Origin of the sequence: Shewanella insulae (genome assembly GCF_009831655.1) — a bacterium.
In the GTDB taxonomy this organism is placed as follows: Bacteria; Pseudomonadota; Gammaproteobacteria; order Enterobacterales; family Shewanellaceae; genus Shewanella; species Shewanella insulae.
Genome location: NZ_WRPA01000002.1, coordinates 1 through 57,671, shown reverse-complemented (window position 1 = coordinate 57,671; position 57,671 = coordinate 1). Strand labels below are relative to the sequence as shown.

Genomic DNA, 57,671 nt, shown 5'->3' with positions numbered 1-57,671 from the left:
TCTTACCTTTTTCGACCCCGAGCCTAACTATTTGCGTATGCAGCAGTGCGCACAAATGGCCGCTATTGATACCGACATTAGTAAAATGACCATGGGGTATAACACCTTGGTGGGGGATATGGGCAACCAGTTCTCCGGCGGGCAAGTACAGCGCCTGTTGCTTGCCAGAGCCCTATACCAGCAACCGAGCCTGCTGTTTATGGATGAGGCCACCAGTCATCTTGATGTTAATAACGAAGCAAGAATTAGCGAGCAGATAAAACATCTCGATATGACGCGCATCATCATCGCGCACCGGCCGGAAACCATCAAGCAGGCTCAGCGGGTATTGGTCATGCATCAAGGCAAAGTCTACACGCAGGATGAGATGCAGAGTTTGATGGGGAATACTCAGAAAGCGTAGTAAAGAACTGAAAATTAGAGAAATAGATAAAAAGGAATTTTAATCGATGCAGTGTGAGGCTATACACCGCAAAGCATGGCATCGGTTAAAAGCAAGGGCGCGGCAACTTTTGCGGGAAACCGCGCCCTTGGTCAGTTGCTTAAGGCCAAATAAACCTAAACAGTTCATTTGAGCGCTTAGGCAAACATAACGTTAAAGAGTTTAATTTAAGGAAAATATTATGCAAGAACTAACAATGAGCGAAATCAAGCAAGTGAATGGCGGTTTATCATGGTTAGCCAACTTCTTTGGTACTCGGGTTACTCTGTTTCCGTTAGGCGGACTCCCTGCGGTCCAAATGGCTTAATTTATGAAGCCTCCTTTTGATGATCAATGCCCTTTCTGTGGGTCAAGAGAAACTAGAGTAATCTGGAGTATAACTTCTGTTTTACTGTTTCCAATATTATTGCTGGTCTCATTTTTTATTGGAGTTCAATTATTTCCAATTAAAATGCACTGCAAAGATTGCAGGAAGGTTTTCTATAACCAAAGGTAATAATAGCATGATCGTCGGGTGAGGTTACGTCATCCGCTTTATGTGGGAAATGGCAACAATAATAGTAAGGGGAACATTCTTTATTGAGTTTCCCTCCCCTGTTTAACATTATGAATGCGAATGAATATCACGTTCAATGTATTCAGGTGGATATGAATTTTAAAATTTAATTAAGAAATATGTTATGCAAGATTCAAAGATTGAAGAGTTGACTTTGAATGAGATTGAACAAGTTCATGGTGGGTGGGTTCCTGTTGTAATGTTTGTCGGTCGTGTAGCATTAGGCTGGGCCTCTGCGGCTTTATATAATAAGGCTCAATAATATCCTGATGTATAAAGGGCTGAGTTACCAGTCCTTTATGCATTAATGTTTAGAGTGAGAGATTGCGAATGTTTGTATATGATAAGGTGGTTGTCTTAAATGATCGGTTATACAATTTTAAATATAAAGTTGTAACAGGTGAACTATCTTGTTCTATAGGAGATTCGTGTTTGTTTAAGCAGTTTCTTTGGCTTCCTTTTAAGAGGTTTTACTTGAAAGTTGAAGGTAAGGAATATGAGCTTAAAACTATTTTGTTTCCAATAAATAAAGTGTCACTCACTGAAATTAACAGTGGTCGTGTTGTATGTCATGACTTATTTCCAAGGTTAAGGAGGTATACGTTAATATCATTTCTATTAAGCTCAATAAAGAAAGTAGGGATTATGTTGGCTCTAGTTTTTAGTTGAGTATATTTTTTCATAAAAAAGCGGTTAGGGTGTAGTGGCCAACTAAATTTGGCCATGGCTTGGTATTCATTTAGTGATGGTTGAGTTAGCGGATTGTTGTAGGTCGTGCTGTTTGTCATACCTTCGTGTTTCTAGTTCACGCCATTAATCACTAGATTATCCAGTGTAAATGCATCGGAAACCGAGCCATTGAGGCGATTCGTGTAGATGTCTTTCAGTACATAATCCGGATTGACAAAAGGAGTATATTTTTTCCCTTCACCGTACTTGAATGCCCATTGAGCACCGTTAATTTCAAAGGTGTCATCAATATTGATCTGGAAACTTACTGCCAGTATAGCGACATCTATATGAGCCAGAAAGCCGTCATCTATTTGACCCGTCACAAACACCAAAGATTGTTTCGCAAGGCTTTTCACTTGATTAGCATCCATACTGCATTGATAGATGACGCTGATCGCTCCGTTATTGGCTTGCTGCTCGCGCCATGATGTCTTGGTACAAGCCTGCCAATTATCAAATGCTTGGCCAATGGTCGTCTGCTTATAACCCGTTAAGTAACCATCCTGGATTATGGATACATTATCGGCTGCCGCCATCTCAGAGTATGCGAGCAGCAGAACACCAAGAAAACTGGTAGTAACCAAGGATACTGTGGTTATACCACTTGCCATCCATTTGGGCATCCAGCTCCAGGTTGTTTCGCCCAATTTGTAATAGCGGTAGTAATCATAATTAGCGGTTAAGCCGTAGATAGTAGAGTTGATGATGTAGAGCATCGTGCTTATGTCTCTGTCTGTGAATAATGACACAATCACCACGGTTAGCAGATTCAGAGCCAAAGTAAGCAAGAGTAGGTATAGCCCTTTCTTCCACATTCCTTTTGTCATGTAATAAAAAGGGCCAAAAATGAATGCCAGCACATTAAAGTTGATGATGTTCTGTCCTTTGATTTGTTCCTTTTTAGAGCGGGATAAGTGCGGCTGGCTTTTGGCAGATGCAAAATACCCTAACTTATCAGCCTGTCGAAAATCGAACTCTGCGAAAATTTTCTGCCAACGGGAGCTTAGTCCCTCATAGGTGACTTTCGATTTAACTGATGAAGTTTTGGTTTCAGAAGACAGTTTTGTTATCGGGTAGTTTTTAGGTTTAGATTCTGGCTGTTTTACCAGCACAGAACTCTCGCCAGCTGGCACTTGCTTTAGATAAGTAATGATTCCAGCAGAAAGCAATTTTGACTTTATGGCCTCAGCCTGAGTCGCTGTCAGGCCTTTTTTGATGCTAATAGGGTTACCTGAAAATAACAAATGGGCTTTGGACTCCGGTACACTGAGGAACTTAGCCAATGCCAAGCTGAGTTTATGCCTATCTTTCCCTTCAAGTATTTCGCCTTTGAAGATTAGGTTGAATGATGTCATGAGTAATTCCTTCTGCGTTAGTTATGAGCTGGCTTAGCGAGATTCCTTGCAGGCTCACGGCTTAAAAGAGGATTATAAGCACTTTTGCGGATTATAATCCGTGGTTAATTGTGAAGCAAATTCTCATAGTGGTTCCGATTCGAATAAGGAACCCTATGAAAACGTTAGCGATAGAAGTTGGTAGAGCTGTGCGACAAGTGCGTAAATCCCGAGGGATGTCTCAGGATGAATTGGCGCTGCAAGCCGATATCGATCGCAGCTATATCGGCCGTATAGAACGGGCCGAGGCAAATATCACGCTCGACATGCTTTACAAAATTGCCGAGGTACTTGACTGTGAGGCGCTAGATTTGCTGCCAAGTAGAGCGACTTTAAAAGGTCAGATTTAACAATAAGCTTAAATGCAGCCTCGTTGCTTATAGCTCACTTGCCAATCTTTAAATAGCTTTGAGAGTCTTGCTTGATTTTGCTTGCTGCCAAGTGTTCTTTTGGGTTTTAAGCCGGGTCTGGATTTGCCCAAATCAACACCAGATAGTTCTTTACTATACATTTTCGGCGTCATGTGGCTGTAGTGTTGTTCGATCATGGCGATGCTAGTACCACATTGTTTAGCCAACACCTCCATGCTGACGTTTCCTGACGTTAATTGCCATGTAATGTAGGTATGGCGCAATGAGTAGAGCGTTCTCACACCATGCGGGGAGGATTTTAAGCCTATTTCGGTTAGAGCTTTATCAAAGGCTTTGCCAAGCTCTTTGGTTTCACTTCCATCGGCTAATCGAAACAGTTTGTCCGTGCGTTTGCGATTCGGAAATCGTTCCCTAAGTGTTTGGATACTAGAGAAGATTTCGTCACGGCATACAACTTCACGAGTTCCTGTATGTTTGACCGTTTTACCCTTAGTTACCGTTATATAGAAAATGATGTTGTGTTCGTTGGTATCTATGTGGATGTCGCCCCAGGTGAGACTTTCCATTTCAGTCCCAGGTCGAATGCCTGTATTGACCGCAAACTCCATATAATCCAGCAGTAATTCGCGAATTTGACGGGTTTTTTCTTTCCGACTGTTTTGCTCAAGCGCCAATACCGCATCGAAAACTTTATCGTATTCCTCGGGTGAGAAATGCGCTCGCCGTTGTGACTCTATGCCTTTGGTGGACAAAGAGGGTACCTGAGCGGCTAACATCCACTTATTTTCAACTGCTTCTTTGAACACTAATTGCATAGCTGCATTGTGATTGAGTAGTGTCGATTTGGCAGGTACTCTGTCGAATTGTTCGATGCGCCACTTATCAAAATCACGCAACTTTTCACTATCTATTGAGGTAATGTAAGTGCGATCAAAAAATGGAATATGGTACTTGCGTAGCACTTGTATATAGATCTTGTAGTTAACGGCTCCGGTTCCGTTATCTAAGGCCGTTTGCATGTTGCTTATGACATTCTCTGCAACATCGCGAAAACGCTTGGAACTCACTAGCAGATTTCGGTCTGCCATGAACTGGTATTCCATTTGAAGGCGATAGGCCATAGCAATCGCTTTCTCTTTGTCTTTTTGCTTGGTGGCCTTTGAACGCCACTTACCTGCGACTTTAATACGAGCATACCAACGCTCGCTATTATCCTGGAGGTATATGTATAATTCGTCGGAGATATCGTGCCGTTCGACCTGTTTACTCATAGTCTGCGTCTTATGTTGATATGCAAAGAATTTGCAAAGTCCATACTTTATATCGTAACTATATGAAAAATAATAGTGATATTACGCACGATATATTCAAAATCCGTTTCCTTCGGGAGTGACGGTTCAAGTCCGTCCTTCGGTACCATTATCAGTTGCTCTCCTAGTGAGAATAGCGGTAAGATCAGACTGACAAGATGCAGATGTGGTGGAATTGGTAGACACGCTAGCTTCAGGTGCTAGTGGCTTAACGGCCGTGCGAGTTCAAGTCTCGCCATCTGTACCAACTTGTTGATGCAAATCCTCTCTAGAAGAGATAAGAACCTGCTTAATAGCAGGTTTTTTTATGCCTGAAATTTATTGCTGTTTGAAGTCATTTCAGTAGCCAGCTAGCAGTCCAAGCAGCTGGAGCGCCGTCGACGCTCCATCTCTTGCTTATTTTTCTCGATTGATACTCAACGATTAGAAGTTGTAGGCGAGACCTATCATATAGTGGTCGTGTTCGAACTCCTGATAGCTGATCTCTAGCATGAGATCTAGCTGGGACAGTAGGGGGTAGCGATAGCGCAGTCCTACATCATAGATGCTGTCGGCAACCTTTCCTTTGTCGAGATAGCCATAGTTTTCAGCATCGGTAAACAGGCCTGCATGGGCGACCAATTGGCTGTCGTTAAACAGGTCGAAGCCATAGTTCACCTCGGTATACCAGGCCTCAATGTCTTGGTCGTAGTTCACCATCAGATTAAGCGCCTTGTAGTCGACACTGACCGCGTACTCGACGCTGTAGCCGCCCGCGCCATAGGTGTATTTCATGGCGTTGAAACCCAGGCCCAGATCTTCGGTGATCATCTGGTAGTAGCCGCCGTAATAATCGATTTCATAGTCGTTGTAGACGCTGCCTTCATCCTCATATCGATAGGTCTCGAAGGAGGTCCCCAGATAGAAGCCACTTTCGTGTTCCACCATGAGATCGCCCTGAAGTGTGGGCTTGTTGTCGCTGATGGTCTGGCCGCGCCACAGGTAGTTGCTGAGCCCCATGAGTACACCCGAGGCGGCGAATTGACTTTCTTCGGCTGCCAGAGGTTGGCTCATAGTACAGGCGATGGCTAAGGCGCAAGAGGAGAGTATTATCTTATTCATTATCAACCCTTAAACAATTTTTAGTTTGTTCTAATAAATTTGATATTAATTGGAGTGGAATATTTATTTTGCCACGTTTATTGTGGTGGTTAGATTGTAATAAATGGAATTAAATAAAATAATCACATTTTATTAAAATATTGTTTGTTTGTGACTGAGTGACTTTTTTCTACTTTTGTAAAAATGCAATTTGCATCTTGCATGAGAGATTCGAGGGTGGTTTAGGTTTAATGCTTAGTGGTTAAGTTGTTGTTTTTATTGTACTGATGTTGTTTTTTCGATGGTTGGGTGCTTTATGGCATAGTCATAAAATGATTTCTCGAAAAGTGAAAATAACTACTTTCTTCAAATTATCATTATTGAGTCAATATGCTTAAAGGTTAGTGTGATCTGGCTCCTTATTTATTTTATTTTGATTTGTATGATTTTAATAAGGGTGATTAAGGTTATCTCACCCGCTTGGTCTGTTATACATCATCTTAAATATCTTTCCTCAGGCGACATTAATTAATCTGTCTGGGTAAAGTGGTAAATAAAATAATAAGGAATGTCTATGAGCGAAGTGCATTGGGGGCTGTTGGTGGCAGCCTATCTGTTCTTAGCCGGTGCGGGAGCGGGGGCCTTGTTTATCAGTGGTGCCCTGGTTTTGTCCGAGAAGGTGGTGCACACCCACCATTGGTCGACGGCGAAATTTAGTGCCATCGCAGGTTTGTTACTCCTGATGTTGGGTACTGGAATGATCGTCTTCGATCTGACCTCTTTCCAGTACGGCATCTTCAACGGTGATATGAGTAAGCTACTGCGCTTCTATCGCCTGTTCATGACCTTTGAGCCCAGTTCCATGATGAGTATAGGTACCTGGCTCTTGACCCTGGCGATCGTCTTCGCACTGCTGTTTTGCTTCTCCTTTAAGCGGTGCAATCAAGAAACCTTTTCCAGTCGTGGTTATGCGTTGATCAATCTTATCCTCGCGGTCTGTGTCGCCTCCTACACTGCGCTGCTGATCGGTGACATTAAACACAATATCGTCTGGTCTAACAGCATCTTGGTGGTGATCTTTCTGGTGTCTGCCATCTCTTCCGGCGCCGCCGTGGTATTGATCGTCAAGACCTGGCTAAAACAGAGCGACCCACATCATCGTTTTGCTAAGGCGGATTCTATGGTGATGCTAATCGAACTGTTTGTGCTGGGCATCTTCGTTTATGCCATCGCCAATGTGAGTAAGTTCTATGGTCTGGACAATCTACTGGGGATGGCGACATCGGCCGGTAAGATCTGGTGGCTCGGCGCCGTAGTGGTCGGCCTGGTGCTGCCGCTGTTGCTGAATATTACCTCCATCATGGGCAGAGTCGGCGTGTCTCATGCTAAGGAGTACGGCATCGCCGCACTCACCTTAGTCGGCGCCTTCTGTTTACGTTATTCGGTCTTGTTAGCCGGTCAGTCTTATTAGGAGCTAAAGATGTTAGATAGAAGAAGAACACTCAAACTCCTGGCCGGCGGCGCCATAGCAACCACGGGCATGATGTTTGTCTCCGCCGATCCTGTGATCGCCGACATTCGTCGCCAGGGCAAGAAGCGTCTGGCCATGGTGATCGATCTCGGGCGCTGCAACGGTTGTAAGGCCTGTGTGGTCTCCTGTGGGGTAGAAAACGGCAACTTGCCGGAAGAACACAGGACTCAGGTGCCGCAACATAGTGTGGATCTGAATGGTAAGCAGTATGTATTTAACATGCCGATTCTTTGCAATAACTGTGACAAGCCCTCATGCGTGTCTGTTTGTCCGACGGGCGCCACCTTTAAGCGCGAGCAGGACGGCATAGTGGTGGTGGACTCACAGCTGTGTATCGGCTGTAACTACTGCATCCAGGCCTGCCCCTACGATGGGGTGCGTTTCACCCACTCGGCCACGGGCACAGTGGATAAATGTAATTTCTGTATTCAGCGTACCAGCCGCGGCCTGCTGCCAGCCTGTGTCGAGACCTGTACCGGTGGCGCCCGTGTCTTTGGTGATATCAATGATCCCGAGAGCGAAGTCTCAAAGCTTATCCGTCAACATAGGCCTCTGGTGTTGCAGGCCGGTAAGCAAACCTCCCCCAATGTGTTCTATATCGGCTTGACTCAAGACGAGAGCAACACGGCATACAGTATCAATTCTCCCCAAACCTGGCAGAGGTAGCAGCATGGATCGTAGAGATTTTTTAAAGGCGGGTTCGGTTGCCGCCGTGATGACAACGGGCGCATTGGGCGCAAAGGCCGCGACAAAGGCCAAGACGACAGACGCCGAGATCGGCCGTTATGCCCCGACTTCCTTGACTCCGGAGTATTACTTCGACAAGGACAAGCAGCTGGTGGAAAATCCTGAGCAGCGTTTCGCCTTCTCTAAGTGTTTCGGCTGCTTCAACGTCTGCGGTGCCCGGGTCAGCATAGACAACAAGACTGACAAGGTGCTGCGCGCCGTGGGTAACCCCTATACCTTGACCAATAACGCGGGCCAGCCCTTTACCATGGAGATGCCGCCCAAGGAGGCGATGATACAACTTTCCGCCGTCAGCGGTCTAAGCCAGAGCAATCGCGCCACCCTGTGTGGTCGTGGCAATGCGGTGCCCGACGCATTCGAGGACAAGCATCGCGTTACCCAGTGCCTCAAGCGGGTGGGTAAACGAGGCGAGAATCGCTGGCAGAGCATCTCCTATGAGCAGCTGCTCAAGGAGGTGATTGAGGGCGGCGATCTCTTCGGCGAAGGCAAGGTCGAGGGGCTGAGGGCGATACATGATAATCCTGCCCTGGCCAATCCCAAGTATCCCGATTTCGGTCCGGTGAAGAATCAACTGCTGGTCTCAACCTCCTCAGAGCAGGGGGCCCGGGCCGATTTTTTACACCGTTTCGTAAAGGAGTGCTGGGGCACGCCCAACATAGGCAATAAAGACTCTTACTGTGGTCACCAGCAGGTGGCGGGTTGTGCCCTGGGCTGCTTCGACGCCGTCGACGAGATGGCCTTACCCCAGGTGGACTATGAAGAGACCAAGTTTGCCATCTTCATCGGTACCAACCCTGGGCTCAGTGGCAATGGCCTTAACGTGGGGTCGCGCCGTCTGGCCAAGGCCCGTAGCGATCGCCCCGATTTCAAATATGTGGTGGTGGACCCCATCTTGCGTTCCTTAACCTCTGAGGTGGATAACAGTCAGGGTGAGTGGCTGCCCATCATCTCGGGTGGCGATACCGCGCTGATGTTCGCCATGATGCAGTACATCATCAATCATGATCGCTATCGCCGCGCCTACCTAGAGGCGCCGAGCCAGGCGTGTGCCGATGCCATCGGCGAGATCAATTACACCAACGCCACCTACCTGGTGGTGAAAGAGTCGGGTCACCCCCTCTATAACCAGTTCCTCACTGCAGAGGCCTGTGGTCTAGGGGATGCCGAGGTTAAGATGGTGATCGATAAGGCCTCGGGCCAGTTGGTGACGGGTGAAAGCGATAAGCCTGCCGAGCTATTTTATAAAGGCAAGCTGGCGATCGGTAACGGCGTCGAACTGCAAGTGGAAACCGCCTTCTCGCTGCTCAAACAGAGAGTAAACGGCTATTCCATGCGCCTGCTCTCCGAGCGCTGCGGTATCTCAATGGCCAAGATTGAGGAACTCGCCAAGGAGTTCACTTCCCATGGCCGTAGCGTGGCAATCGAGACCTGTACCGGCTGTAATGCCTCCGATGGTGGCCAGTTTACCTTTGCCATGATCATGCTGGGCACTCTGGTGGGCGCACATAATGCCAAGGGGGGCATGATGCACATGGGCGGTGTGGGTTACGCCGCCATGTATGACATCTACGACGGCCCTCTCTATAACCTGATGGACTTCGAGCACACCTCGCTGACCGGTTTCAATGCCGAGCGCTCTGGCGACTATGAACAGAGCCATGAGTACCAGCAGAAAGTTGCTAAGGGGATAGATCCTTACCCGGCGGAGCAGCCCTGGAACAACACCTTTGTGCAGGACAACAGCGGCGAGCTGCTGGTGGCCCATGCTAACAAGAATCCTTTTCAGTTCAAGGCCTGGATCACCTGGGCGACTAACCCCATCTATGGCTGCTCTGGCCTGCAGGACCAGGTGGAGGACTCCATCAAAGATCCCAAGCAGTTGGGACTGATCATCGCCCTGGATCCTTACATCAACGAGACCAATGTCTTGGCCGACTACATAGTGCCGGACTCACTGCAGTATGAGCAGTGGGCCAACTCACGCATGTGGGGCAGCGAATTTGTCGGCGATGTGGCCTGTGTGCCCGTGGTGGCTTCGCGTAACGTTAAGACAGCTCAGGGTAACGACGTCAACATGGAGCAGTTCCTGATCGATATCAGCAAGGCGATAGGCCTGCCTGGTATGGGTGAAAAGGCGTTTAAGGACCTCGAGGGACGAGATTTGCCGATTCACGAACCGGCGGACTTCTACGTGCCCCTGTTTGCCAATATTGCCCATACAGGTTCTGTGCTGCCATCGCCCACGGAGGAGGATATTGCCTTTACCAGTGTGGATAGGGTATTGCCGCTGTTCAAGGCCAGGCTCAAGCCTGAAGAGCTGGGGCCTACCGCCTATATGCTAACCCGAGGAGGACGTTACGAGCGGGTGGACGAGCGCTACGAAGGGGAGTTCTTCAATCCCATGATGCGCATGGATACCCAGTTTCAGGTGTACAACGAGTCCCTGGCTCGGGTGAAGGATTCCTACAGCGGACAGTTTAACGACGGTCAACCCGTCTATGATGTGGATCGTTTCTGGGATGGCTCGGCGGTGCGTCAGCTGTGGAAGGTGAACGAGTATCCCTTCAACCTGTCGACCTTTAAGCTGCATCTGCGCAGCCCTTATTCTGTGGCGCTGCCGCGGATCACTGCATTGGGCGAGACCAACTATATCCATCTGCATGAGGATGACGCCGCCAAGTTCGACATCAAGGATGGCGATAGGGCGCAGGTGCTGTCACCTAAGGGCAAGCATATCGAGGGAATAGTGCAGGCCGACAAGACGGTGGCCCGCAACACCATAGTGGTGGGTATGGGATATGGCCATTGGTGCTTCGGTGCCAGCGATCTCGAGATCGATGGTCAGGTGATCCCTGGGATCCCATCGCGAGGTACGGGCATCTGTCCCAACCCCTTTAACATAGTGGATCCTAGCCGTAAGGGCGCCAGCCTCTACCGGGACAGAACCTTTGGTTCGACCGCCAGACACGGGGTGCCGGTGGCGATCCGTAAGGTGTGATCCAAAGAAAGCGCCGCCTCGTATCTGGGCGGCGCATCGCTTACGCTGTTGTTAGGCCTGTCTTTGTCGTCAATCACTCGGATAGGACACTCTTGCCCCCATCTCCTGTCTTAGCGACAAAGATTTTACCTAGATACTCTATTTATCCGTGGTTTTGATAAATAGAGTTTTTCTTTATTAACGCCTCATGGCCAGATACCACTCGTCACGTATGCCGTTGAATAGCTGCTGCTTGAGCCAGTGGTGGGTAGGGGATTGGTTGATCTCCGAATAGATGAGGTAGTTGCCGACCCGGCGTCCGACGGTGATCTGCTCGAGTAACCGCTCGGTGAGCTCGCTCGGTAGTGGAGCAGTCTGTATTCCCTTGATCAGAGCGTAAAACTCACGGGTGAAGACGTTACAGCTCATTGAGATGGCGCGGCTATCGAGAATATGGCGACTCAGAGCCGCGATATTATCTGTGGCGCCGAGCATGTTCACCGCCATCCCCTCCTTCTTGCCGAGCTGCTCCAGTAAGGGAATAGACAGATCGTTATAGTTATCCAGGGAGAAATAATCATATTGGCATAAGTTTTCTAAGGTAAATGCCTCGGAAAATACCGGGTGTCCCTCCTTGGCTATGAGGAATAGTTCTTCGGTAGGCGAAAACATTTCGCTGATGATCTTATGATCTTTAAATCTTTCGTAGACCACGGCGAAATCTATTTCTCCATGTTCGATGGCGCGGCTGCAATCGCTGGAGAGGGTGCGCACCTCGAAGCTTAAATTGGGCGCCTGAGTCAATATATATTGGTGAATTACCTTGTTGATCACATAGGTAAACTCGTTATAGGCGTAGATCTTAAAGTGGCCCCGGGCGGTGAGAGGATTGAAATGAATATGGTTATGTTTGATTACCTGATAGTCATGGAGCAACTGTTTGATATAGGGCAGAAGCTGGATGGCCTTATCTGATAAAACAAAACCTTGTGCCCGGCGAATGAAGAGCGCGTCCTTAAAGATGTCGCGCAGTATCCCTAAGTGACGGCTAACAGAGGAGATACTCATGCCCAGCTCATTGGCCACCAGGCCTGCGTTTAAGTGACGACTGATGGATTCGAAAATAACCAGCGAGTGATAATCGAGTTTATCTATATTCATGGGAGAAAAAGCTGCGGTGATAGTGGTCTATTTTTATCATGTTCTCAGGCTGTTAAACAAATTAGCCTGGCTATTCTGTGTGTTAGATTGGCTTTTATCGACTAAAGAATAATAGTGAGGTAAAAATAATTTTTAACTCTCATGACCGGCGGCAAATTCAGATATTAAATTTGGTAATAATAAATTCTTTAATAGATGAATGATAAATAAAAATATGGTGAGGATCCTTGAGGGAGGGGCTAATAACATTAAGCTCATAGGGTGCAAAAGTCAGGTAAAAAAAGAAGCGTCCATGCTCTGGGAGTATAGCTAAGGTTAAAAAGAGGTGGGCACCCGTCTCTTGATGCCTGCCTCAGGGGTTAAAAAGGGTTGGCTACTGAAACTGGTAGCTTAGGGTAATGCCAAATTGTCTGCCTCTTGCCAGGGTCGCCAACTCGTCGCTGCTGTAGTAGTAGCTCTCGTTGGTGAGGTTTTCGCTCCAGATCTTGGCCGATAGATTCGGGGTGATCTGATAATGCATGGCGGCCTCGACCAAGTTGGCGGCATCGCGGGTTAGCTCGCCCGAGGCGGGCTCCTTCACCGGCGCCAGGTAGCGATAGCCTGTGCTGAAACTAAAGTCGGACCAGCTGTATTCCATGTTGATGCCAAGCTCGTTGCGTCCGGCATCGGCCAGACGATCGCCATCGTCGCTCACGGCCTCGATCCATTGTCCCGTACTGCCCAGACTAAACTGTTCGTTGGGGCGCCAGTCGATGCGATATTCCACTCCCTTGATACTGCCGCTATTGACGTTGCGGTAGCTCAGGGTCTCCTCGGCGATGCTGATGCGCTCGATATAGTCGTTGACGCGGGAGTAGTAGCCCGCCAATTGCCAGGCGAAGTCGCCATAGACATCGGTCAGGGTCAGCTCGGCCGTGGTGGATGTTTCAGGCACTAGATCGCTATTGGCCACTATGGTGCCGCGCCCTGTGCTGCCGCTGTAGTAGTGCTCGGTCAGCGAGGGGAAGCGGTAGGCATTGCCGATATTAAGCTTCCACTCTTGCTGCGCGCCGCGGTTATAGACGGCGCCTACAAACCCGGTGAAGGCGGTATCCGAATGATCCTGCGCACCATCTCCTGTTTGCAGATAACGCGCCGCGCGCATACCTGCGACCAGTTGCCAATCTTCCAGTTGAGTACCGATGTCGGCAAACAGGGCATATTCATCCTGTTTGGCGTCGATATTTTGCTGCAGCTTGATGCCGTCGTTTTTCAGCGAGCATTCAAACTCCGAGGCCTTGACGCCGCGACGGGCGATATAGTCGGCGCCCCAACGGCCATTGAAGGCCCCGCCTTGCCACTCCTTGATCCAGTGACCACCAAGATCCAGAGACTCGTTGCTGACCGTGTTGACCCGCTTGGCGGGGCGTATGGTCTCTGTCTCCAGACGTTGATCGTGGGCGAACAGGCTTAGGCTCCAGTCGTGGGGCTGCATCAGACGCCATTGCAGCAGGTGATGCCGCTCGTCTGGGTAGGAGACGATCTTCTTGTTGGGATAGTCCTTGCTGGATTTTCCTATGTCGTCGCCATCGCTGTAGAGGTAGAAGGTGTCGCTCTCCAGGCCATTGTCGAATGCCCAGTGATGGTTGATGAGCGCCGACTGCTGATCGAAATGGTCGTAGAGAGTATTGCCCTGCAGATCTTTGCTGTTGCCTGCGTGTTGTCTCGATAAGGCTACGGACCACTGCTCGTTACCGGCTTCCATGGTCTGCTGATCATACTTTGCATCGGTCAGGGTCAGACTGGCCGCCAGACCGTGGGCGTGTTTGGGATTAAGTTGTACCAGTCCGCCCAAGGCGCCAGAGCCATAGTAGGTGGAGGAGGGGCCCTTGATCACATTGACCGATTCGAGAAATTGCGGCGGTATAAACGAAGCTGCTGTTCCGGCCCGGCGTTCTGTATAGAGCGGAATGTCACCGATAAAGGTGGGCACTCGCCAACGGGACATCCCCCTGAGTCCGACGGTTTGAAAAAGCCCTCCCTGGCCGACAAAACTAATTCCGGGAACGGAATGCAACAAATGTGCTAGGTTAGTCGGGGTCGAGTCGCTGTCTTCCGGATGCAGAGTATTGACGTTCGCCGCCGTGACTACAGGACTCTGAGTGACATTCCTGTTGCCATTGATGGTGATACGTTCAATCGACTGCGCGGCCAACCCCGATGAAGAAGTCAGCACGAGGAGCGATGTGAGTATCGATGAGGTGATGCTGTTCAAAGATATCGACATGAGGCTTACTCCAGTGTGCTTAGGGGCTCACATTAGCAAGGTGCTGGCCCGGCCAACTGACAAAGATCAGTTGGCTGAAAATATTTTGTCTTGCCTGGGAGATGGGGCAGCGTATGGCGTCACTGATGTACTGGAAAATTAGATTGAATTCACCCGCTTCGATGCAATACCCTAGATAAATAACAAAATGAGACCCTATGAGCCGATGGCGCAACAAATAGAGCAAACCGTATACATTGTCGATAACGACGAGGCGATCCGCGAGGCGATGGCCTTTCTGATGGAGTCCGTCGGCCTGCCCTGCAAGCTGTACTGCTCGGCGCAGGAGTTTCTCGACGACTATTCGCCGCAGATGAGCGGCTGTCTGGTGCTGGACGTGCGCATGCCCAAGATGAGCGGCATGGAGCTGCAGCAGAAGTTAAACGAGCGTCAAGTATCTCTACCTATCATCTTCATCAGTGGTCACGGCGATGTGCCCATGGCGGTCAAGGCGATGCGCCAAGGCGCCTTCGACTTCATCCCTAAGCCGTTTCGCGATCAGGAGCTGCTGGATCGCATCAATCTGGCGCTGGAGCAGGAGGCGCAGCTGCGTCTGGTGCATCAGCAGCTGAGTCAGATCAAAGAGCGCCTGGCGACTCTTACCGGACGTGAGCGGGAGATCCTCGACAATATCGTCATGGGTAAATCCAATAAGCTTATCGCCATTGAGCTGGAGCTGAGTCAGCGTACCGTGGAGATCCACCGCGCCCGGGTGATGGAGAAGATGGCCTGCGACTCCCTGGCCGAACTGGTACACGACATCACGTTGATCAAGTCTTCAGACGCCTGACCTAGGGCGTCCGCCTCACCACCCATTCATTCGCTAACTGTCTTGGCTTTCTAAGCTCAGACAGTTTTCGTGACACCTATTTCCCCATTTTTATCTTCTATCTCGACCTTCTGTCGCGAACTTCTAGCTCAATTTTTTTGCCTGCTCGGTTAGCCGCTAGTTCGAGCCAATCGGCTCTGGCGGCGCTGTTCCTGCATGCGAAGCCGAGTGAGCCGGCGCTTTTTTTCGCCAAACTGATCTTTGTCAGTTGGTTATTTATTTCTGCCTGTAGTGTGAAACAGCTTGTGTATACGAACCAACCACACTCAAACGACAAAAATTCGCATCGATGCTAAGTGGGTAACACGGACTTAAGGTGCAATTTTGGTAGTAATAAAATAACTAGGAGGCTTTTGACTATGTTCAAAAAGTCAACATTATACAACAGCCTGTGTCTTGGCTTTGTCAGCCTGATGACGGTGAATCACGCACAGGCTGCTGCGTCAGCACCTGTGGTTAGTAAGTCTGTTAATAACGTCACTATCCCAGCGCTGCGCGATATTGCGCTCAATTTGAGTAAAGATACCAAGGCACGTCTTGTGCGCGGTAAGATGGATTCGGCGTCCGGTGAAACCACCCGAAAGACCAGCGAGATCATCCAAAACTTCGAACTTCCTTTCGTTGGCGGCATGAGTAACAGTACCTCAGGTCTGAACAAGTCCAGTAAATCTATGGGCGTTTTGGCCTTGGATGGTACCGATCCTGTTCAGCGTGATTTCCTCGGCGACAACATGCCATCGCCGCTGATGAGCTTCGATGGTATCGACAATATCAACCGTGTTGCCCCGCCGGATACTACTGGCGACGTCGGCCCAAATCACTATGTGCAGATGGTCAACGTCTCTTTCGCCATCTGGGACAAGCAAGGCAATCAGTTGATCCCGCCAACGCCGACCAACGCGATCTGGAAGAGCTTGGGAGGCATCTGTGCCCAGAATAACGACGGCGACCCTATTGTGCTCTACGATCCCCTCGCCGATCGCTGGATGATGAGCCAGTTCGCCATCAACCAAGCTGATTACCACGAGTGTATCGCCGTCTCCAAAACGCCGGACCCAACCGGTGAGTGGCACCTATATGACTTTAAGATCAGCGACATCAAGATGAACGATTATCCACACTTTGGTGTGTGGCCAGATGGTTACTATATGTCGGTGAACCAATTCTACCTCGACGGTCGTGAAGATCAGTGGGGGGGCGCCGGCGCCGTGGTGTTCGAACGTGAGAAGATGCTGCGCGGCGAACCTGCCCGCATGGTTTATTTCGACGATCCCGCGCCAGAGCTGGGTGGTATGCTACCGGCCGACCTCGATGGATTGACAGCACCTCCTGAGGGGGCTCCTAACTATTTCGTGCAACCTATCGATGACAGCCAAGGGGCGGCGACCGATGAGTTGCATATCTGGGCCTTCAAGACTGATTGGCAAAATCCAGAACAGTCTACCTTTGAGCAGATCGCTATGTTGCCGGTGACCGGTATGGAGTTTAGTGGTTGTAGGGGCGGCTGTATTCCTCAGCCGGATGTGAGTAGCGAAGACTATCTAGACAGAATTCCATATCGTCTCATGTTCCGTCTCGCCTATCGTAACTTTGGTGATCATGAGGCCATGGTTTTAAACCATACCGTGTTTACCGGCGATGCAGATACTAATCGCTGGAGCCCTCGCTGGTATGAGATCCGTAATCCAAGCACAACGCCGACGGTCCACCAGCAGAGCAGCTACGCGCCGGACGGCGATACCCGCTGGATGGGCAGTGTCGCCATGGACGCCATGGGCAACATCGCCTTAGGTTACACGGTTTCTGGCCCTAACACCTATCCGTCGGTCCGTTATACCGGTCGTCTGGCATCGGATCCCCTTAACACCATGCCACAAGGTGAAAACGAGCTAGTGGCTGGTGGTAGTTCACAGCGCGGCGCCAATGGTCGCTGGGGTGACTACAGCACCATGAGTGTGGACCCGGTAGACGACTGTACCTTCTGGTATACCCAGGAATACTATGGAGATCTTAACGCCGGTAATATCGACTGGATGACACGCATCGGCTCCTTCAAGTTCCCGAACTGTACTACGGGTCCTCAAGGTAGCCTAATGGGCACAGTCACGGGCGCCGAAGGTAAGCCTCTAGCCAACGCCATGGTGAAAGTGGGGGCGGTGACCGCCTTTACCGACGAGAACGGCCACTATGAAGTGACCATGCCTGTGGGCAGCTATGATGTCAGCGTGCGCGCCTATGGTTATCAAGAAGCCAACCACGTCGATTTAGTGATCGCCGAAGATAGCGAGCAGAGCCTGAGTGATACGCTGTCACCGCTACCTTTGGTTACTCTAACCGGCAAGGTGATCGACAACAGTGGTCACGGCTGGCCGCTGGCCGCCAAACTGGCTTTAGCCGGGGAACTTGCGCCTACGCTGGAGTTGATGAACGACCCTGCCACCGGTGAGTTCAACATAGATCTTTATCAAGGCTGGAGCTATAAGCTGAGCGCTTCGACTTCGCTCAATGGCTATAACGAGAAGTCAGTAGAGTTTGTGGCTAGCGATACTCAAATAGCCAATGGCGTCACCATCGCGCTGGATGTTAACAGTAGCGTCTGTAGCGCCCCTGGTTACAAGGCTTACGGTATCCTCGAAGGCTTCGATGGTCAGACCTTCCCACCTGCTGGTTGGGCCGTGGTTAATGACGCCACTGGCGATGATATCGAGTGGCGTACTAATACCGCTTGGGATCGTCCTAACTTTACCGGTGGTAGCGGTAAATCGGCTGCGGTGGATAACGACCGTTATGGTTGGGGTAAGTATGACACTAGTTTAGTATCGCCTAGCGTTGCGGTCAGTGCGCTAGCCAATAGCACGGCGTTACAGTTCAAGCTGGACTTCGTTGGCGGCATCTTTGGCGGCTCAATGGTGGATCTGGATATCAGTGTCGACGGAAGTGCCTGGAAGACACTGTTGAGCTTCCCTGATACCACCAGAGAACGTTTGGTGGACTATGATCTGGCCGCTGAGGTGCTAGGTGCGAGCGAGTTCCGTCTGCGTTGGCATTATCACCACATCTATGGTGACAACAAGCAGTGGGATAACTGGGCTCAGGTAGATGATATCTCTATCGCCCGTGGTTGTAGCTCGCTAGAGGGCGGTCTGGTAGCCGGAACCATTACTGACTTTAACACTCAGCTACCTGTGGCCAACGTCGAGATTGTCGATGGTTTGGGTAACAAGGCTGTAAGCGACAACTCAGGCCAGTATGTGCTCTTTTCGCAGCAGGGTGAGCAGCAGATAAGCCTGCATCAGGCGGGCTATGCCGATGTGAGTGACAGCGTGAGCGTCACGGCCGATGAGGTCACGGCACAAGACTTCAGCGTCAAGGCGGGTCGACTTGGCTCGGATGTCGAGTCCATAGAGCTGGTTGTGACCAGTGGTCGAAATCTGAGTGAAAACTTCGAGATCCAAAACTCAGGCAGCAGCGATCTGACTTTCAAGTTGGGTGAGATTAATGCGCCGTTGGCAGCACCTGTTGAAGGACCTAAGCTGGCTATCGGTGGTCGTAAGTTTGGACCTAAGAACCTGTGGGATCTGACGACTCGCGATATCCGAGTGCCTTTCATTCTGCCGCAAGCGGACCTTGAAGAGAGCCAGGTAGTGCAGAGCTGGGCGATCGATCTGGTGGCTTCAAACGGGGTGGCATTCGACCAAGCAACAGGTGATCTGTGGATCAATAACCTGGGTGTGTTCGGTGGTGATGACAAGGTTTATCGCTTTAAGCAAGATGGCACCAAGACCGAAGACAAGATCGACCTGCATCCGCTGATGACGACCCGTGGTGCCCATGCGGGGATGACCTATAACAGCCGCACCGGTAAGCTATGGCAAATCATGGTAGGCGGTGAGCGTTGTATCTACGAACTGGATCCGGTTGAGAAGCAGGCCACCGGCAAGCGCCTCTGTCCTGATGTGACCACCTCACAGCGCGGCCTGGCCTATGACGCGGTGAATGATCAGTTCTTCTCGGGTTCTTTCATCGACGGGCTTATCCATCGCTTTAGCAGCGACGGTACTCTGCTGGAGTCGACCGATGTGGGTCTGCCTATCTCTGGTTTAGCCTTCAATCCAACGTCAAAACACCTGTTTGTGGCAACCAACAGCTTTAAGCCTATGGATATCGATATCTACATTCTGGATGTGGCTAACGATTACCAAGTGATCGGCGGTTATGCTATCGACGGTCGTGCCGACGGTGGCGGTTCGGGTCTAACCATTGATTGTCAGGGTCATTTGTGGGCCTTGGATATCGAGGCCCAACAGCTGTTCGAGGTTGAGTCAGGAGAGACAGGCGTGTGTGACTACCAGGATGTGAACTGGTTGTCGCTTAAGCCTAATGTCGGTGGCTTGGATGTCGAGGCAAGCCAGATGGTAACCCTGGATGTAGACGCAGCCAACATGGCGCCGGGAGAGTATGAGGTGCAGGTGCTGCTTAACAGCGACAGCCCTTACAAGATGCAGTCTATCCCTGTGAAACTGACGGTTAACGAGCGTGTACCGGGTGAACTTGGCTTTGCGGTGACGCAATATCGAGCCAACGAAGCCGACGGCACTGTGACCCTGACGGTTGCTCGCAAAGGCGGTAGTGATAATGCGCTGACTCTGGAGTATCGCACCATAGATGCAACAGCCAAGGCGGGTGAAGACTTCGAAGCCGCCTGGGGCGTCATCAAGTGGGAGGACATGGACATGGCCGACAAGACCATCAGCATCAAGCTGCTGAGCGATGATGCCGAGGAGTCAATGGAGACCTTTAGCGTCGCCCTGTCTCAGCCTACTGGCGGTGCCACGCTGAGTGCGGCAACCATAGCCACGGTTGAGCTGGAAGACAAGAAGTCCAGCGGTGGTAGCTTTGGCCCAGTCCTACTGCTACTGGGGATCGGCTCACTGTTTAGCCGTCGCCAACAGCGCTGTTCATAAGTGTGTTTAAGCCAGCGCGAAGCCTCGCGCTGGCTTTTTTCCTTTAGTTTTCACTTTGGAGAATTCGCTATGTCACGTTTCCTCTCTCTATTTACCCTCACTCTGACCTTGCTGGCGAGCGGTGCGCAAGCTGAAACCCAAACCGAAATCGTAGGTTGGCGTGATCTGGCCCATGCCCGTAAGGTGGCAAATGACCCCTTTCATCAACTCAATCAGGAGCAGTCGCAACTGATGCAGGACTTCATGGCGATCTCGGCGCATTTTGCCGCCAATCAGCGTGAGCAGTATCTGCCCAGCCATGCAGCTCTGTCACCGCTGAAGGAGGCAGATTTTAGCCGGGGAAGCTATCCCTATGCCGAACGACTAAACGCCTATCTCGAGCAGGCGAGCGAGGTCAACGCCAAGCTGAATGCGGCCATCGAAGCCGAGCAAGACCCAGCCAAGCTGGCCCAGTTAATTCAGGCCACCGATAAGTCTCTGGACGCCATGGCGGCGCTGTCACCCCGTTTGGACGAGTTTAAACAGGGAAGCGATCAATATCTGGATAAAAAAGATCGCCCCAAGAAAGCCAAGTATGCGGCGGCCTTTAGTGTTGGGCGTACCTTGGTTGATGCCATTCCTGCCTATCAGGCCAAGCAGCAGGCGTTGCTGGCCAAGGCCAAACAGCTAAAGGCGCAGTTAGCGCACAATCTTTGAGCCCAACTGATCTTTGTCAGTTGGCCGCGCGCAATAACGGGTAGTTTGTATCACTGGTATACACACAAGCATCGAATCACGGCAAATCACGTCAACTTTTAACGGTGACTTTAGATAAGAGTGTGTCTTAGGGCACCGAATTTAACTACGTGAGCCAAGGTAAACCTACAATAAGGAGACTTTTGATGAGTATCAAAAAGTCAACATGGCAAAGCTGCAGCTCTGTAGGGCTAGCGGGATTATTGGCGACGGTCAGCGCCTTTTCTTGCGCAGCTAGCTCTCCGGTCGTCGGGGAGTCATTGAACCAAGCGTCGTCGACACCTTTGGTGAAACTCGCCAATAAGATGCTGGTGAGTAATAAACTAAAATTCCAACCAAGCGCCCAGACCAAGCAGGTCAAACCTAGTATATCGGCCGAAAGTCTGTCGCAGCGAGAGGCCCAGTATCAACAGCAGATGGCTTCGGCCGTTGCACTGGAACAGTACAGTGATACCGTGGTGCAAACTGAACCAGGCACAGGTGCCATGCCGGCCCCTGAGCTGAACTTCGATGGTCTGACCCGCAGCGGTTTCGATGAGGCTGCTATGCCTGATGTGGCGGGCGATGTCGGCCGTGACCACTATATGCAAGTGGTCAACATGGCCTTTGCCATCTGGGACAAAGAGGGCAATTTGCTAGTCGACCGTACACCGACTACCGAAATCTGGAAGCGTCTGGACGGAGTCTGTGGCGACCCTAACGCTAACCCGTCACCGACAAACTCTTGGGATAGTCCCACCACTGAGCGTGAGCCGATTGTGCTTTACGATCAGCTTGCCGACCGCTGGGTAGTGACCCAAAACGCCTATGTCTCGGGTAAAGAGAGCCGTCAGTGTTTCGCGGTTTCAAAGACCAGCGACCCTACCGGAGACTGGCATCTGTATGAATTTGAACTCAACGGTGATAAATGGCACAAGGGGGCCCAACTCGCCGTGTGGAATGACGGATACTACCTGTCGGCCAAGCAGAAAAACAAAAGTGACAACAGTGATGCCGGCACCGCCGCCGTGGTGTTTGAGCGTGACAAGATGCTCTACGGCGTACCTGCACGTTCTATCTATTTCGATGCTGCTGATAGCAGCAACCTGTTACCGACCGATCTTGATGGCAAACGCGCCCCCACCGCCGGCACCCCTAACTACTTCTTGAGCCTGCAGGACGATAAGCTTCATGGCAGTACCCAAGATGAGTTGCAGGTTTGGGCCTTCAAGACCGACTGGAGCAATCCGCAAAACAGCCAGTTTACTCAGGTAGCTGCGCTGGCAACCGCGCCATTTGACATCAACCAAGCCTGTGGCAAGACCTGTGTTGAACAGGATTCATGGGGCGGTGATAGTTACAATGCCCTGCAAGCTTATCAAGAGCAGTTAATGTATCGCGCCGCCTTCAGACAATTTGGTGATCACCAGAGTCTGGTGGTGAACCATACCGTTGATGTGGGCGAGCAGCACTTTGGTGTGCGTTGGTATGAGCTGCGAAATCTGGGTGCTGATGCCGAGATCTATCAGCAGGGCAGTTACGCTCCCGATACCAACCACCGCTGGTTGGGCAGCATGGCGATGGATGCCTCGGGCAACATAGGCCTGGGCTATGCTATCTCGGGTGAAGAGATGCTGCCGTCGGTACGCTACACAGGGCGTCTCAATGGCGATCCTCTCGGGCAGATCTCATTGGCGGAACAGATACTTGTGGACGCCGAGGCGGCCCAGATTAACTCCTTCGATGGTGATTATGGTAAGCGCAGCATGATGACCATAGATCCCACCGATGACTGTAGTTTCTGGTATACCCAGGAATATGGTGCCGATCATGATTTCGAATTCATGTGGGCGACCCGAGTCGGTAAGTTCAGCTTTCCAAGCTGTGTGGCTGATCCGACTGGTGAGGTACATGGGGTAGTGACAGATAGTGTGACAGGTTTACCGCTGGCTAACGCCGAGGTGGTTGCCGGCCCATACAGCACAGTGGCCGACAACGAAGGTAAATATATATTGCAGCTCCCCGTCGGCGATTATCAAGTTTCAGCCCGAGCCTACGGTCATGTCAAGGCAAGTCAGGGCAACCTCTCGGTGACCAAAGACGCCAGTCTTGAGCGCAACGTCGTGTTGACAGAGATGCCTCAGGTGACGATTTCCGGCACCATCAAAGATGGCTCTGGTCATGGTTGGGGCGTGCCAGGCATCATTAACCAAAATGGTGAGTTACTTCCAACAACGCCTATTCATACAGATAGCATAGAGGGTAAGTTCAGCGTAGTCGGTTATGAAGGCTGGCCAGTTACCTTTACCGCGCGCTCACCAGGTTACCTGTCACAGACAATGAGTGTGGTACCGGGTAGCGAAGGCTTGAGCGGTCTCGAGTTCAAACTGCCTGTGGATAAGGAGATATGTAGCGCTCAGGGTTACCGTAAGGTTGATACCGATACGGCGTCTTTGGTGAGCTTCGAGTCGCCCGACTTCCCTCCTCAGGGGTGGACCGTGGTTGATGCCGCCGGTACGGGGGTGATCTGGAAGACCAATGAGCAGTGGCGACGTCCTAATTACACTGCAGGCACCGGCTTGTCTGCAGCGATAGATAGTGATAGAGCTGGCCGAAGTGCATATGACTCCTCATTGATAACCCCTATTATGTCGGTAGCCGATCTTGGTGACCTCACTACTGTACGTTTTAAAGAAGGGTTCCGCGGTTCTGGAAACTCGGCTTTGGATTTGGATATCAGTGTCGATGGCGGTGAGTGGCAGACTATGCACTCTGCAAATGCCAGTGAAGGCTCGGTGATCAGTGTTGATATCGCCGATTCCATAGTGGGGGGCACTCACTTCCGGCTTCGGTGGCGTTACCACAATGACAGTACTAACCCTTGGGACTGGTGGGCACAGATAGATGATGTCGAGTTCGGCCTGGGCTGTGCGTTAGAGCAAGGTGGTCTGGCTGTCGGTAACATCACAGATGCCAACACCCAAGAGCCTGTCGCTCAAGCTAAGGTCTGGTTGGGCGATACTCAGGTATCGAGCAACACTGAAGGGCAATATCGTCTGTTCGAAAGCGCTGGCAGCCAGATTGTCTCCGCGACCCAGAGTGGTTATGGCGTGACCAACAGCCAGATCCGTATTACAGACAACATGATTGCGGTACAACACCTGAGCCTTAAGGCGGGGATGCTAGAGCTGGATCAGCAAGGGCTTACCGCTGCTGTGCGCAGTGGCCAGCAGAGCCAGCTAAGCCTTAAGGTGAAGAATGTGGGTAGTCGGGGCGTTACCTATCGTCTGGGCGAATTGGCAGCCTCTGTGGAGGGCGAGCTGGAAAATCCGATGGCGGAATCCGAGTTAGGTTTTGGCGAGTCGATCGAGAAATTGAGTCTCGGCCTGGCAGTCCCATACAGTGCTACCATGGATCGCAGCAGCGGCTCTTTATGGGTGAACAACGTCAAGCTGTTTGGTGGTGACAACAAGTTGTATCGCTATGACGCCGATGGCCTGCAAACTGGTGAAGTGATCGACATGGATGCCATGATACCTGCTGGTTCGCTGTTAACTGACGGTGCCTATAATAGCCGTACCGGCATGTTATGGCAGGCGGCGCTGTTTGCCGACGACTGTATACATGAGATCGACCCTAACAAACTGATGGTGACAGGTAAGCGGGTTTGTCCTGGTGTAGGCGCTATTTCGGGTCTGGCCTATGATCCTGTGTCCGGTGACTTCATCGGAGGTTCGGCCAGCAAGATGACCGTCAGCTACTTCGATGAGTCTGGAGAGGTGCACAAGACAGAGGAAGTAGGCTTGTCGGTATCGGGCATGGCTTATAACTCGGCTAGCGGTCACCTGTTTATCAGCACTAATGGTGCGGCCGAACCAGGTTCTGAGAAGGTCGATCAGGTGTTGGATATCTATGTTCTGGATAGCCGTGATGACTTCCGTATAGTAGGCGCGCTCAATGTCGATGGTATGAGCAACTATGGCCAGACTGGGCTGGATATCGACTGTGACGGTAATTTGCGCCTGGTGGATATCGAAGGCAGCAAGATGTTTACTGTTTCGTCCGGCGAGACTGGCATATGTGATCACCAAGATGTGAAGTGGCTGAACGTCTCTCATACCAGCGGTCAGCTGAATGTGGCGGACGAGCAGGAGGTGACCTTCGATGTCGATGCCAGCGAGTTGGCGCCGGGTCTGCATCAGGTACAGCTGCTGCTGCAAAACGATACGCCTTACGGTACTCAGGCCGTTCCATTATCACTCACGGTTGAGGCCAAGGTATTTGGCTCAGTAGGCTTCAAGGCCACAGGCTACGAAGTCAGTGAGGCCGATGGCAGTGTGACCCTAGTGGTTGAACGTCTGGGAGGTGTCGATGGTGAGGTGAGTGTTAACTATCATGGCGTAAATGGCAGTGCTGCTGCCGGTGAAGACTTCAACTTGACTGAAGGCACTCTGACCTGGGGCGATCAAGATATGTCGCCCAAGGAGATAGTGGTCGCTATCATCGCAGACGATAAGGAAGAGGTGACCGAGTCATTTACCCTGGTTCTTTCTAGCGATGATGGGCAGCTGGTGGCTACCGACAAGAATATTGCCAACGTCAATATTGCCGATAGCAGCAGTTCATCCAAAGGTGGTGCAGGCCTGCAGCTGTTGCTGGGAGCTTTACTTGCTTTGGGATGGCGCAGAAGAGTAAATCGTTAAGTCATAAAAGGTGCCTTCGGGCACCTTTTTTACCTGTATAGAGGTCACTGACAATGAAAAATCACAATCTAGTCATTATCTTAATGACACTCCCCTTGCTAGGAGGCGTGATGGCCTGCGAACCCAATAGCGATACTGACAAGCCCAAGAATAAGCCTAAGGTGCAGCAAAGTAGCGCCCAGGGTGAGTCGGATGCGCTGAGTACGTTGCCACCTGCAAAGGCCGATAACAGCCAAGGCGATCGCATAGTGCCCAATCATGCTTTACCTATCGAGCAACAGCTTGGCCAGCAGTCAATAAAGCCGACCCATGAGGCCGCCAAAGAACAGGTGAAACCCAGCGAGCCTGAACCGGGTAGCGAGAAGCAGTAAGATAAGCCTTCTTAGCTGTTAACGCCAGGTGCCTGACACTCCTAGGCTCAGTCGATACTGAGTTATTTTCTCTTCCACTATGAGGTAAAGGGTGCCGGTAGAGGTGCTGGAGAAGTGTGCCCCAATATGACACTATGGGAAGTGATCACAGATGACGAAAAGCAAATTCAATTTGGGCGCATTTACAGGTAGAACTGCTAAGCGGTTAATCTTATACATTATTTTATTCAGTGTGCTGATCACTATCCTGTCGTCGGCCTTACAGCTTTATGTGGAATACCAAGATGAGGTAGGCCAGATCGAGCAGCAGATTGAGCAGATACAAAATTCCCATCTCGATGGCATAGCCCACTATGTAGAGCTAAACAATCCAGTGCAGTTACAGCTATTGATCGATGGCCTGGTTAAGTTACCGGACATCGAGCGTATCAGCATCATAGTGCAGGACCGCGTGTTGCAGCGCGCCGGTGGCGTGGTGTCAGATAGGGTGATAGATACTAAATTTCTCCTCTATCCCTTGGACCCCTCCAAGGCTCGGGAACCCTCAGGTACACTGCATCTGGTGGCAGGGCTTGATCCCCTCTATGAGCGACTAAAGCAGAAGATCTGGTTTATCCTGGTTGCCACCGCGGTGAAGACCTTTCTTATCGCCGCCTTTATTCTGCTGCTGTTCCAGTACCTGGTGACCCGCCATCTGAATAAGATCAGCCAGTACGCCCACAACTTAACCCTTAACGGCCATGCGCCGGCCCTGACCCTGGACAGAATGCCAGCGCGCCGAGGCGAGGTGGATGAGTTAGATACTGTGGTAACGGCGCTCAACGAGATGCAGACCAGGCTGGCGCAGGAGCTAAGGCTTAGGGAAGAGGCGGAGTTTGACAGTCGCACCAGTCGCGAGCAGCTGGCACACATGGATAGGGTGACCAGCATGGAGGAGATCGCCAGTAGTATTGCCCATGAGATCAATCAGCCGTTAACGGCCATTGCCACCTATGCCCAGGCGGCGCTTCGCAGTCATAAAGATGATGAGCGTATACCTAGCGATCTGCAAAAGGCGCTGGAGAAGATCACAGAACAGGCACTGAGAGCCGGTGAGGTGATCCGCACCATACGTCAATTCATCAGTAAGCAGTCCAGTAGTCGCAGCGAGATTGGGGTCAAGGCGCTGTTGACCAGTACCAGCCATCTGCTTGAGACATTGGGGTCGCAATATAAGGTGAGCCTGGTGCAAGGGGTTGCTGACGAGCGGCTCACTGTTATTGGTGACCTGGTGCAGCTGCAGCAGGTGCTGTTTAATTTGCTACGCAACGCCATGGAGGCGAGTCCGGCTGAGAGTGCTATTGAGATTTGGGTCGAGGAGAGTGCTCATGAGAGTGATGATAGGGTGAGCATACGCATTCGTGATCGCGGTTGTGGCATAGGTTCCGAGGCGGCCAAAGAGATTTTTACCCCCTTCTTTACGACCAAAAAAGAGGGGATGGGCATGGGATTGGCTATTTGTAAGACCATTGTCGATGCCCACAACGGTGAATTGCGCTTTAGTGCCAATGAGTTTGGCGGCTGCGACTTTACTATGCTTCTGCCCCAGGGAGATAAGCTTGATGCGAAACCAGAGGCTAAGTCAGGGGCTAAGCTAGAAAGTGACCAAGGGGCGGTATCATGATGCATACGCCTCTTATTAAACTCGCTGGTGCCTTGTTGTTGATCCTTATCGGCTTTGTTGTTGCCACTTTATGGGAGCATGAGCCACTGCATTTGGGGATCGGTGAGGACGATCCCTTGTTCAAAGTTGTCGAAGTGAACATCTATGGGCACTCCTCTTTATTGTCTTTCGAAGAGCAGAATCAGGAGATTATAGATACATTCAAATCCATTTGGATCGGCACTTTGGTGGGTGGGCAGCGAGTGCCCGGGATTAAGGGGCAGGGGATAGACTTTTCCGCCAGCGAGCAAGCCTATATTGAGTTCGATATCTGCTGCAAAAGCGATGAGATGAAACTGGCTCGGGGCAGGGAAATTACCTTCGATTTTGGCGGGATCAGCATGGCGATGTGGATAAAGCCATTAGCAATCAATGACCAGGATATCTATCCTCTCCTTGGGGGGTGGTACGGCGATGTGCAAAGCAATAAGCTGCGTATCAATCAGGGGCATCTGGAGCTGTTGATCTATGATGCATCAGGTTTTTTTCCCGAGGTAGCGGTTCGTTCCCGTAGCAAGCTGAGTAACGATCGCTGGTACCATATTGCTCTTGTACACGACGGTCAACAGGCCAACGCCTATATCGATGGCGAGCTCGATGCCAGCCAGACTTTGGATCGTAAGGTGAGCTCGGTGATGAATGATCTCTTTATCGGTGGGATCCCGTCGGGCTATGCAAATGTTGGTCAGGCGCGTTTCTCCGGGATCATCGATGAGGTAGTGATGTCTGAGCGGATCTTTTCGGCCAAGGATGTCAGGGCTATCTATGGTCTGGTGCCAAAGGACAATAACCATTAGCGCAAACTGTCAATTTGTACGAGTTCCAGACGGCTAGCGCGATTAGCAGCAATCTGCGCCTGCTGCTTGTTGTAGCTGAGGCAGATCGTTAATGACAATATGCTTGCGATTAACTGACAGCAGCCCTTGCTTCTGCAGGCGGGTGAATTCGCGGCAAACCGTTTCCGAGGCGACACCTAAAAGATTGGCGATATCGACACGGCTCATGGGCAGGGTAAGCTGAGTTGTCGTGAGACGGTTAGCCATGTTGAGGATTAAGGAGGCAATTGCCGCCTTGACCTGCTTGAGTTGGATAAGACGCAGACTTTGATCGGCTTGCATCTCCTGACTCAGCAACTTGAGCATTAGTTGCTGCACAATCGGTTCCATGGTGGATAGCTGTAGCAGTTTGGCGAAAGGGATCTCATACAGACTAGCGGGTTCCAGGGCCACAACAGAGTAAAAATGTTTCTGATTGCCAAGGCCTCCAGCGCCTATGACGTCACCTTCCAGATAAAAGCCTGTGACTATCTCTTCTCCCTCAGGGGTCAAACGATAACTCTTGAGTGCCCCTTTCTTTACTACAAACAGAGACTCGAAGCTGTCTTGTTGGCGTAGTAGATATTGCTCAGCATTGAGGTGGCGAAAGCGTTTGGTAACACAGGTAAGTTGTTGCAATAGACTGCTTGAATATCCAGTTTGCCCCAGTTCGCTTGCCTGGTCTAAGGTGCTCGAAATCTCGGGCTCAATCAATAATGCGGCACCGAACATCTGTTTTTCAACTGGGGTGAATGTCCCTTGTTGTGTTCTCGCTGTCGATATGGACTTTAACATATTGCACCTCAGAAACTATCTGTTTTATATGTAATTTTATCTGCTAGCTCTTTGTCATCCTCTGATGATGAATTGATTGTAACGTTATTGTAACTTTTAAAAGTATCCGCAAATGTCCCTAGATAGGGATCGGAAAATACCTATATTTGCTGTTTTTTTGGCTAAAAACAGCCCAAGAATGGCTAGTTTTTGGTTGTTTATTTATATGTTTTATTTGAATAAATATTTTTGAGGCTGTCTTGAAAGCGAGTTGGCGAAAAAATGTGAAAAAATTTAACTTTCATTCACCTAATTCGACCTGGGAGGCTAGTTTTTTGAGAAGCATTGCCTCGCCCCCAGAATGGGCGCGAGGCGAGAGGTTTCAGGTTGGGTGTGTGATCTAGCTTTGCAGTATCTTGAGTGGCAGGCCGAGCATATCATCGCCGCTACCGGCGAGATACCAGATAATAGTGACCAGGGCGCCGACGGTCAGCAGGTACCAGATGGCTGAGAAGATCTGCCCATATCTGTCCAGTGGTAGCAGATGGCTCTGGTGGCGGGTCTTCCACTCGAAGATGATCTCCAGGCTGCCGATCAGCAGCAGAAAGCCCAGCAGCGCCAGCCCTAAGCTATAGCTGATGAAGACACCGATGGCGGCGCCGGCCGCACAGGCGATAAGCCCCATCAGGCTATTCATGGAGAAGCTGATGCTCTTGAGGATATGGCCGCCATCCAGCGGCAGGATCGGCAACAGGTTGAACAGGTTCAGCAGGGCATTGAAGGCCGCTAGCCCTGCAAACAGCGGGTTGTCCGTGAGCCAGTAGGCAACCAGGGAAGCTATCGACATCAGGAGGCCGAAGGTGGGCCCCATGATAGAGATCACCACATCCTGCCAGCGGGTGTTGATCTTCTCATCGCTCAGCGCCAGCCCCCCCATGAAGGGGATGAGGTAGATCCCCTTGGTCTTCATACCGAAATATTTCATGGCGCGAATATGGCCATACTCGTGGAACATGAGACAGGCGATCAGCGCCAGGGCAAACTGGAAGGAGAAGAGCCAGGAGTAGGCGGCCACGCTGGCACCGGCCAGCACCACCTTTATGACCTTGGCGCTCTTGAGCAGCTTAAAGCCCAGGGATGCCAGACCCACCAGGCTGAGTTTCTGCTGTGCCTTAACCGGGACGACCGGCGTCTGGCGTTCGATATCTTTGGCGTCGCGGCTACCTTCGCTCAGCACTGTATCTTCACTGAGCAGGCGATAGTTGAGGCTGAAGGGTTGCCAGATGAGGTCCACCTCCAGGGTGAGGGGGATCTTGTGTACCGTCTGGTTGTTGGGATCCTGGCGGCTTAACTCGAACTCGTGATTTCTCAGCCCCTGGTTATCGGCGCTAGCCTCTTTGACCGACACCAGTTGATTGTCCCAGAAGAGTTGTTGCCAGCCCGCCAGCGAGCCTTCGAGGCGCAACTCTTTGCCTAAACAGTCTATTCTCAGTAGTTCCACTATCTATCCGTTGTTCGTTACCGCTATCTGGCGGGGATTATGCCTGTAAAGCCATGACAAAGAAAAGAGGCCCGACAATTTTGTCGGGCCTCGTTAATCGTCTGATGGACTCTGCCTATTTGCGATTGCTGTAGTCGAAGCTGATCTCCTGGTCTTCATTGACCACTATACAGGGACCATGCTCGCGCTGGGTGCGGTTGAAGGCCGGGCCTATATGTAGCTCGACGTTGGCGAAGATATGCTTGGAGGCCTCGATGCGATACTCCTGATAGTAGTGTTCAACCTCATGCTTGATGGCATTGAACTCCTGCTCTTCTCTGGACCATTCCTGAGTGATGCGGCGCTTTTCTTCAAGCATCCCCTTGACCTGTTCCACCATGAGGGGGTCGTCTTGCCATTCGGCCTTGGGGGGCAGCTTGTTGAGGCTAGACTCGATATTGAGCTTGGCCACCACCATATGCTTGATCCCCTGATCCAGCTGCTTGAGCTCATCTTTCAGATCGCCACACTTCATGGCGCAGAATACCTCTGTGCGGGTGCCGGCGGTTGCACCTATGATCACCGCCTTGACCCCCTTATCGGCCTGGGCTATACCCCCTACCAGGTCGCCGCGGCGGCCGTTGGCATCGCTGACGATGAGATGACTTGCGGTCTGAGTATGACTGTGCAATAGCTGCTTGGTGACCAGGATATCGCCCTCGGCCTGTAGCTCTGAATACTGTACAAACTGCGCCGAGATCTGTCCCTTGGCGTTAAGCTTGGTAGACAGTTGGTCCTCCTTGAGTTGACGACCGATCACCCCCTTGCTGACGGTGATATCGCCATCGGCGATCAGCTGGGCCGAGTCGACGAACCCCATCACTGTGATATCGCCGGTGGATTTGACCACCATGCCCTCGTGTACGTCACCCGTGACCAGAATACTGCCCTTGAAGTCGACGTTGCCGTAGCCGATATCCACATCTTTTATCTGCAGCACGTCATCGACCTGCATGCCACTCTTGGTTTCCACCGGCTGGCCGGCGACGGTGGCGATCAGCACATTGGGATCGGACTCCAGTAGCTCGGTTCCCGTGCCAGCGGTGAGTTTGAGATCTTTACCGGCCACGGGCAGCAGGGGTTCACCCTGTACGTTGTAGCCCTGGGTGCCCTCGGTAGCGGGGATCTTGACCATCAACTTGTCGTTGGGTTTGACCATGATGATTTCGCCCAGGTTACGCATGTCGACCGTGCCATCGGCGCGCTCCTGCGGCTGCAGCAGACGCTCCCTCGCCAGGGGCACCTTACGCTCGACGACGGCATTGGTGCCATTGATGGCGGGCTTGCCATGGGCGATGACTTCGCTGCAGTTTTCTCCAGGAGCTAAGTTGGGTTGCTTGGCCAGCAGGGCCTCGATCTTGACCTTACTCAGCCCCATGCTGATCTGCTCGGCCTTTAGGGTTCTTAGAATATCCTGTAGGGTTACCGCCTTGCCGCCCCAGGGAGCGGTGAGGGTCATCTCGGCACTCATCTTGTCGTCGCTGAGGGTGATGGTGACCTCGGCGTCGCGGCGCTCGGCGATCTCGAAGAAGAGTTCATACTGACCCTCATCCTGGCCTATGGCCTTGTTGACTTCGGCGACGGCCTTTTCGATAACATTGTTACGGGGGGAAAGCTGGCAAAATTCGGGGAGGGTGAGCAGTTCGAGTACGGCATCCACCGTCAGTGGGCCATGGGTATTGGGAATGACTTTGAATTCGGCTAAGTTTCCGTCACTACTCAGTTCTATCAGTCCTGGATCCAGCATATTGATTTCCGCAGGTTAATTATTATTTTAGTGAGTATTCTCCCGAGTATAACAGCATAAAGTTTGACCTATGAAGTCCTATTTTATGATGCAGATGAAACACATGATTGAAATGGGATCTGATGCGAAAAAAGCCGGGGGAACCCGGCTATCAGCAACAGATTAAACAATGATACTCATGGCGCTATGCCTTGCGATTGGCGTATATCTTGTATTTGTTGTTCTCGGCGGTCACATTCACCGTATTGAAGAACTGGGCTATGGTGTCACTGTAGGGTAGGTGACGATTGGCCACGATCTGCCAGATCCCACCCGATCTCAGCTGAGCCTCGCTCTCCTGCACGAAGCGGGTCGCTATCTCTGTGGTGCTGTCCAGGCCATCGTGAAACGGTGGGTTAGATATGATGGCGTCGAACAATCCCTGGATTTGCGTCAGGCCGTCCGAGGCATAGACCTTGGCCTGCATGCCGTTGGCCGCCATGGTCAGCTCGCAGGAGGCCAGGGCCATGGCGTTGATGTCGACGCACTCGAGTTCGAGATCTGGGTTGGCCTTGAGCAGCGCGGCGGTGATCACCCCGGCGCCGCAGCCAAAGTCGAGCACGCGCCCCTTAAGTGTGGGCAGGTGCTCTAGCAGCAGCTCTGTGCCCTCGTCGAGTCGTTTCTCGCTAAAGACGCCCACCAGGTTGCAGATGGTCAGCTCCCCCTGCGGCGTGCTCAGCACATAGGCTTTGACCCAGTCGCTGAGGTTGATCTCCGGCGCCTCGCTTTGCAGGCTGCTGCTGTAGAGCATGCAGTGACGGGCGTTATCCAGCTTGATGCCGCCATCGAAGTAGTCAGGAAGCTGCTTGGTGATAGAACGAATGCCGCCCTTCTTCTCGCCGACAATCACCAGCTCGCCACCCGGGATTAGATGGCGCCCGGCCAGGTTGATCAGGTAGGGTGCCAGGCTCTTAGATTTGGGGTAGAAGAGCACCACTGCATCGAAAGTTTGCGTCGATGGCAGCTGATGACCGAAATGGCACTGCAGACGGGCATTTTCATGGCTTTTGATGCGCTGAAAATGGTTGAAATCCAGGGCCAGAGTCGTGACTTTTGCGGCATCTTCCAACAGGGCCGTCGCCAGAAGATCGCACTCATGATTGATGAGCAAAACATTCTTTGATTCAAACAGTTCGATATTTCTTAGGACGACTTGAGAAGGATTAGATAACACGCGCAACCACAGGCCAAAGGGGAATTTGCGGCAATTATAGCCCAAGCCACTATATTATCAGTAACATTTATTATGCCAGTTTGCCGATTCTTGCCTAAGCTATATCTCATTAGCGGATAAATATCCTTTGTTATGTGAGATTTGGCGCATAACTGAGGTCTATAGGAGATAGAGGAGCGAGGATGCGGCGATTGTCGACATGGATGTGCCTACTGGGCCTTTGTTGCGCTAACGTTTTCGCCGCTCAGGTGATCGTCAACTCCTCTGTGGAGATCGCCAATATCAGCCCAAAAGATCTCAAGTTGATCTTTGCCATGCAGAAACTCTACTGGTCCGATGGACAGAAGATCCATGTCTTCGTCCTCCCCAGCAACTCCCCCATACATGAAGAATTTTGCTATCAGCAGCTGGAAATGATGCCCTATGTGCTGCGTCATCGCTGGGACCGCCTGGTGTTTTCCGGCGTCGGCGAGCGGCCGGTCACCCTGGATTCCGAGGCGCAGATGCGCGAGAAGGTGGCCAGTACGCCCGGGGCGATAGGCTATGTGTCTGGCGGTGGCGGCGCGCTCGCCGTCGAGGCAGGTATAGAGCGTCAAGGAGGACAAGATGAAGCCGAACATTAGTCGCCTAGTGCAGGCTGTCATGCTGAGTATGGCCCTGCCTGCGGCACTCTCGATGCCGGCGCAGGCCAATCAGTGGCAGGTTAATGGTTTCGTCGGTCAGGGGTATGTCGCGGCCGACGGCAGTGAGTTTATCGTCGGCGAGCCTGGTGACACCTTCGATGTGACCGAGGCGGCGCTGCATCTCTCCTGGCGCCCAGATGAAAACCTTCGCCTGGCCGGGGCGGCTCGTTATCGCCAGTGGGGCAATCTGGATGAATCGGGGCTCTCCGTCGACTATTTGTTTGCAGAGTATAAGTTCATCTTAGAGCAGGGCTACCTGGGGGCCAGGGGAGGACTGTTTAAGAGTGAGGCCGGCTTCTATACCAGTACCCGGGATGTCTCCTTTACTCGGCCGGGGATCATGTTGCCTCAGTCTGTCTATAGTGACTATCTTCGCGACGCCCTGCTGCATATCACAGGCGGCGAGCTGTTTGGTGGACATCCGGTGTTTGATGGCTCGCTGGAGTGGCATCTGACCCTTGGTGATGCACAGACTTCGGACGACCTGACCCGCAATGTGGTGGGCTCGGAGGCGTTTGGTCGCTTCGATGCAGATGGATATTGGGGCGCGGATCTCGAGTATCAGGACGATAGCCTGAGGTTGGGGCTAACCTATTTCGATGCCAAGAGTCGTTATCAGTCCCATCTGGGGGGCCCCTTCGCCGACGGTAGCCTGAGGTCTAAACACTGGATAGTGTCGGCACAGTATCGGGTTAACTTCCTCGAGATCACCAGTGAGTACCTGCACTGGGACCGCTATGTGGGCGGCGTGTTTGTGCCGCCAGAGCTGGGCATCCTTGAGGTGAGAGGCTATGGCTATTATCTGGATGTGCGCGGCTACCTGCCGGGGGATGTGGAACTCTTCGTTCGCTATGATCATCAGGTGTTGGATGAGAGCGACCCGGATGGCGATAAGCTGGTGGCGACTGGAGTGCCTGGCTATTTTGGCTACGCCCACGACTGGACCATAGGCACCCGCTGGTTGCCGACTAAAGATTGGATGGTGGCGGCGGAATATCACAAGATCGATGGAGCCGCCTGGGTCACTCCGATCCTCTTGCCTAATCCGGCGGTACAGGACGAGGACTGGTCGCTGTTTGCCATCGAAATATCCTACAAGTTCCAGTGGTGACGCCATGGCCGTGAATCACCCCAATCGCTTCTTGAGTATTAAGTGGAAACTCCTTATCGCGGTGATTCTCATCTTGACTCTGGTGGGGGGGATGATCTCTACCTTGGCCTATCAGCAGCTACTCAATCAGCAGAAGATGTTGCTCGAAGCCCAGCGGGATAAGCTGGCCCAGAGCCTCTCTTTCTCTCTGAATACCGCGGTAGAACATTCGCTGCAGGCGGCGATGCAGCTGGGATTCGTGGCCAATGCCAAGAGCGATGATAGTGCCGAGGGTTATCAGCTGCTGTTGGCCGAGAACTGGCCCGACGTACAGCTCTACTGGGATCTCAAGGGGTTCGGTCTGTATCAATTGGATGGCGAGCGGCTGGCCCATGCGGGGGAGCCCCACTCGGAGGACGATCTCCAGTGGCTGTTACAGAGTGAGGCCTCCTTTGAGTTGACCTCCAGGGTGGTTTGTATAGAGGACTGTGTGATCCAGGTACTGGTGCCGACCCTGGTGAATGGCAAACCCCATCTGTTCTTCTTCGAATCTGTGCTCACCGAGGTGATCAGCCATTTTCGTATCGATAAGTCGATCGAGTTGGCGGTGTTAGGTGCCCGGGTGAGCGAGGGACAGCCCGGCCCCTTGTGGGGGAGGCACCTCTACAGCATCAGTAACCGTCCCAGTAGTTTCTCCCTGTTACGTCACATGGCCGATAGCTTCTCCTGGCAGCAACTCTCCCTGGGGGATGGTATCTATAGTTATCAGGACGGGCACTGGGCGGTCTGGTCCTTTCCCTTGGACAAGGTGGAAAACGCGCCGGCGATCGTCGTCCTGATGAGCTTGGATCAGTGGCAGCGGATGCTGTCCTCCTTCCAGCTGGGGATGGTGGGTACTCTCTTGGCGGGTCTGATCTTAGCCGCCGGTCTGGTGATGATGGTGGCCTGGTCGTCTGTGGTGAGCCTGGCGCGCCATGCCAATCTGTTGCCGTTGCTGGCCGACCATGACTTTGCCGGCGTGCGCTCCAGTCTGCCTAAAAAACTCTCACTCTTCCCGGACGAGGTCGATCTCATTCATCTGGCGACCCGCGAACTGGCTGATAACATGCAGGGGTTAGAGAATGAGGTGGATGAGTATACCCATGAGTTGGAACGACTGGCCATGCTGGATACCCTCACGGGTCTGCCCAACAAGGCGATGTTGCACCATGAGCTGCAGACCGCCATCGCCTGTATCGCCAGCGAAGACGATTGTGTGGTGCTCATGTTCCTGGATCTGGACGAGTTCAAGCGGATCAACGATACCCTAGGTCATATTCAGGGGGATGAGCTGCTCAAGATAGTGGCTGCCAGGCTAACCAATAGCGTGCGCGAGATGGATACCGTGTTTCGTCAAGGGGGCGATGAGTTTCTAATCTTGCTTAGGCAGGTGCGTGACGAGCAGGAGGTGAGCAATGTGATCCACAGGATCTTCTCGGCCCTGCAACATCCCGTGGTGCTGGGCAGTCATAAGTTGATCGTTACCACCAGTATCGGCCTGGCCTACTGTAACAGCTCAGAGCTAAGGGCCGAGGAGCTGATCCAGCATGCTGATCTGGCTATGTATCAGGCCAAGAGCGCCGGGCGCAGCAACTATAGGGTGTTCAGCGAGGAGATGCTGCACCAGGCTAACAACCGCCTCATGATAGAGCAGAGCATAGGGACTGCCATCAACGAGGAGCAGCTGGTGCTCTTCCTGCAGCCTATCGTCGAGCTGCCCTCGGGCCGATTGCGCGGTTTCGAGGCGCTGATCCGCTGGTTCCATCCCGAGCGCGGTCTCATCATGCCGGCTGAATTCATTCCCGATATCGAACATAGTGAGGCGGTCATCGAGGTGGGAAATTATGTGATCCGAAAGGCCTCAGAGTTAGTCGCCCAGCTCGACTCGGCCGGATGGCCCGAACTCTATATCGCCGTGAACCTGTCGGCTAAGCACTTCCTAGCCGCAGATCTGCTCAACGTGGTGCGTCAGGAAGTAGAGGCGCATCATATCTCTGCCCAGTCGTTGTTGTTAGAGGTGACCGAGGCGAGCGTGATCGAGCAGGTAGAACAGGCCATGGCGGCGATGGCATCGCTCAAGGCATTGGGTGTGAGGATCGCTATCGATGACTTTGGTACCGGCTACTCCTCCCTGAGCTATCTCAAGCAGTTGCCCTTCGATCTCTTGAAGATAGATCGTTGTTTTACCGCCAATGTGCTCGATGGCGAGGCCGATGCCCATATCATCGCCACGGTGATCGAGCTGGCCCATAACCTGGGGCGTCAGGTGGTGGCCGAGGGGATAGAGACTCAGCAGCAGGCGCAGTGCCTGAGCTGCCAGGATTGCGAATTTGGTCAGGGCTACTATTTCTCTCGCCCCTTGGATGTGGCGTCTGTATTTAAGGTGTTACAGGAGATTGAGGAGACACGTATGTGGCCTATACATCAGGCTCCCCAACCTAGACTCGTCAGGCTGGGGAGCTAGCTGGAAGCCAAGGGGTAGTCTTGGCTATCCACCTGTGAGACGGGAGCGGTAGACTGACTCTCGGCGCCCTCGCTAAGCAGCTCTTGTGCCTGTTGCAGAGCCTCATTGGCGTCTCCTTGGTTATCGTTCTCCAGGAGCTTAGTGTTTGGCTTGACCTCAATCGCGGGCTTAGCGTTTTGCTCTGGCAATATCTGTGAGTCGAGCAGATCTTTAGCCTTAGTCTCTGCTTTAGGCTCTGTCTCAGTCTTCACCTCAATTGCTTGCTGCGCGGCGTCAGGCTGAGCTTTTTCCGGCTTAGGCTTAGCTTTTATTGGCTTAGGCAGCAGGCTGATCAGCTTATGGGCGATATCCGTGTTGTCCTGATGACCGGCAAACAGGGTTGACGCCGGGCCGGCAGCAAATACCTGCACATCCACCCCCGTATGACCGCCCGTGGTCCAGCCTGTGTTAGAGCGCTGGTCGATCAGCTTCTTAAGTCCAGTGGTGAGTACCTGCTCGCCCTGCATTCTGGCTTTATCCAGTAGATCGAACTCTTCATCGCTGGGGGTAAAACCCAGGGCGCTGCTTACGCCGCCCTGCCACTCGTCCTGGGCCAATGCCTGCTTAGCTATCTGTGTCGGGCTGGCATTTATCTGGCGCAGCACCTGGCTGTCCCAGCGGTACTCGCCATGGGTGCCTATTGAGAGGCCGCCGGTATTATGGTCGGCGGTGACTACCAAGAGAGTGTCTTGGTGCTGGCGCACGTACTGTTCGACCACCTCGATGGCGCCGGCAAACTCATGCATCTCGGCCATGGCGGTGGCGATGTCGTTGTTGTGACCGGCCCAGTCGATCAGGCTGCCTTCCACCAGGAGCACGAAGCCTTGGTCGTTCTGTGATAACAGCTCTAATGCCTTGGCGGTCATTGTGCTCAGGCGTCTGGCTTCTGGCTCATCGATGGCCCAGGGGAGCTGCACGTCGGCAAATAGTCCCATTACCTTAGGTCGAGTGACGTCATCCAGCAGGGCGGCGTCTTTAAGTACCTGGTAACCCTTGGCCTCGAATTCTGCTATCAGCTTGCCTGAAAAGTATTTCTGGCCGCCTCCTAGCATGACGTCGGCCTCGGTATTCAGGTAGCTCTCGGCCAACGCCTCATAGTTGCGGCGACTCTCGTTGTGACTGAGAAAGGCGGCCGGGGTCGCGTGGTTGATCTGGCTGGTGACTGTTACCCCTGTGCTCATGCCGCGCTGCTTCGCCAACTCAAGCAGGGTCGGCACCGGACGCTTGTCGGTATCTACAGATACGGCGCCGTTATAGGTCTTTACGCCGGTGGCGAGAGCGGTGGCGGCCGCGGCCGAGTCGGTGACATAGCCACTGACGGGAGCCGGATAGGTGCTGGCATTGCCCACCAAGAGGCGGTCAAACACCGTCTGTTCTATCTCCAGGGTGCTGGGGTTGTCCTGATAGTAGCGGTAAGCGCTGGTGTAGGCAGGGCCCATGCCGTCGCCTACCATGATGACGATATTCTTAGGACGGCTCGGTGGCGTCTGCGGGCCGAGCAGATTGTCGGCCCACAGGCTGCCCGATACCAGGGCGGCACCCAGGCAGAGCAGAGAAGATAATCGGGTTAGTTTCATCTTGGCTCCAAGTCTAACGGCCGATACGGGCTTCGATGGCATCCATCAGCATGCCTGTGATGTCCACGTCGAAGGCGGCCTCGATCTCCCTGATACAGGTCGGGCTGGTGACGTTGATCTCGGTGAGCTTGTCGCCGATCACATCCAGGCCGACGAAGATCAGGCCACGCTTCTTCAGTTCTGGGCCTATGGTGTTGGCGATAGTCCAGTCGCTCTCGGATAGGGGCTGAGCGACGCCGCGGCCTCCGGCAGCCAGGTTGCCTCGGGTCTCACCCTTCTGGGGAATGCGCGCCAGGCTATAAGGTACGGGAACGCCGTCGACCACCAGAATACGCTTGTCGCCGGCTGTGATATCCGGAATGAAGGCCTGGGCCATGGCATACTGCTGTCCATGGTTGGTGAGTGTCTCGATGATCACCCCAAGGTTAGGATCCTGTGCCTTGACCCGGAATATAGAGCTACCGCCCATGCCATCGAGGGGCTTTAAGATGATATCGCCCTTCTCCTGATAGAAGGCGCGGATGCGCTTGGCATCGCGGGTGACCAGGGTGTCTGGAGTGAACTCGCTGAACCAGGCGGTAAACAGCTTCTCGTTGGCGTCGCGCAGGCTCTGGGGCTTGTTGACTATGAGGGTACCCAGCTCCTCGGCGCGCTCGAGTAAATAGGTGGCGTAGATAAATTCGGTATCGAATGGCGGGTCCTTACGCATCAAGATCACGTCGAGATCTGCAAGGGGCGTATCGACGGCCTCTTCCAGCTGATACCAGGATTGGGGATCTTGCTTCACCGTGAGGCGACGCATGTTACCCATAGCCACGCCGTTCACCATAGCCAGGTCTTGCATCTCCATGTAATAGAGCTGATAGCCACGGGACTGCGCCGCCAACAGCATGGCGAAGCTGGAGTCTTTCTTGATGTTAATGTCGCTGATGGGATCCATCACTATGCCAAGCTTAATCATCTCATCTTTCCTCTTATTAATGCGAAGGGCGCCGAGCCTTCAGCTCAGGTCACCGAATTGGAGCCTTCAGCTCAGGTCACCGAATTAGAGCCTTCAGCTCAGGTCGCCAAACTTTAGTTGCAGGGCGCTGATGGCCGTCAGGGCAGCGGTCTCGGTGCGCAGTACGCGGGGGCCGAGCAGCACGTCGGTAAAGGCATGGGTTTCTGTCATGGCGATCTCCTGGGGCGACAGGCCGCCTTCGGGGCCGATCAGCAGACGCACCCTTGGGATCTCCATTACCAGGCCATTGATGCCATAGTCGGCCCTGGGGTGCAGGTTGAGCTTGAGGGCCTGGGTCGCTTCTGCGCACCACTCTTCGAGCTGCATCGCCGGTCTCACCTCAGGCACTGTGCTACGACCAGACTGTTCACAGGCGCTGATCACTATCTTCTGCCATTGGTGGAGCTTCTTCTCCAGGCGCTCACCGGTCAGTTTGACGCCGCAACGCTCTGAAAACAGCGGGGTAATGGTGTTTACCCCCAGCTCGACCGATTTTTGCAAGGTGAAGTCCATACGATCGCCGCGGGAGATCACCTGGCCAAGATGCAGGTTGAGGGGGGACTCGTTGTCGTTTGCCTCCTTGGATAGGACCCGCACTTCGACATTTTTCTTGCTGGCGGCGACGATCTCGGTCAGGTAGTTGTGACCATCGCCATTAAACAGCTCTAACTGCTCGCCGACGCCCATGCGCAATACGCGCCCGACATGACCGGCGGCTTCTTCATCCAGCATCAACTGCTGGTTAAGGTCATATTCGCCGGGCTGATAGATCCTTGGAATTCTCATGCTTTACTCCGCGATACGCTGGGTATCAGTCCGTTTTTGGCACTGGGCCTGGACAAAGGGGTTATGGTTGCCCTGTTTGGCCGCGATGGCGGCATCTCTCTGGCACTCAATAGTATCAACTGGATAGCTTTTATCCCATGCCTGAAACAGTTTTAGCTGACTTTTGGCGATCTTGAGGCCGTAGGCCTGTTGCATATAGAGGTAGGTGCGGGCTATCTGACCTCGGGTGTGACTGGGTGGTTCCACCTTTCTGCCCTTGAAGTCGACGACCATGGCGCATTGACCATACTGCTCAGCCTTGGCGTTCCATTGGCTGAACCTGTAGTTGCTACGATCGCCATTGACCTCGCCGATGGCGGGCACCAGGTTGTGCAGGTCGCTCTCCATCTTCTTAAACTGCTTGTCTGTCTTGCCACAGTTTTTACGGCCGCCTGTTTGCCAACATTGGCGTTGATGACCAAACTCCCAGGCGGGAACTATGTGTTCCCACTCGATGCGTTTGGCGCGCTTCTCCTGTTTACGTACCTGATAGCCGCAGCGCTGGAAGTCTGGTTGCCATTTCTTGCCCGAGATGGTGATGTCGCAGCCGCAGTAGAAGCTCTTGACCGGTAGCGTCTCGCTGTAGAGGCTGCGGGCGACCTTCTTGGCCTGGTTGAAGCTGGTGGGGTGTGAGGCGAGGGCGCCTGTGGTAAAGCCGAGCGCCAGCAGCGCCAAAGCGCCGCGCAGCAGCGGCCTCAGATCGAAAGAGGTTGTTAGCACATCATTTCCCTAAAAAGCATAAAAACGGTCGCCTACTCTCTGCCGGGCTCTTTGGCTGGCTTGGTAGCGACACTAGCATTTGGCACCATTACCCATGGCACCAATTTTGAGAGCGATTCTACGGGAATCGACTCAGATCAGGCAAGTTAAGCTGGATTCATCATGATGTGCCGTCTACCGGGCTGAGGGTTTCCTTGCAGCGACGACAGCGATACTGGGTCTGCTGGCGCTGCACCTTGTTGTGTCTGCGAATACTCAGAGGCACGACGCCGCAGCGGCAACGATAGTCGAATGTCTGGCCGGCGACCGAGTCGGTATTCAGTCTGTGGGTGGTACTGGGCGTCAGGCCATAGAGCTTCACCATCAAGGCCTGCCACTCCTTGCCGTGGGGTTTGACCCGGCCATAGAGCCGATAGGCAAGCAGGTGACAGATCTCGTGGGGCACCACCTGATGGATAAACTCTTCCAGATTCTCCTCGAGCAGTACCGGGTTGAACCTCAGCTTGTTGAGCTGCAGGTGGGCGGTGCCAGCGCTTTTGCCCCTGAGTTTGAAGTTGACTTCGGGGCGCGGGAAGCCGCGCTTAAGTTGCCGCTCCGCCGCTTGATAGCATGATTCCACTGCGTCCAGGATAAGCCGCTGGTGCTCGTTAGGCTCTAGGTGCTTTGCCGGAGCCATAGAGGCTTTTGGGGTAGATGCTGAAGCATCAGGCGTAGGCGTGTGAAACAGGGATTGCAATCGTCGAAACATGAAAGGTCAACAGGCCCTAAGCTTTAGGTCACAGGCGCCCGCCGGCTTGGCGGGCGTTTTCAAGAGGAGTGATTATAGCCGGGTTGCGGCGGCTTTGACCATCGCCTTGACCTGATCCACGATCGCCATCTCCGTCTCTGGCTCATAGGCCTTCACCCTCGGGGTGTGGATATGACCGACCTTGATGCCGCTGTTGAAACGCTGTCCCAGAAGCACGGCGCGGTAAGAGATCTCGTTGGACAGATAACCGCCGCCAGAGCCGTTGACCGAGGTGGCGTTTTGCAGCTCGCTCAGTGAGCCGGCGTCAAACTCGCCCCTAGAGAGCGTGGTTACTGTGTGGTTGTCATTGATCTTCCACTTGCCCTTGACCGACTGCATGGCACCAACAGGTAGCGAGAACTCGACGAATTCTGGGCCATAGAGTGGCTTGCCATCGAACATAGGCGCCTTTGGCGACTGGGCTGTGGCGCCGGTTAGCACATTGAGGTTATCGGGCGCGGCGGCGCTACGGTTTCGACCGGGGAAGCGCTCCAGGTCGAAGTCGTCGCGTCCCATGCTAACGGTGAAGATGGCGTTGACGCTGTTTTCACGATAGACGGGGGTGAGCAGGGACTCGATGATCCCCTGATCGAAGTCGGCGAAGCGTACCGGGATCATCACAGTCTCAACCTGGGCCTTCTTGCCGTCGATGCTGAACTTGTAGCCGTCCAGAGCCAGCGCGGTTAATCCCGAGGGGTTGCTCTGGTCTATGTGGCGATCCAGGAAGAAGGGATCGAAGCCCGTGAGCAGAATACGGATCTGGCTGTCGTCATCGAAGTGGATGTCGCTGAAGCCGCGGGAAGACTTCTCTACCGCCTTGAGTAAGATGGTGCGCTGCCAGTCGGCCATGTTAAAGGCGGGTTTCGACTCTTTAAGGGTCTTCTTCATTCCCAGACGACTCCAGTAGAGGGATCTGTCGTCCTGACCGCCGGATTGCACGTCTCTCACCGCCTGTTGCCATAGGCGCTCGCCTTGGTGGGCCACCATCTGCGTCATGATGAGTTCATCTTTTTGCTGGCGATACTTGCCGTCCAGGCTATCGACCAGGGCTTGGTAGCGGTTGACGACGTCTGGCATGGCCTGGGTTGCCTTGGGTAGGCGCTGTTCTTCCAGATCCAGACCGGCGAAGGCGCTGCTACTCAGTATGCTGGTCATCGCCAGGGCTATGGCTGTTTTATGCATGACATGGTTCCTTTGCAAAAACCTCTTGCCCTTACACTTAGCCTATGGCTGATGTTGGACAATGATGGCTCAGGGCGGTTATCAATTTGAAATTATTATACCAATCACGGTAAGTAAGTGATCAGAAGTAGCGTAGAGAAAATGTTCGAGATCAAGGCATGATTTTTCGATAAGTAGTTATTCTACTATCAAAAATAGTAACGCCGTTATCGGACGTTTTAACAAGCTAGCATGATCAGTTATTTACTACGATTGGTATTATAGTCAACAACTGAGTATGCACGACATCTGCCTGCAAATAAAGACTTGAGATGGCTTGATAAAATGCCAGATTCTTGACACAAATCATCATGAGTTTGCCCTCTCGGTGTGGGGACGACTTGCTAGACTCGAAGCAGGGATTTTATGCAGCTTAGTGGGGTGTGGAGATGAAAATGCGTGTAGGCGCGGGCTTAGGTTTCAGTTGTGGCGTAGGCTCTGGTTTTAGTGCTGGCTTAGGTTACCGGCTGCTTTGTTCGCTGGGGTATCTGGGACTGCTCTGCCTCGCCTTGTTGAGTTGGGCTGGCGGCGCGGCGGCAACCCCCCAAACTGGGGCTGATTCAAAAGCGGCGACAGAGCAAGAGTTGGCCGAGCCGATCGGGTTAGACGGCGAGATACAGGCGGCATTCGATGCCGTGGGCGCGAAAGGCGTCATAGTGCTGCTGGATGACAAGCAGGGGAAACTAGTGACTAACGATGCCTCCCGCAGCCAGCAGGCCTATATTCCCGCCTCCACCTTCAAGATCCCCCACAGTCTACTGCTGCTCGAGGCGGGGATAGTAGAGGATGAGCATAGCCGGTTTGCCTGGGACGGGGTTAAGCGCTCTTACAGCAGCTGGAACCGTGACCACAGTTTTGCCAGTGCGATGAAGTATTCCGTGGTGCCCATCTATCAGAAACTGGCAGTAAAGTTGGGGGCAGAGCGTATGGCCAAAGGACTTGCTGGTCTCGATTATGGCAATGCCGATATCGGCGGCGAACTCGACAGTTTCTGGCTCGATGGCGACCTGGCGATTTCGGCCCTGGAGCAGGTGCGTTTCTTGAGGCGTCTGTATCACAATCAACTGCCGGTGTCCGAGCGCAGCCAGCGCATCGTCAAGACCATGATGCTCAACGAGGCCGACGGTGACTGGGTATTAAGGGCCAAGACGGGCTATGGCGTGCGTAAGGGTCAGAAACTCGGCTGGTGGGTCGGCTGGCTAGAGCGTGAGGAGAACACCTACTTCTTCGCCATGAATATGGATATCAATACAGATAGCGACCTGGCGCTACGCAAGCGGGTGGTGAAACATCTCCTTAAGGCCAAGGGCTTGATGTGAGTACCTACATCTGCCGCGGTTAGCTACATCAGTAGCGATTGTAGCGACTCGTGGCTGTTGAAGCGCTTGGTGAAGAAGTCCAGGAAGACACTGATGTTGGTGGCCAGCTGTCGGCGGCTAGAGTAAACGCCATAGACCTTGAAGGGTTCCATGGGCCACTCTTGCAGCAGCGGCACCAGGCTGCCACCGGCCAGCTCGTTCTTACACACCGAATTTGAGAGCATGGCGATACCGAAATCGTCCAGCACCAGCTGTTTGACCATGATGGCGCTGTTCACCCTCACCTTGCGTTTGAAGTTGACCATGGTCTTGCGATCGCCCTTGCCCAGTGGCCAGATGGGCGCCGAGCGCGAGGTCCCCAGCAGTATGCCGCTGTGCTCTTTGAGATCCTGAGGTGTCGCCGGGGTGCCGTTGGCCTTTAGATAACCAGGGCTGGCCACCAGTATGGGTTGACGTTCAAACAGCAGGCGGGCGATCAGGTCGGAGGATTGCAGCGGACCATACTTGATGGCGATATCATAGCCTTCACCCACAAGGCCCACATCGTTATCGGTAAACTGGACGTCGAGATCCACGTTTGGGTAGAGACGCATGAAGCTGCTACAGAGACTGGCGATCAGCTCCTGACTGAAGGAAACAGGAATGGCGATGCGCAGTGAACCCGATACGTCATTGTGCGTATTTTCTATGGTGGCCTTGGCAGCCTCGATTTCATCGCTAATACTGTTGCAATGCTGGTAAAAAAGCGCCCCAACCTGAGTCAGGCTGAGATTGCGAGTATCGCGCTGTAAAAGGCGCACGCCGAGCTGCTCTTCGAGCTGAGCCACCTTACGACTAATGGTTGATTTTGGCATGCCCGTATTACGAGCTGCCTGGGAGAAACCCTTGGCGCGAACGACGGCTGCAAAGAGCATCATACCGTTTAAATCTGGCATTATTTATCACTGTCTCAAATATGGAACAAAGCGTCTAAGCCAGTTTAATAGCATTTGACCCTATAACAAAGCTATATTTATGGGCTAAAAATTTTAGAGGCTAAAGCAGAGGATCTATTGATGACCAGCAACAATCAGCCCACAAACACGACTCAGGTTCAAACAGCCGATCCGCTTTTTCTTCAAGCTGAACATTTGGCACAGGACTTTTCTCTGTTTCCTAAGCATAGTAAGCAGAGCCTTTCACAGCAGATCAACGGTCTGCTCAGTGACGACGAAATTCAAGCTAACTTAAAAGAGTTAGAGCAGTTGGATGTTGACGGCTATGTAGCTAAAGTCATTCAACCTACCTTAGACAAGAGCCGCCCAGGCGCCAAGCGCGTGATTGCGGATCTGAAAGGCAAGTTAATTGTCGAAAAACATATGGGGCCTTTTTATAGTGCCGAGATCGAACTGAATTTTGGATCTCGCACCCGCCGCATAGGTTTTATCGCCCAGGAACGTACCACGAGCAATGGTGCCTGGATGCCCGAGCATCACCTGGCGGCCTGTACGGCCATTCGTCATTTTGCCGAACTCTCAATGCCAATCGTTTACCTCATCGACACTCCGGGTGCCGATGCGGGCGAGATAGCCAACAGCCAAAATCAGGCGCACACCATCTCTAAGGCGATTGCCGAGAGTGCTAACGTCGACGTACCAACCGTAGGTATCGTTATCGGTGCCGGTTACTCAGGTGGTGCGATTCCATTGGCTGCGGCTAACATCCTATTGTCACTGCGTGACGGCATCTTCAACACCATCCAGCCACAGGGTCTGCAGAGCATTGCTCGCAAGTACAACCTCTCTTGGCAGGAGTGTGCTAAGTCTGTCGGCGTATCGCCAGAAGAGCTATACACCTCTGGCTGTATTGACGGCATCATCGACTTCTCGCCATCTGACAAAGATGAGCGCCAGCACAACCTGCGCCGCGCCATCATCAGCAGCATCGAGGCGGTAGAGCAGGCGGCGGTACAGTTTGTTCGTGAATCTCAGGATCTGCGTGAGCACTATGATCGCAGCCTTACCCGTTTCCTCGAGCCTTCTAAGAACCTGGAAGCGCTTGAGCATCACGCCGAGCTGTCGGTAGCCAACAACCCCACCATGCACCTGAACCTGTTTGGTAGCTCATACCGTTACCTGCGTTACCTGACGCTGCGTAGCCGTATCCATTCGATCTCGCAGGATCAGTATGGTCGCCTGTCTAAGGTGAGCGTGCCTGAGGGTGATCTGCTAGCGCGTATCCAACAGGAGCAGGACAAGGTATTCCAGTCTTGGTTGTCTAGCCCAGATAAGCTGGTATACGACGAAGAGCTGAACAAGCTGTGGGCCAACTTCACCGCTAAGCGTGACGAAGTCTCTACCGAGCGTAACATGCTGACTCGCCTCATCCTGGGTGAGCCGAAGCAGAACTATAAGAAGGCCCGTAAGGCGCTGCTATTCAACATCGGCTGGTCGCTGTACCACAGATGGAAGAGCAATGCCGAGAACAACTTCAAGGGGCTGATCCACTACCTTGAGAGTCTTCCCGACGAGGTGACCCAGGCCGATTGGCCTGAGTTGAACCAGCTGACGGTACTGGATGTGATCGTACACGAAGAGCTGCGCGAAGACTTTATCTGGCAATGTCATAACATCCTGATCTTCAACGCGCTGTACGACAACGTCGTGGGTAACCTTGCCTCTATCGCGAAAGAAGCCATGATGGCTAAGAGCCTGTCGCGCGCCTCGGTTGATGGCCTGCTACATGACTCTATCGACCGCGCTATCTCTAAGCAGGACACGGCCAACGATAAGAGCAAGTTCTACAAGTGGCTGAAGTACTTCATGTCTCAGTCTAACCGCGCCGATCTGCTGACCAAGACAGAGCAGTGGAAGAGTGTCGGTTTCCCTCAGCTTAACGACTCTCTGTTCGTTATCCTGACCTACTTCTTTGAGCGTCTGCTACCCGAATACTTTGCCAGCGAAGAGGAGAGCAGCGAGTACACGGGTGCCATCAACCCGGTACGAATCGGTCGTCGTAAAGACTTCTGGAACCGTCTGACCATGGGTTATCAGGATCTGCTGATCCAGAAGGTACTGCGTGACGAGAAACGCGCCGGTAAGATGAGCTGGGAAAATGTGATCGCCAAGTTCTTCACCGAGTTTGAAGAGTTAAACGGCGACAAGATGTCGGCTAACCTGCTGAACTTCCCTGGCTTCCGTCTCTCTATCGAAGACGCGCTAGACAAGGGGATCCGTCCTTGCGGCCTGATCACGGGTACCGCTGACTTCGAGCATCAGGGACAGACCATGCGCGTCGGTGTGGCCGTGTCTAACACCGCCTTCCAGGCCGGTGCCTTCGATATGGCCGCTGCCGAGAAGTTCTCTGCGCTGCTGATCGAGTGTGCTAAGCGTAAGCTGCCGGTGATCTGCTTTATCAGCTCTGGCGGTATGCAGACCAAAGAAGGTGCGGCGGCGCTATTCTCTATGGCGGTAGTGAACGACCGTATTACCCGTTTCATTCGTGACAACGAATTGCCGGTATTGATGTTTGGTTTCGGTGACTGTACCGGTGGTGCACAGGCAAGCTTCGTGACTCACCCGCTAGTACAGACATACTACTTCTCTGGCACCAACATGCCGTTTGCCGGTCAGATGGTGGTACCTGCGTATCTGCCGTCTACCTCGACCCTGTCGAACTATCTGTCTAAGGTTCCTGGCGCCATGAACGCTCTGGTCACCAACCCATTTAGCGACACTATCGACGATCAGCTAAGCAGTATCGATCCGCTGATGCCTAAGCCAACGGCTAAGGTGGTTGACGTGATTGGTAACGCCATTTCGACCCTGGTGCCTGAGATGTTGATCACCGAGGAAGAGCTGGTACAGGACGATCCGCGTCAGCTGATGAAGCCGATCGACAAGGTTCTGGTACACGCCCGTGGCTGTACTGCGGTGAAACTGATCCGCAAGGCCCACGACAATGACATCAAGGTGGTACTGGTAGCGTCAGATCCTGATATGACCTCGGTACCGGCCGACATGCTGAACGACAACGACAAGCTGGTCTGTATCGGTGGTAACACCTCAGACGAGAGTTACCTTAATGCCTACTCGGTATTGAAGGTTGCCGAGTACGAAGAAGTTGACGCGCTGCATCCAGGTATTGGCTTCCTGTCGGAAAGCCCGCAGTTTGCGGCCCTGTGTGTGAACAACGGCGTAAACTTCGTCGGTCCGAGCGTACACAGCATGACCACCATGGGTAACAAGTCGAACGCGATTAAGACCTCGCAGTCGCAAAACGTACCTGTGGTACCAGGCAGCCACGGTATTCTGACCAATGCCGAGCAGGCGGTGAACGTGGCCAACGAAATCGGTTACCCAGTGCTGCTGAAAGCGGTACAAGGCGGTGGCGGTAAGGGTATTCAGGTCGTTGAGCGTCCAGAAGATATGATCTCTCTGTTCCAGAAGACCTCTACCGAGGCCGCAGCGGCCTTCGGTAACGGCGACCTCTACCTAGAGAAGTATGTGACTTCACTGCGTCACATCGAAGTTCAGTTGCTGCGTGACAAGTTTGGTAATACTAAGGTACTGGGTCTGCGTGACTGTTCGGTACAGCGTAACAACCAGAAGGTGATCGAAGAGTCTGGCTCAACCATGCTGCCTGACGAGCTGAAGCAGAAGGTGATGGAATATACCCGCGCCCTCGGCGATGCCACAGATTACATGGGCGCAGGTACCGTAGAGTTCATCTACAACCTGGATGCCAACGAAGTCTACTTCATGGAGATGAACACGCGTCTGCAGGTTGAGCACCCAGTAACCGAGGCGACCTCAGGAATCGATATCGTGAGCGCCGGCTTCGACATCGCCGCTGGCCGTTCGATTGAAGATCTCGAGCCACAAGAGATCGGCTACGCCATCGAGGTTCGTGTGACCGCCGAGAAGGCCGCACTGGACAGCAACGGCGTACTACAGCTGCTACCGCATCCAGGCCTTATCACAGAGTGTGTTATCCCCGAGCGTGACGATGTGGAGATCATCTCTATCGCCGGTGAAGGCAAAGAGGTTTCGCCATATTACGACAGCCTGATCGCCCAGATCATCTGCCGTGGTGAGAGCCGTGAAGATGTGATCAACAAGCTGCATGACTACCTGGCTAACGAGGTGGTGATCAAGGGTATTGCGACTAACATCCCATTGTTAACTCGCATCCTGAAAGATGGCACCTTCAACGAAGGCGTGTACGATACCAACTACCTGCCGCGCTTCATGGCAGACCTGGATATTCCTGCGCTGATCGCCGAGATGGAAGCCGCCGCCGAGACAGTAGGCGTAGATACCGAGTCGCTGCGTGTGGGTGAGAGTAATGAGCTTAAGGTACTGGCTCAGGGGGCAGGTATCTTCTACACCTCTCCGGCACCGGGTGAAGCCGACTTCGTTAAGGAAGGTGACATAGTTACTGTGGATCAGACGCTGGCACTGACTGAAGCGATGAAGATGTTCTCTCAGGTGACACTGGCTGGCTTCAACCGCCAAGGCGCCGTACTCTATCCAGAGGATAAGCAGTACCGCATCGAGCGTATCCTGAACAGCAATGGTCAGCAGGTCTCGCAGGGCGAGCTACTCTTCGTAGTCTCTCCTGTCTAACCTAAGACGATAGCTGCTAAATACCCGCCTCATGGCGGGTATTTTTTTGCCTGCAATTTACCCTCTTTTTCTCTGTTATTTACGGCCGGAGTACTCTCTATTTGCCCTCTATTTTCCATCTCTTGCCAGAGCCCACTTGAGCAGTAGCGGGCCTGCAAGTGTAGTGATGGCGATAATCACCACCAGCTCGGTAAACAGCTTAGGGGAGATGATCTCCATCTGTAGTCCCATCTCGGCAAACACCAGTCCTACCTCGCCCCTGGGGACCATTGCACTGCCGACAATCGCCTTGCTGCGCAGAGAGCCAGGTACATTAAGACCAGCCAGAGCCTTGGTCGCAATAGCCAGCAGTGACAACATAAGCAGGGTGAAAATGCCGGTCCAGCCAAGATCTATCTGGCTGAGATCTAGGCTTATTCCTACATAGACGAAGAAGATGGGCGCAAAGATATCCACCAGGGGCTTGGATTCCACCTCCATCTCGTGGGTAAAGGAGAAGGGGTTTTGCAGATAGCGATTAAGTGGCGAGACAAACTGGCGACTGAGGGCCAGGCCGACCACAAAGCCGCCCAGCAGGGCGGGAGCGTGCAGGGCGTGGGCCAGCCAGGCAAACAGGCAGATGAGGATCATGGTGACGATAGCCTCATAGCCGGTCTCTTTCTCTCTGGGTCTGACGGCGCGAAACAGATACAGGAGTAACCGAGCCAAGGGTGGGGCCAGAAACAGAAAGGCGCCTATCTTGAGGATCAGCAGGCCACTGGAGAGCAGGCTAATATCTCCCGAGTTGGCAAAATTAAACAGCAGGCTGAGCAATATCACTCCGGCGATGTCGTCGATCACCGCCGCGCCAAGGATGATATGGCCTTCACGGCTCTGGGATCGCTTTGCCTGGGCCATCACTCGCACAGAGACCCCTATGCTGGTGGCGGTCAGGGCGCACCCCAGGTAGAGGGCGGTAAAGCCTGGCAGCTCAAGGTAGAAGAGACACACCAAGCCGATGACGCCAGCGGGAAGGGCGATGCCCAGCAAGGCGACGCCTATGGCGCTGTTGCCTGCCTGATACAGGTGCTTGATGGAGGTTTCGCAGCCGATAGAGAAGAGCAGCAGGATCACCCCCAGTTCGGCCATTACCGACAGAGTCTCGTGGGGAGCAATCCAGCCCAGCAGGCTGGGGCCTATGAGGATCCCCGCCAGGATCTCGCCGACCACGGCGGGGAGTTGCAGACGCTTAAAGGCCTCGCCCAGTACCCGGCCGAAGAGCAGGATCAAACACAGGGACAAGACGAAGTTATCTATGGCCATAGCAGGCGCGACTCCCCGAGAGTGGTGATAATGTGATCTTGATCATTTTGATGACCGAGATCAAGGCGTAACCGGTGGAGTGTGACTAAGCTCAAGTTGATACATGCCGACAGGAGGTAACCATGGACAAGGTGTTTATTATTTCCCAGAAAGCCGAGCTTCAGGCCGACGCCATCGAGACGGGGATCGCCTTGGCCAGGGTGCTGGAAAAGCAGGCCGAGGTGTTTGCCTACAGCTACGAATCCTTTGCCGGCAAGGAGTACTACAACCCCAGGCTCGGGGCGGCGGCCAAGGTGGCCGTGATGCGACAGCGCAGCGAGGAGATAGACGCAAAGCTCAAGGCGCTCAAGGTCGACGATGTGGCCGTGCATAGTGTCTGGAGTAAAGATATGTTCGAACATGCCTGTCTTCATTCCATTCGTCATGGATTCGATCTCATGGTTAAGGCGGTGCATCACAAGGAGCACTACCTGCCGATGGACTGGCAGCTGATCCGTCATGTACGTATCCCCCTGATGATGCTGTGTGACAACCCGCTACAGCGTGCTAAAACTGTGCTGATGGCCGTGGACCTTGGCAGCGAAAAACCTATCAAACAGAAACTTAATCAGGCTGTCATTCAACAGGGGCGCCAGCTGGCCCAGGCCATGGATTGCCAGTTGCATCTGGCATACATCATTCGAGTGCCTAAGATCTTGCGAGACATGGATCTCATCAACACCCGTACTCTGGTGAAGGACGCCTATCACAGGTATCAGCCTCAGCTGGACGAGATAGGCCTGAATCAGGAGCATGTGCACTTCCTGGCGGGCGATCCCGATCTCTGCCTCTACGAGCTCTCCTGCCGTCTCAAGGCTGCCTATCTGGTAATGGGCGCCCGCCAGCGCAAGGGACTGATGGGCATGGTCATAGGCAATACCGCCGAGGCCATGCTGAGACGAATCCGCAGCAATGTATTGATCATTCCAGCTGACGATCAGCTGTTGCCTGCCTAACCTTAGGGCTGTGCTGCTGGCGCCAGAGACGCTTGTGATATTCATCGATGAATAAAAGTGTCGAGGCGGCGCTCAGCAGCATGAGCCATTGTCCCACCCCGATAGGGCTAATGCCCAGCACCTCACTTAAGCCTGGAGTATAGCTGGCACCTATGTGGATGCCCTGGGCCAGTACTATGCCAAACAGCAGCAGGGGATTGCTCAGCACGGGCATGCGCAGCAGCGAGTTGCGCTCAGAGCGGCTGTTGAGGGCGTGCACGTTTTCAAACAGTACCATCAACATCAGGGTGAGGTTGCGGGCGTCGTTCTCGCTGTTGCCCATGGCGAGCAGCAGGGAGAAGAGGCCGAAGGCCATCATGCCCATCCACAGGGCGCTGACAATCAGCCGTTCTAGCATGAGGCGATCGAAGATGGGCTCGCTGGGCTTACGCGGCGGTTGGTCTATCTCATGACCCTCTCCTGGTTCGAAGGCCAGTGCCACATCCTGCACGCCGTTGGTGACCAGGTTGAGCCAGAGGATCTGTAGCGGAAACAGGGGAATAGGCTGAGCAAACAGTACGCTTAAGATAAACAGCAGCAGTTCGGCGGCCCCCGTGCTGATCAGCAGGTAGATCACCTTGCGAATGTTGTTATAGACGATGCGCCCCTCGATGATCCCCTTGACGATGGAGCTGAACCTGTCGTCGGTCAGCACCAGATCTGCGCTCTCGCGTGCCACATCCGTGCCCTTGCGGCCCATGGCGATCCCCACATGGGCGTGTTTCAGCGCCGGGGCATCGTTGACGCCATCCCCCGTCATGGCGACAAACTCGCCCTGGCGGATCAAGGACTCGGTGATCTCCATCTTCTGCCTGGGCTGCACCCGGGCAAATACCCTGTGGCTGGCAATAATGCTGTCGAACTCGGCCAGACTCTGCTGCTGGGCCTGGATGAGCTGTTCGCCGGTGATCACTCCCTCCTGGTCGTCGGCCAGCTTGAGTTGGCGCGCCAGTGACAGGGCGGTTACCGGGTGATCGCCTGTTATCATCGCCACCTTGATCTGCGCCTGCTGGCACAGGGCTACCGCCTCTATGGCATCTTCCCGCAGGGGATCGCTCATGGCCACTAATCCCAGAAATTCCAGCCCTTGCAGTGGGTGGTGAGGATCGCCGACCTCGCCGCTGGCGAGGGCCAGCACCCGGTAGCCGTGGCGCGCCAGCCAGTGGGTCTCATCGAGTACCGCCTGAGTCTGCTGTTCATTAAGCGGACACATGGTAAGCAGCTTCTCTACGGCGCCCTTGACCGAGATGACGGAGCGCCCCTCTATCCGGTTGATGCTGGCGCTGAACTGGTTTTCCGACTCGTAGGCAAACAGCTGCTCCTGTGGTGCTTGCTTGGTCCTGTCCATCTCGAGATTGAGCTTATAGCCCAGGGTCAGGAAGGCGAGATCCACCCCGTCGCCGTCGGCATGCATCTGATTGGCATGGCTCTGCTCGGCCTCGAAGCTGAGATGGGCCTCGTTGGCCAGCACGCCGGTGAGGGCCAGGCGGTAGAGTTCGGGGTCCCGCGCGGTCGATACCGGCACGCCGTGGCCATGTTTGTGTACCAAGCCAGTGGGGGTCAGCCCTGTGCCCGCCACATGGTAGCGCTCGCCCGACAGCAGACTTATCTGGCTGATGGTCATCTCGTTGACCGTCAGGGTGCCCGTTTTATCCGAGGCGATATAGGTGCAGGAGCCGAGGGATTCCACCGCCACCAGCTTACGCACTATCACATTGGCCTGAGACATGCGTTTCATGCCGATGGCCAGGGCGACCGTGATGGCCGCAGGCAGCCCCTCGGGAATGGCGGAGACCGCCAGGGCGACCCCCAGCAGGAACACCTGGGAGAGATCGGCGCCCCGCAGTAGGGTCAGGCCGAAGATGAGGGCGATGATGATTAAGGTGGCGATGGCGATGATCAGGGTGAAGCGCTCGATACGCTGCATCAAGGGGGGCTTGGCGCTGCCGCCCTGACGCACCAGTGCGGCTATCTGGCCTATCTGAGTGCGGGCGCCTGTGGCGATCACTTCGCCCTCGGCCCGCCCATGGGTGACCAGGGTACCGGCGAAGGCGAGATCTGTCTTGTTGACCGCCAGCGACTCGCCGGTGAGGGCCGACTCATCCACCTTAAACTGGTTATGCTTTTCGATTTTGATATCGGCGCCGATGCGATCGCCGTTGGTCAGCAGAATATAGTCGCCGGGTACCAGGCTCAGGCTGTCCACCAACTTGGGATGACCGTCGCGGATCACCTTGGTCTGGGAGGGCACCATCTTGCTCAGGGCATCGGCGGCCTGCTGGGCCGAGTATTCCTGCACCGTGCCTATGATGGCATTGAGCATAAGCACGGCGAAGATGAAGATGGCATTGAGGAACTGGCCGAGCAGCAGACAGGCGATGAAGGCTGCGAGCAGCACATAGATGAAGGCGCTCTTAAACTGCAGAATAAACAGGCGGATGAAGCTGAGTCTTGCCGGCTTGGGCAGGCAATTGGGCCCATATTGTTCCAGCCGCTCGGCCGCCGCTTGACTCGATAGTCCTGGCCCGGCCACGAAAACTCCTTGTGCACTTAGGCTGAGGTGATGCTAGATCTATAGCTCATCTCGGCTCTCGCTGCCGGAAATCGGCCTAAGGCTTGATAGAGATCAACGGCTTCGGGCTTCTACTTAGCCCCCAGTTTAGTCTTTGAGGGGATGCTCCTCGGGCAACTGGCGCTGGATCCACAAAATCAGCTTGTGCTTCATGTTGGGGCCATCTTCCTTGTCGGTCGCCAGGGGCTGGATCAGCTTGTCCTGCACCAGCAGGCGGTAGATGCACTCTACCTTATCTTTGGGGGAGATCCCCTTATCGAAATCGGCGAAGCCACGTTTCTTGGCGTAGCCTACGCCAATATCCAGGGCCAGTTTTAACAGCTGTGCGTCGTGCTTACCGTGTTTCATCTATTAGGCTCCATTAGCGGCGATATCATCAAACTACCTTAGTTTCCAACGGGAACATACCCTTAGTGGCGTAATTTTGCTGTCGGTGTCACCTCTGCGGTGCATCTGGCTATAATTACAGCAAATTGCGCGCAACGAGGATAATTATGATCCAGGTAAGGGGTATAGATCATTTGGTATTTCGTACCACCAAGTTGGATGCCATGCTGCACTTTTACACTCAGGTGCTGGGGTGTCCCATTGAGCGCCAACTGGCCGATGAGGGGCTCACCCAATTGAGGGCCGGCAAGGCGTTGATCGATATCGTCACCTGCGACAGCCCCCTGGGACGATTGGGCGGTAGACCGCCGCAGCAAGATGGCCGCAACGTCGACCACATCTGCCTGCTCATCGAGGCCATGGAGGAACAGGCCCTGCTGGATTATCTAAGCGAGCAGGGCATCGCCACCCAAGAGTTTGCCAAAAGATACGGGGCCCAAGGGGTTGGGCGCTCCCTCTATATTAATGATCCAGAAGGGAATGTCGTGGAGTTGAAGTTGGCGAAAGGGGAGCCTTAGTCGATCTCTATGGAGCTGTTCCTCACCTTTGGTTTGGTGTCTATCACCGCGTTGTAGTGTTAACCCTTGCTTCCTTTTGATGTTTTTGCATCTACCTGACTTAGGTGCTTGGATGGGCGCTTTAAACCATAGCTTTATGGTTTATCAAATGCTTGGCAGCAGGTGCAGTGCATGGATGCACCAATGTCGCGATTGCAGGGACGCAAAAGAGCGACCCTTATGTGCTTACACATTTGTGACAGATTGAATGAAGTGTTGCTTCATTTTGATGTTTTTGCATCTACCTGACTGAGGTGCTTGGATGGGAGATTTAAACCATAGCCTAATGGTTTATCAATCGCTTGGCAGCAGGCCTTTTGTGCAGACATTCTTTTGGCACGCAGCAAGTCCATATATGGACACCTGGATAGATTCAATAGCTAATTTGTTAGTAACAAAAGATATTACTGCATCCGTATATCCGACCTGTTTATGAGCAATTAGAGGCTCTGGCCTTAATGAGAACCGCGC

General features: G+C 53.2%; 38 protein-coding genes, 1 tRNA gene and 1 pseudogene (1 of these 40 running past the window's edge). 21 read left to right on the top strand and 19 right to left on the bottom strand.

Annotation, left to right across the window (positions count from 1 at the left end; all coding sequences use genetic code 11):
- Both GNT65_RS03215 and GNT65_RS03210 read left to right on the top strand, forming a co-directional pair.
- Positions 1-403 carry the end of a peptidase domain-containing ABC transporter gene (locus tag GNT65_RS03215; RefSeq protein WP_160793688.1) on the top strand. It extends 1,766 nt beyond the left edge of the window, so only the last 403 of its 2,169 coding nucleotides appear in the window; the start codon falls outside the window, past its left edge; it ends in the stop codon at positions 401-403.
- A gap of 719 nt (positions 404-1,122) precedes the next feature.
- On the top strand, positions 1,123-1,260 hold the full coding sequence (locus GNT65_RS03210) for a class IIb bacteriocin, lactobin A/cerein 7B family (RefSeq protein WP_160793687.1): 138 nt from the start codon (positions 1,123-1,125) through the stop codon (positions 1,258-1,260).
- A gap of 538 nt (positions 1,261-1,798) precedes the next feature.
- On the opposite strand, the gene GNT65_RS03205 is transcribed toward GNT65_RS03210, so the two are convergent.
- On the bottom strand, positions 1,799-3,085 hold the full coding sequence (locus GNT65_RS03205; RefSeq protein WP_160793686.1) for a DUF2628 domain-containing protein: 1,287 nt from the start codon (positions 3,083-3,085) through the stop codon (positions 1,799-1,801).
- Positions 3,086-3,240: 155 nt separating this feature from the next.
- Between GNT65_RS03205 and GNT65_RS03200 the strand changes: the two genes are divergently transcribed.
- On the top strand, positions 3,241-3,474 hold the full coding sequence (locus tag GNT65_RS03200) for a helix-turn-helix domain-containing protein (RefSeq protein WP_160793685.1): 234 nt from the start codon (positions 3,241-3,243) through the stop codon (positions 3,472-3,474).
- Positions 3,475-3,482: 8 nt separating this feature from the next.
- On the opposite strand, the gene GNT65_RS03195 is transcribed toward GNT65_RS03200, so the two are convergent.
- Positions 3,483-4,766, bottom strand: a complete 1,284-nt coding sequence (locus GNT65_RS03195; RefSeq protein ID WP_181006140.1) for a tyrosine-type recombinase/integrase — start codon at positions 4,764-4,766, stop codon at positions 3,483-3,485.
- A gap of 199 nt (positions 4,767-4,965) precedes the next feature.
- Between GNT65_RS03195 and GNT65_RS03190 the strand changes: the two genes are divergently transcribed.
- Positions 4,966-5,052, top strand: a tRNA-Leu gene (locus tag GNT65_RS03190).
- Positions 5,053-5,228: 176 nt separating this feature from the next.
- On the opposite strand, the gene GNT65_RS03185 is transcribed toward GNT65_RS03190, so the two are convergent.
- Positions 5,229-5,906 carry a TorF family putative porin gene (locus GNT65_RS03185; protein WP_160793684.1) on the bottom strand — a complete coding sequence of 226 codons (678 nt, stop codon included), beginning with the start codon at positions 5,904-5,906 and terminating at the stop codon, positions 5,229-5,231.
- Positions 5,907-6,459: 553 nt separating this feature from the next.
- Between GNT65_RS03185 and nrfD the strand changes: the two genes are divergently transcribed.
- From nrfD to GNT65_RS03170, 3 genes are read left to right on the top strand one after another with little or no spacing between them, the layout of a single operon-like run.
- On the top strand, positions 6,460-7,356 hold the full coding sequence (nrfD, locus tag GNT65_RS03180) for an NrfD/PsrC family molybdoenzyme membrane anchor subunit (protein ID WP_160793683.1): 897 nt from the start codon (positions 6,460-6,462) through the stop codon (positions 7,354-7,356).
- A gap of 9 nt (positions 7,357-7,365) precedes the next feature.
- Complete coding sequence (locus tag GNT65_RS03175) at positions 7,366-8,082, top strand: 4Fe-4S dicluster domain-containing protein (RefSeq protein WP_160793682.1); 717 nt, start codon at positions 7,366-7,368, stop codon at positions 8,080-8,082.
- Positions 8,083-8,086: 4 nt separating this feature from the next.
- Entirely contained in the window at positions 8,087-11,161 is a 3,075-nt protein-coding gene (locus GNT65_RS03170) for a molybdopterin dinucleotide binding domain-containing protein (protein WP_160793681.1), read from the top strand.
- A 177-nt stretch (positions 11,162-11,338) separates the two neighbouring features.
- Here the strand turns inward: GNT65_RS03170 and GNT65_RS03165 are convergent, their stop codons facing one another.
- On the bottom strand, positions 11,339-12,301 hold the full coding sequence (locus tag GNT65_RS03165; RefSeq protein ID WP_160793680.1) for a LysR family transcriptional regulator: 963 nt from the start codon (positions 12,299-12,301) through the stop codon (positions 11,339-11,341).
- Between the two features lie 373 nt (positions 12,302-12,674).
- Positions 12,675-14,567: a TonB-dependent receptor gene (locus tag GNT65_RS03160; RefSeq protein WP_160793679.1), complete on the bottom strand. Its 1,893-nt coding sequence runs from the start codon at positions 14,565-14,567 to the stop codon at positions 12,675-12,677.
- 205 nt (positions 14,568-14,772) lie between these two features.
- On the opposite strand from GNT65_RS03160, the gene GNT65_RS03155 reads away from it, so the two are divergent.
- From GNT65_RS03155 to GNT65_RS03125, 7 genes are all read left to right on the top strand, one after another.
- Positions 14,773-15,396, top strand: a complete 624-nt coding sequence (locus GNT65_RS03155; protein WP_160793678.1) for a response regulator transcription factor — start codon at positions 14,773-14,775, stop codon at positions 15,394-15,396.
- A 398-nt stretch (positions 15,397-15,794) separates the two neighbouring features.
- A complete protein-coding gene (locus GNT65_RS03150) occupies positions 15,795-20,399 on the top strand; it encodes a Calx-beta domain-containing protein (protein ID WP_160793677.1) in 4,605 nt (1,534 codons plus the stop codon).
- A gap of 69 nt (positions 20,400-20,468) precedes the next feature.
- A complete protein-coding gene (locus tag GNT65_RS03145) occupies positions 20,469-21,095 on the top strand; it encodes a hypothetical protein (protein WP_160793676.1) in 627 nt (208 codons plus the stop codon).
- Between the two features lie 185 nt (positions 21,096-21,280).
- Complete coding sequence (locus GNT65_RS03140; RefSeq protein ID WP_160793675.1) at positions 21,281-25,816, top strand: Calx-beta domain-containing protein; 4,536 nt, start codon at positions 21,281-21,283, stop codon at positions 25,814-25,816.
- Positions 25,817-25,926: 110 nt separating this feature from the next.
- The gene (locus GNT65_RS03135; protein WP_160793674.1) at positions 25,927-26,187 is read left to right on the top strand and encodes a hypothetical protein; all 261 of its coding nucleotides are present in this window, start codon (positions 25,927-25,929) and stop codon (positions 26,185-26,187) included.
- A gap of 232 nt (positions 26,188-26,419) precedes the next feature.
- Entirely contained in the window at positions 26,420-27,850 is a 1,431-nt protein-coding gene (locus GNT65_RS03130) for an ATP-binding protein (protein WP_160793673.1), read from the top strand.
- Positions 27,847-28,686, top strand: a complete 840-nt coding sequence (locus GNT65_RS03125) for a LamG domain-containing protein (protein WP_160793672.1) — start codon at positions 27,847-27,849, stop codon at positions 28,684-28,686. Before GNT65_RS03130 ends, GNT65_RS03125 begins: the two co-directional genes overlap by 4 nt.
- A gap of 42 nt (positions 28,687-28,728) precedes the next feature.
- Here the strand turns inward: GNT65_RS03125 and GNT65_RS03120 are convergent, their stop codons facing one another.
- From GNT65_RS03120 to GNT65_RS03105, 4 genes are all read right to left on the bottom strand, one after another.
- On the bottom strand, positions 28,729-29,499 hold the full coding sequence (locus GNT65_RS03120) for a Crp/Fnr family transcriptional regulator (protein ID WP_160793671.1): 771 nt from the start codon (positions 29,497-29,499) through the stop codon (positions 28,729-28,731).
- A 379-nt stretch (positions 29,500-29,878) separates the two neighbouring features.
- Positions 29,879-30,979, bottom strand: coding sequence for a site-2 protease family protein (locus tag GNT65_RS03115; protein ID WP_160793670.1), 1,101 nt, complete (start codon positions 30,977-30,979; stop codon positions 29,879-29,881).
- A gap of 115 nt (positions 30,980-31,094) precedes the next feature.
- Positions 31,095-32,765 carry a DUF342 domain-containing protein gene (locus GNT65_RS03110; protein WP_160793669.1) on the bottom strand — a complete coding sequence of 557 codons (1,671 nt, stop codon included), beginning with the start codon at positions 32,763-32,765 and terminating at the stop codon, positions 31,095-31,097.
- A 184-nt stretch (positions 32,766-32,949) separates the two neighbouring features.
- Positions 32,950-33,978, bottom strand: coding sequence for a methyltransferase (locus GNT65_RS03105; protein WP_160793668.1), 1,029 nt, complete (start codon positions 33,976-33,978; stop codon positions 32,950-32,952).
- A gap of 182 nt (positions 33,979-34,160) precedes the next feature.
- Here GNT65_RS03105 and GNT65_RS03100 point away from each other — a divergent pair, with 182 nt between their 5' ends.
- From GNT65_RS03100 to GNT65_RS03090, 3 genes are read left to right on the top strand one after another with little or no spacing between them, the layout of a single operon-like run.
- The gene (locus GNT65_RS03100) at positions 34,161-34,601 is read left to right on the top strand and encodes a type 2 periplasmic-binding domain-containing protein (protein WP_160793667.1); all 441 of its coding nucleotides are present in this window, start codon (positions 34,161-34,163) and stop codon (positions 34,599-34,601) included.
- The gene (locus GNT65_RS03095; protein ID WP_160793666.1) at positions 34,585-35,772 is read left to right on the top strand and encodes a hypothetical protein; all 1,188 of its coding nucleotides are present in this window, start codon (positions 34,585-34,587) and stop codon (positions 35,770-35,772) included. Before GNT65_RS03100 ends, GNT65_RS03095 begins: the two co-directional genes overlap by 17 nt.
- A gap of 4 nt (positions 35,773-35,776) precedes the next feature.
- Positions 35,777-38,254, top strand: a complete 2,478-nt coding sequence (locus GNT65_RS03090; RefSeq protein WP_160793665.1) for a putative bifunctional diguanylate cyclase/phosphodiesterase — start codon at positions 35,777-35,779, stop codon at positions 38,252-38,254.
- 299 nt (positions 38,255-38,553) lie between these two features.
- On the opposite strand, the pseudogene GNT65_RS03085 reads toward GNT65_RS03090, so the two are convergent.
- The 6 genes and pseudogenes from GNT65_RS03085 to GNT65_RS03060 all read right to left on the bottom strand — a co-directional run.
- Positions 38,554-39,870 (bottom strand): annotated as a pseudogene (locus GNT65_RS03085) (alkaline phosphatase); the annotation flags it as partial.
- A gap of 13 nt (positions 39,871-39,883) precedes the next feature.
- Positions 39,884-40,831 carry a glutathione synthase gene (gene gshB / locus GNT65_RS03080; RefSeq protein WP_160793663.1) on the bottom strand — a complete coding sequence of 316 codons (948 nt, stop codon included), beginning with the start codon at positions 40,829-40,831 and terminating at the stop codon, positions 39,884-39,886.
- 93 nt (positions 40,832-40,924) lie between these two features.
- Entirely contained in the window at positions 40,925-41,656 is a 732-nt protein-coding gene (gene rsmE, locus GNT65_RS03075) for a 16S rRNA (uracil(1498)-N(3))-methyltransferase (RefSeq protein WP_160793662.1), read from the bottom strand.
- A 3-nt stretch (positions 41,657-41,659) separates the two neighbouring features.
- Positions 41,660-42,394: an endonuclease gene (locus GNT65_RS03070; RefSeq protein ID WP_420853495.1), complete on the bottom strand. Its 735-nt coding sequence runs from the start codon at positions 42,392-42,394 to the stop codon at positions 41,660-41,662.
- A 181-nt stretch (positions 42,395-42,575) separates the two neighbouring features.
- The gene (locus GNT65_RS03065) at positions 42,576-43,163 is read right to left on the bottom strand and encodes a SprT family zinc-dependent metalloprotease (protein ID WP_160793660.1); all 588 of its coding nucleotides are present in this window, start codon (positions 43,161-43,163) and stop codon (positions 42,576-42,578) included.
- Between the two features lie 72 nt (positions 43,164-43,235).
- Positions 43,236-44,384, bottom strand: coding sequence for a C15 family peptidase (locus GNT65_RS03060; RefSeq protein ID WP_160793659.1), 1,149 nt, complete (start codon positions 44,382-44,384; stop codon positions 43,236-43,238).
- A 428-nt stretch (positions 44,385-44,812) separates the two neighbouring features.
- On the opposite strand from GNT65_RS03060, the gene blaOXA reads away from it, so the two are divergent.
- Positions 44,813-45,742, top strand: a complete 930-nt coding sequence (gene blaOXA / locus GNT65_RS03055) for a class D beta-lactamase (RefSeq protein WP_244952085.1) — start codon at positions 44,813-44,815, stop codon at positions 45,740-45,742.
- A gap of 23 nt (positions 45,743-45,765) precedes the next feature.
- On the opposite strand, the gene GNT65_RS03050 is transcribed toward blaOXA, so the two are convergent.
- Positions 45,766-46,677, bottom strand: coding sequence for a LysR family transcriptional regulator (locus tag GNT65_RS03050; RefSeq protein WP_160793658.1), 912 nt, complete (start codon positions 46,675-46,677; stop codon positions 45,766-45,768).
- A gap of 120 nt (positions 46,678-46,797) precedes the next feature.
- Between GNT65_RS03050 and GNT65_RS03045 the strand changes: the two genes are divergently transcribed.
- Positions 46,798-51,348, top strand: coding sequence for an ATP-binding protein (locus tag GNT65_RS03045; RefSeq protein WP_160793657.1), 4,551 nt, complete (start codon positions 46,798-46,800; stop codon positions 51,346-51,348).
- Positions 51,349-51,456: 108 nt separating this feature from the next.
- Here GNT65_RS03045 and GNT65_RS03040 read toward each other — a convergent pair whose 3' ends face one another.
- Positions 51,457-52,650, bottom strand: coding sequence for a cation:proton antiporter (locus GNT65_RS03040; protein ID WP_160793656.1), 1,194 nt, complete (start codon positions 52,648-52,650; stop codon positions 51,457-51,459).
- A gap of 122 nt (positions 52,651-52,772) precedes the next feature.
- Between GNT65_RS03040 and GNT65_RS03035 the strand changes: the two genes are divergently transcribed.
- Positions 52,773-53,645 (top strand): universal stress protein, encoded by an 873-nt coding sequence (locus tag GNT65_RS03035; protein ID WP_160793655.1) that lies wholly within the window; start codon positions 52,773-52,775, stop codon positions 53,643-53,645.
- Here GNT65_RS03035 and GNT65_RS03030 read toward each other — a convergent pair.
- Both GNT65_RS03030 and GNT65_RS03025 read right to left on the bottom strand, forming a co-directional pair.
- A complete protein-coding gene (locus tag GNT65_RS03030; protein ID WP_160793654.1) occupies positions 53,611-56,217 on the bottom strand; it encodes an HAD-IC family P-type ATPase in 2,607 nt (868 codons plus the stop codon). The two genes, GNT65_RS03035 and GNT65_RS03030, sit on opposite strands and share 35 nt — an antisense overlap.
- Before the next feature lie 126 nt (positions 56,218-56,343).
- Positions 56,344-56,604 carry a DUF5062 family protein gene (locus GNT65_RS03025; protein WP_160793653.1) on the bottom strand — a complete coding sequence of 87 codons (261 nt, stop codon included), beginning with the start codon at positions 56,602-56,604 and terminating at the stop codon, positions 56,344-56,346.
- Between the two features lie 146 nt (positions 56,605-56,750).
- On the opposite strand from GNT65_RS03025, the gene GNT65_RS03020 reads away from it, so the two are divergent.
- Positions 56,751-57,161, top strand: a complete 411-nt coding sequence (locus GNT65_RS03020; protein ID WP_160793652.1) for a VOC family protein — start codon at positions 56,751-56,753, stop codon at positions 57,159-57,161.
- Positions 57,162-57,671: the final 510 nt, after the last annotated feature.

Bases quoted from the DNA above. Each gene is read 5' to 3' on its own strand.
- GNT65_RS03210 (WP_160793687.1), top strand. From the start codon at position 1,123: ATGCAAGATTCAAAGATTGAAGAGTTGACTTTGAATGAGATTGAACAA.
- GNT65_RS03205 (WP_160793686.1), bottom strand. From the start codon at position 3,085: ATGACATCATTCAACCTAATCTTCAAAGGCGAAATACTTGAAGGGAAA.
- GNT65_RS03200 (WP_160793685.1), top strand. From the start codon at position 3,241: ATGAAAACGTTAGCGATAGAAGTTGGTAGAGCTGTGCGACAAGTGCGT.
- GNT65_RS03195 (WP_181006140.1), bottom strand. From the start codon at position 4,766: ATGAGTAAACAGGTCGAACGGCACGATATCTCCGACGAATTATACATA.
- GNT65_RS03185 (WP_160793684.1), bottom strand. From the start codon at position 5,906: ATGAATAAGATAATACTCTCCTCTTGCGCCTTAGCCATCGCCTGTACT.
- nrfD (WP_160793683.1), top strand. From the start codon at position 6,460: ATGAGCGAAGTGCATTGGGGGCTGTTGGTGGCAGCCTATCTGTTCTTA.
- GNT65_RS03175 (WP_160793682.1), top strand. From the start codon at position 7,366: ATGTTAGATAGAAGAAGAACACTCAAACTCCTGGCCGGCGGCGCCATA.
- GNT65_RS03170 (WP_160793681.1), top strand. From the start codon at position 8,087: ATGGATCGTAGAGATTTTTTAAAGGCGGGTTCGGTTGCCGCCGTGATG.
- GNT65_RS03165 (WP_160793680.1), bottom strand. From the start codon at position 12,301: ATGAATATAGATAAACTCGATTATCACTCGCTGGTTATTTTCGAATCC.
- GNT65_RS03160 (WP_160793679.1), bottom strand. From the start codon at position 14,567: ATGTCGATATCTTTGAACAGCATCACCTCATCGATACTCACATCGCTC.
- GNT65_RS03155 (WP_160793678.1), top strand. From the start codon at position 14,773: ATGGCGCAACAAATAGAGCAAACCGTATACATTGTCGATAACGACGAG.
- GNT65_RS03150 (WP_160793677.1), top strand. From the start codon at position 15,795: ATGTTCAAAAAGTCAACATTATACAACAGCCTGTGTCTTGGCTTTGTC.
- GNT65_RS03145 (WP_160793676.1), top strand. From the start codon at position 20,469: ATGTCACGTTTCCTCTCTCTATTTACCCTCACTCTGACCTTGCTGGCG.
- GNT65_RS03140 (WP_160793675.1), top strand. From the start codon at position 21,281: ATGAGTATCAAAAAGTCAACATGGCAAAGCTGCAGCTCTGTAGGGCTA.
- GNT65_RS03135 (WP_160793674.1), top strand. From the start codon at position 25,927: ATGGCCTGCGAACCCAATAGCGATACTGACAAGCCCAAGAATAAGCCT.
- GNT65_RS03125 (WP_160793672.1), top strand. From the start codon at position 27,847: ATGATGCATACGCCTCTTATTAAACTCGCTGGTGCCTTGTTGTTGATC.
- GNT65_RS03120 (WP_160793671.1), bottom strand. From the start codon at position 29,499: ATGTTAAAGTCCATATCGACAGCGAGAACACAACAAGGGACATTCACC.
- GNT65_RS03110 (WP_160793669.1), bottom strand. From the start codon at position 32,765: ATGCTGGATCCAGGACTGATAGAACTGAGTAGTGACGGAAACTTAGCC.
- GNT65_RS03100 (WP_160793667.1), top strand. From the start codon at position 34,161: ATGCGGCGATTGTCGACATGGATGTGCCTACTGGGCCTTTGTTGCGCT.
- GNT65_RS03095 (WP_160793666.1), top strand. From the start codon at position 34,585: ATGAAGCCGAACATTAGTCGCCTAGTGCAGGCTGTCATGCTGAGTATG.
- GNT65_RS03090 (WP_160793665.1), top strand. From the start codon at position 35,777: ATGGCCGTGAATCACCCCAATCGCTTCTTGAGTATTAAGTGGAAACTC.
- gshB (WP_160793663.1), bottom strand. From the start codon at position 40,831: ATGATTAAGCTTGGCATAGTGATGGATCCCATCAGCGACATTAACATC.
- rsmE (WP_160793662.1), bottom strand. From the start codon at position 41,656: ATGAGAATTCCAAGGATCTATCAGCCCGGCGAATATGACCTTAACCAG.
- GNT65_RS03065 (WP_160793660.1), bottom strand. From the start codon at position 43,163: ATGTTTCGACGATTGCAATCCCTGTTTCACACGCCTACGCCTGATGCT.
- GNT65_RS03060 (WP_160793659.1), bottom strand. From the start codon at position 44,384: ATGCATAAAACAGCCATAGCCCTGGCGATGACCAGCATACTGAGTAGC.
- blaOXA (WP_244952085.1), top strand. From the start codon at position 44,813: ATGAAAATGCGTGTAGGCGCGGGCTTAGGTTTCAGTTGTGGCGTAGGC.
- GNT65_RS03050 (WP_160793658.1), bottom strand. From the start codon at position 46,677: ATGCCAGATTTAAACGGTATGATGCTCTTTGCAGCCGTCGTTCGCGCC.
- GNT65_RS03045 (WP_160793657.1), top strand. From the start codon at position 46,798: ATGACCAGCAACAATCAGCCCACAAACACGACTCAGGTTCAAACAGCC.
- GNT65_RS03040 (WP_160793656.1), bottom strand. From the start codon at position 52,650: ATGGCCATAGATAACTTCGTCTTGTCCCTGTGTTTGATCCTGCTCTTC.
- GNT65_RS03035 (WP_160793655.1), top strand. From the start codon at position 52,773: ATGGACAAGGTGTTTATTATTTCCCAGAAAGCCGAGCTTCAGGCCGAC.
- GNT65_RS03025 (WP_160793653.1), bottom strand. From the start codon at position 56,604: ATGAAACACGGTAAGCACGACGCACAGCTGTTAAAACTGGCCCTGGAT.
- GNT65_RS03020 (WP_160793652.1), top strand. From the start codon at position 56,751: ATGATCCAGGTAAGGGGTATAGATCATTTGGTATTTCGTACCACCAAG.